The organism is Amniculibacterium aquaticum, from assembly GCF_003852705.1.
GTDB lineage: Bacteria > Bacteroidota > Bacteroidia > Flavobacteriales > Weeksellaceae > Amniculibacterium > Amniculibacterium aquaticum.
The window spans coordinates 57,672-113,281 of sequence record NZ_REFA01000006.1; the positions used below are offsets into that span (position 1 = coordinate 57,672).

The following is a 55,610-nucleotide window of genomic DNA, read 5'->3' on the forward strand; positions in this document are numbered from 1 at the left end:
TGGAGGCCGGGATGTGGTATTTTTCCATTTCTTCTACCGCATAGGTAGCAAATTTTTGTATGTATTGTTCTTCAGTTTTCCAAGTCTGTGCTTGGTTTTTAGAAAGTATAAAAAAGCTTGTTATTGCTAAAAGTTTTTTCATATTTTACAATTTATGGTTAATCTATTTTGTTTAATAAGCATTTCATTAGCTCCAGAAATTCCTTGGAGACCTCCGGTATGAAAGGCCAATATTTTTGAATCTTTCGGGAAATAGTTCTGATCGATCAGTTCAAAAATTTTTTTCATCATTTTTCCAGTATAGACAGGATCCAACGGGATGTTGTATTTTTCTTGAAAATCATTGATAAAACGGATTAATTCATCATTTATTATTCCGTATCGTCCGTCGTGTGCATCCATCAGTACGAAATTTTCTTTTCCTGAAAGTTGGATAATTCTGTCGCATAAAGTAGGATCGTCTACCGCTTTGAAGCCAATGCTTTTCTGGTGTTCTTCACTGTATTTTACAATGCCAGAAAGCGTTCCGCCGGTTCCAACTGCGGTGCAAAGGTAATCAAAATATTTTGTTTCGTTATTTAGCATGTGTTGTATCCCGTTTACAGCCAATGAGTTGGTGCCGCCTTCAGGGACAATGAGAGCTTCGGGATATTCATTAGAAATGTCTTTTGAGAGAATTTCTTTATCTCGGTATTGGGTTCTGGTCACAAATCGAAAGTCCATTCCTTTTGTGTGAGCCAAACTCAATGTGGGGTTTTCTTGCCATTTGTCCACCAATTCTTCTCCACGAATAATTCCTAAAGAAGGAATATTGAGGTCGTTTGCAAGGGCTGCTGTAGCCGCAATATGATTGGAGAATGCACCACCAAAAGTAATAAGTTGTGGTTTTTTAGGATTTTGACTAAGATAGTTTTTGATGTTATAGAAAAGCTTCCAATATTTATTACCGGAAATCTCGGGGTGTATAAGATCTTCCCTTTTTATGAAGAGTTGTATGTTTTTGTTTACAAGAATTTCTGTAATAGGGATTATGGTACTTGGAATTTCCATGTAAACAAAGTTAATGATTTTTTATTTTGAACCTCAAGGTTTTTAACTTTTTTTAGAGTGTTTAACACAGAAGTTAATTAAAATATCGTAAAAAACTCCAAAATTTTCTTTTTTTTAGATAATCCAAATCGTCTTCGTTGTCATAAGCTTCCCTTTCAAACGAAATTTTTTTATAGGCTCCGTAACGGGACTTTAGTTTGTATAACCAATAATAATATTCGATGATGTACCACAAATAAAAGAAAACAATCAGCAATTCTAATTGTTGTTTTAGATGTATTTTTTCGTGATTGACCAAAGTTTTATCCTCTTGAAATTCTGGATTTTTCAAAATAATAAAAGGGAAGAGAGCAATACCATTAATTTTTGTATTTTTGAGAAGCTTTTGGCACACAATTATCATAAAACAAAAGTAAGAAAGTATTTGATTAGTATTTAACTCATGGCAAAAATTGATATCAAAGAAGGTGAGGACTTTTATTATAACGAACAAGGATATAAGGTCTTTACAGAGAAATACCACCTAAAAAGAGGATATTGTTGCAAAAATGGATGCAAACATTGTCCTTATGGATACGATAAAAAAACAGATTCCTTTAAAAAAGATTTAAAAAAATAGAATTATGAAAAAATATGCAATTGCAATCTTGGCTTCATTAACATTGGGACTGACCTCGTGTACGCCTTTTAATGTGAAAACCGATTATGCAGAAACCGTAAATTTTGTTCAGTACAAATCCTATAAATTAAGAATCAACGATTTGCAACTGAATGACATCGACAAAGATAGAGTGTTGAACGAAGTTTCCAAACAACTGCAAGCCAAAGGTTTGGTAGTAGCGGATCACCCGGATTTGATAGTTAATGTCAAAGCCAACCACAAAAAAGTTAAAGATATTAATGTGGATAGACCGTATGGCATGTACGGTTGGGGCGGACCTTTTGGTTGGGGCATTGGCATGAGCCGTACTTGGACAAGCAATTACAACGAAGGTGCTTTAATCATCGATTTGATCGATGCACAGTCTCAGAAACTGGTTTGGCAAGGTGTAGGAAGCGGTATTTCGGTAGATTCACCAAAATCGAAACAACGACAGATTCCGGAAATAGTTTCAGAAATCATGAAAAATTATCCTCCACAAAAATCGAAATAAATCGTATAAATCTCAAAAAGCCGTTTGAAACTCCACTTTCAAACGGCTTTTTTTATGATTTTTTGATTTATCACTGGCTCTTAGATGTTAACACAACCTTTAATGCTTTCGGCTCCGTAATAAAAGATGACCAACCAAACCAAACCTTTAATGGTGAAGAAAGCCAATCCTGCCCATCCCACTCTTTTAAACCATTTTTTCAACTTCGAATGGTCTTCTTGATTATGATTCATGAATGTAAACTTTTTTTGAAAATTCAAATTTAATGATTTTCTTTTGAAATAGGGGTATCGTTAAAACTTTCTTAAATCATCAAATGGTTTTTTGCTATTTTCCGAATAATACATATCTTTAACGACCTTATGAATTAACAGCATTATGACAAATACAACTCAAGATTTCGGAATAGAAATCGCCTTGAAAAATTTAGGAATTGGTAAAGAAAACCTCGGAGTTTCTTCCGGCAAAGGATATTTCGCAAATGGCGAATGGATAGAATCCTATTCTCCTACGGACGGAAGCCTCATTGCAACCATTAAGTCCGGCTCGGTAGAAGATTATAGACAAGTTATAGAAAAAGCAAAAGCCGCTTTCAAGGAATTTAGAACCATACCTGCTCCCAAAAGAGGAGAATTGCTAAGACAATTTGGACAAAAACTTAGAGCATACAAAGACGATTTGGGGAAATTGGTTTCCTACGAAATGGGCAAATCCCTACAAGAAGGTTATGGCGAGGTACAAGAAATGATAGACATTTGTGATTTTGCCGTTGGACTTTCCAGACAATTGCACGGATATACCATGCATTCCGAAAGACCGGGACACAGAATGTACGAGCAATATCATCCCTTAGGAATTGTAGGAGTGATCTCAGCCTTTAATTTCCCTGTTGCCGTTTGGTCTTGGAATACCGCTTTGGCTTGGATCTGTGGAAATGTTACCGTTTGGAAACCATCCGAAAAAGTGGGACTTTGCGCCATCGCTTGTCAAAATATCATCAACGAAGTTCTTGCGGAAAACAACATGCCCGAAGGAATTTCGTCCATGATTGTTGGCGATCATCAAATCGGTGAAGTTTTGGTCGAAGACAAAAACATCCCTTTGGTTTCTTTTACCGGATCGACCAAAGTAGGTCGAATGGTCTCTTCGAAAGTGGCAGAAAGATTCGGGAAATCCATTTTGGAATTGGGAGGTAACAATGCCATCATCATCACCGAAAATGCAGATTTGGACATGTCCATCATAGGTGCCGTTTTTGGTGCTGTAGGTACTGCAGGCCAACGATGCACCACCACCAGAAGACTTATCATTCACGAATCGGTGTACGATGAGGTGAAAAACCGTTTGGTTAAAGCCTATTCTCAAATTAAAATTGGCAATCCACTGGATCAAAACAATCATGTTGGCCCTCTGATTGATCAATTGGCGGTGAATCAATATTTAGAATCCATTGAGAATTGCAAAGTCGAAGGTGGAGAATTTGTGGTCGAAGGCGGTGTTCTTACCGGTGACCAGTATCAATCCGGTTGCTATGTAAAACCGTGTATTGCCGAGGTTGAAAACCATTATAAAGTTGTTCAACACGAAACTTTTGCTCCTATTTTGTATTTAATCAAATATAAAACTTTGGATGAAGCCATTGAACTTCAAAATGCAGTACCTCAAGGATTGAGCTCAGCAATTATGACCAATAATCTTCGCGAAGCCGAAATGTTCCTTTCCCATTCCGGATCCGACTGTGGTATAGCTAATGTAAACATCGGAACTTCTGGTGCCGAAATCGGAGGTGCTTTTGGCGGCGAAAAAGAAACCGGCGGTGGTCGAGAGTCCGGATCTGATGTTTGGAAATATTACATGAGAAGACAGACCAATACCATAAATTATACAACGCAACTTCCTTTGGCACAAGGGATCAAGTTTGACTTGTAAAACCATTAACCACCAAATAATTTCAAAATAACTAACATCAACAAAAAATAATAATATGAATAACGCAATAGCTGAACAACCCTTAGCAACCAATAAAGTCAAACAGATACTTTCCAAACACATCCTGGCCGACGGCTTTGATTTTGTAATGGATTTTGAAAAATCTCACGGATCATGGATTTACGATAAAATAAGCAATACCGAATATTTGGATATGTTTTCCATGTTTGCATCGGCATCCATAGGCTACAACCATCCGTATTTGCTGACAAAAACGGAATGGTTGGGCAAAATGGCGATCAACAAACCGACTTTGGCCGATGTCTATTCCGATGAGTATGCCCAATTTATGGAGGTTTTCGAGAGGGTAGCCATCCCAAAAGAATTGCAGTACGCATTCTTTATTTCCGGAGGAACTTTGGCGGTAGAAAATGCGATGAAGGCCTGTTTCGATTGGAAAACCAGAAAGAATTTTGAAAAAGGACTGAAACAAGAAGGCGAAATTTGCATCCATTTCAAACAAGCTTTCCACGGGAGAAGCGGTTATACTTTGAGTTTGACCAATACTTCAGATCCTAGAAAGTACCAGTATTTTCCAAAGTTTGACTGGCCAAGAATCATAAATCCGAAACTGCATTTTCCAATTACCGAAGAAAATTTGGAAGAAACCATGAAGCAAGAACGATTGGCATTATTGCACATCGAAGAAGCCATAGTTACCCATCCGGACAAGGTGGCGTGCATCATTATTGAGCCGATACAAGCCGAAGGTGGGGACAACCATTTCCGTGATGAGTTTTTTGTTGAACTCAGAAAAATCTGTGACGATAACGAAGTGCTTCTTATTTTTGATGAAGTGCAAACCGGTATCGGTATGACCGGTAAAATGTGGGGTTTCCAACATTTTTCAGTAGTTCCGGATGTTATTTCTTTTGGTAAGAAAACACAAGTTTGTGGTATTTTGGCCAATAAAGAAAAATTTGATGAAGTCGAGCACCATGTTTTTGTTGAAAGTTCCAGAATCAATTCTACATTTGGAGGAGATTTTATCGATTTTTGTAGATTTCAGTTGATATTGGAAGTGATTGAAAAAGAAAATTTGGTTGAAAATTCTAAAGTTTTGGGCGATTATCTTTTAGAGAAATTAAAAGGACTTTGTGCCAAATATCCAAGTGTACTTTCTGCTGCAAGAGGCCGAGGATTGATGTGTGCTGTGGATTTGCCGGACGGCGATTTAAGGGATAAACTAAGAGATTTATTGTACCAAGATCATTTGATTATACTCAGTTGTGGTGACCAATCCATCCGTTTCCGTCCGCATCTGAATGTGACAAAAGAAGAGTTGGATCTGGCTTTAGAAAAGATGGATGCCGCTATTAAAAAGTTGTAAGAAGAATTATTATCTAATTTAAAACGCGAAGGATTTTTTCCCTCGCGTTTATTTTTTCCCGATTTCTAAAATTTATGAAGATGGAAACTAAAGTTTTTATTGATATCTTTGCGCTTATTTAAAATTAATCTAAATAAAAATAGTGTTTTTTTAAATAAAGAATAACATTAAAAAGCAGTGCATAAATTGGAAATCATCACTCAGAAAATAACCTATCACTTTGAAGTTTTATATTCTGAAAAGTCAAAATGTACGGTATCCGTTGTAGATGGCATGGTAAGTTTGTGTTACCATTTGTCTTCTGATGATTGTTTTTACAAATTGGACGACAGAGGATATTTGTTTCATTTTTTAATTCATAAATCGTATTTTGAAAAGTACGATGACTTTGTATTGAATGAAGTTTCTTTATCCAGCATTTGCATTCTTACCCAGACCCGACTTTATGAGCTGACCCAATGCAATTTAGAGGGCTCCGAAAGAAAAGTGTATATAGAAAGTTTAATTTTATTTCTTATCGTTCAACTCAATAAAAAACAATCGGACAATTGTAATACTTGCAATGTACTAAGAAAAAGGCTGAAAGAAGATCGTATAGAAACGGCAAAAAACTATATTTTAAAAAACATTTCGGATTCTTTAACCATTTCCACAATAGCTTCTGCAGTGGGTACCAACGATTGCTATCTGAAAGAAGGTTTCAAAGCCTATACCGGAAAAACCATTTTTGAATTCATCCAAGAACATCGAATGCTTTTGGCTCAATGTCTGTTGCAAAATTCTCAGAAAAGCATTCAAGAAATTGCCATAGAGGTAGGATATTCGTCCATCAGCAGTTTTAGTCAGTCCTTTAAAAAGTATTTTGGGATGAGTCCTAAGGTCTATTCTCAGAAAAATTTTTCGAATTTCTAAAGTCTTTTTTTCCGATAACTAATTTTATTTCTCCATTAAGGGAATACTTTTGTCGCGTTAAAGTTATTTATAATTAATCTAAATAAAAATTATTAAAATGAAGAAAGTCACATTGATGTTGGCATTAGGAGTAGCCGTATCGGTAGGAGCGCAAAAATTGGAAGACCAAAAAGCCATCAAATCCATGTGTGGATGCTATGAAGTGAAATTTAATTTTGCTGAAACTTTTAAGTATTCCAAAGATTTGGAAAATTATGTCCCTTCCATGGACAAACACGAAACCGCTTTGGAATGGGTACAAGCAATTGAAGATCAACCTCAGAAAATTTCATTACAGCATCTTTTGCTGGTCGGAAACAACACGGTAATCAAACATTGGAGACAGGATTGGTTGTTTCAAAACACCAAATTGTACGATTATAATGGATTTAACGATTGGAAGGTGGTTAACCTAAAACCCAGTGATGTAAAAGGACAATGGACTCAAAAGGTATATGAAGTCAGTGACGAACCTCGTTACGAAGCCAGTGCCAGTTGGGCCAATGTAGATGGAAGAACCTTCTGGAACAGTACTGCCAACGCTCCATTGCCAAGAAGAGAGTACACCAAAAGAGACGATTATAATATTACCCTAAGAAACAATACCCAAGAAATAACCAAAAACGGCTGGATCCACGACCAAGACAATAAAAAAATCATCAGAAGTGCCGAGGGTAAAGATGTCGTTTTGGCCGAAGAAAAAGGCTACAACACCTACACAAAAGTGGCTGACGAAAAATGTAAAGTAGCCCAAGAATGGTGGGCTAAAAACCAAGATTTTTGGAAAAAAGTCCGTGCAAAATGGCAGGTGGAATTTGACAAAAATCAAAACATTAAATTAAAAAATATGGTGAATGACCAACCCTTGTTTGTTCATCTTTCAAAGTTAAAAACAAACGCATCGCAGGAAGAAATCAACACGATAATTGACCTTTTCATTATTAGATAATTTTTTCAATTTATTTACTTTCTATTTAACAAATAAATGATGAAATCTCAATTTCCAAGCTTGATATTTGGGTTTTTGGTTGTATTTTCTACAGCCAAAGCCCAAATGAAAAGCGATAGTTTGAACGCTCAATCCATAGACGAAATCATCATTACCGGGACCAAAACCAAAAGAGCCATGACCTCTTTGCCAATGCCTGTACAACTTATTACCAGAGATCAAATTTTACAATCAGGTTCGAGTCGGTTGAATGAAATTTTACAAGAACAAACAGGATTGATCACCGTGCCGGATTTTGGTGGTGGCGAAGGCCTACAAATGCAAGGTTTGGATGCCGCTTACACCATGATTTTGATTGATGGGCAACCTCTTTTTGGAAGGTCCGCCGGGACTTTGGATCTCAGTCGGATTACGGTGAACAACATCGAGAGGATAGAAATTATCAAAGGAGCATCGTCTTGTCTTTATGGTTCTGAAGCTTTAGCGGGGGTTATCAACATCATTACCCAAGATCCCAAATTAACGAATAAGGTACAAGGAAACCTTAATTACAAATTGGCTTCTTTCTATACCCACGATCTGTCCACGGTTTTAGAGTATGGAAAAGAAAATTTTAAAATTGAACTTTTTGGGAATTATTTTGCTACAAAAGGCTATAATTTATCAGATAATTCATATTTGCAAACGGTTGAGCCGTATCAGAATTTCACCATTCAACCCAAATTAAAACTAAAACTTTCAGAAAATTGGAAACTTTCGACAAGCACTCGAATTTTTGGTCAAAATCAGGATTACAAATCTGAGGTTGATGGCGAAAAACTTTTAGGAAAATCTAAAATTAATGAGTGGAACCAGTCCTTCATCATCAACCAAAAATGGGGTGAACATGTAAAGTTGGACTATGATTTTTATATAACTCGTTACCAATCGCATGAGTTTTTGAATCATTCGGACGGTCGTTTGTTCGAGGAAAATAATTTTAATCAATTGTTTTTTAGGCCGGAAATTCGGTCTGCAATATCGTTTAACAAAAATTTGTTGAGCTTGGGTCTCGGGATGAATCTAGAATCGCTCGATAGAACTTATTTTGATGATAAAATTAATCTGAATACCAAATATTTATACGGTCAGTTCGAGTGGTTCTTGAGCAAAAAATGGAATTTTTTGGGTGGTTTTCGTTTGGATCATTTTCAGAATCAAACGCAGTTTAGTCCAAAAGTTGGGTTTAATTATCAATGGAATGAAAATTTTTCTCTGAAAGCAACAGTTGGCGCGGGATACAAAGTTCCGGATCTTCGACAGTTGTATTTTGACTTCACCAATTCGGCCATCGGATACACCATTTTGGGATACAATGTTGCCGAAGAAAAACTGAAAATATTGGAAAATCAAGGTCAATTGTTATCCCTAGTTCCCATTGATTTTTCGAGCCCACTAAAGCCAGAACAATCGATGAATTATAATTTTGGAATGTTATACAAGAAAAACAGGTGGACTTTAGACGCTAATTTTTTCTACAATGACATTAAGAATTTAATTGATACCAAAGTCGTTGCACAAAGAACCAACGGTCAGAATGTGTTTTCCTATTTCAATATCAATAAAATTATCACCTACGGAACAGAGCTGAATCTGGGTTATAAATTCAGTTCAAATCTTAAATTATCTTTAGGCTATCAATATCTGATAGCAAAAGACAAGTCGGTGATGGATGCTTTGGAACAAGGAGAGATATACACCAGAGATCCGGAAACCTTAGAGTCATTCAAATTGAAAAAGAAAGAATATTTCGGACTTTATAACCGATCCAAACATACCGCAAATGTTAAGGTTGAATACAGGATACCAGCACTAAAAACGACCATCAATGCAAGGGTGTTTTATAGATCCAAGTACGGATTGTTGGATACCAATGGCAACGATATTTTGGATCGTTACGATGATTTTGTAAAAGCGTATACGACAACCAATATTTCCGTGTCTAAAGATTTTATTCATGGATTTCAGTTACAAGCCGGAGTGGTTAATCTTTTTGATTATACCGACAAAAATAACATTTCCAATTTGCCAGGAAGGCAACTTTTTGGAAGGATCAATTTTCAATTTTAAAAAAATTAAAACAATATTATGAGTACACAAACTATTAAAAATTTATCATTGAGCCTTATGGCCATGCTATTAACCTTTTCTTGCTCTAGATCTTCTGATAATGAAGATGTTAAATCGGAATCGACGGTGCTGACAACGGTGACCCACAAAAATATCCATGCTCCACAATCCGGTGGACAGGGGCAACCTGTAAGTGGAGAATTTACAAAATTTAGTTTTTCAGCCAATGCCGTGGTTACCAATGACCAATGGGATGTAGCATTCAGAGGGACTTCCATAGTCATAAATGGGGGCACTGCAATCGGACTTGCCAACGAACCTACGAGAACAGGAAATGCTTCAGTAAGCATGGTGAGCAGTACTTTGGATGCACTAAAAGCCATTCCTGCTGCTTCTACCTTTAAGCAAGATGCTGCCAATACCTATGCCATCCCGACAGGAAGCGGAAACGGGTGGTACAACTACAATCCTACCAATCACATGATTTCTCCTGTCCCGGGGAAAATATTCGTTGTGAAAACACACGACGGTAAGTATGTGAAATTCGAAATAATTAGTTTTTATAAAGACGCTCCGGCAAGTCCAGATCCTTTGACAACGCCATCTAACTACTATTCTTTACGGTTTGTGATGACCTCACAAAGTAGTGGATTTTAAGTGTATCATTAATTTACTTTTTTCAAATGCATCCGAGTTGTTTACAATTCGGATGTTTTTTTTTGAATTTTATTGTACTTTTAGTATAAAATTTTCAGCATGGATTTCCAACTTACAATCACTCAAAATATTGTTTTGTTTCTTTTTTCGGCAGTACTCATTTGGTTTTTTTGCAATAAACTGTCCACAATTGTCGATTTTATTGATGACGAATTTCATCTAGGAGCCGCATTTGGTGGTACCATCATGCTGGCAATAGTAACCAACCTTCCCGAAATAGCCATTGCAATAAACGGTGCTGTTAAAGGTACAATCGATGTGGCGGTAGGTAATGTTTTGGGCGGCATTGCCATTCAGTCGGCCCTATTGATTTTGTTTGATTTTGCATCCAGAAAACACGATAAAAAACCTCTCTCCACACTTACCAGCTCAGAAACAGGACTGTTGCAAGGTCTTTTTTTGGTAGGCATTTTGTGTATGGTCATGGTGGGGAAACAATTTCCTGAAAATTTTATTTTTTCCAGAACCACACCTCCCGAATTGTTGATTGTTGCCTTGTGGATTACCAGTATTTTGGCCATGAAAAAATTTCAAAAATTCAATCCCAAAACTCCGATTGTGGAAGTTAAAAAAACGACGAAACTCAATAAGAAATCTGCCGTGATAGGACTGTTATTCATCTCAATGATTGTTTTGATTTTTGGGGTGGTTTTAGAAAATACCAGTTCGGCAATAGCTTCGTATTATAAAATAGACGGGGTGATATTTGGGGCAACCGTACTGGCTTTGGTGACTTCATTACCGGAGATTTCTGGTGGTTTGGCTTTTGTGAAAAACAAATCGTACACGCCCATTATCGATGATATTTTTGGTGGAAATGCCTTTTTGCCCACTTTGTTTTTGCCCATGATTTGGATCACCAATTCGGCCATTTTACCCAAAACCCAATCGGTCAATCTTTATTTAACTGCAGTAGCAATGCTTATTACACTCATTTACATTATAGGGATGGTCATCAAATCCAGGAAACGATATTTCGGAATGGGAGTCGATTCTTGGGTGGCTTTGCTCATCTATTCGCTTTCCGTTATTGGATTGTTTTTTATAGCATAGCAACAGTAGTTTAAAATTTTTTACCACAATTTTTACAAAAATTTGCATCTTCTTCATTGTCAGCATCGCATTGTGAACAGTGTCTTTTGTTCATGCTGTGTCTAAATTCTGAAGTCATAATCCCCGTAGGAACTGCAATGATGCTGTAACCCGCCAGCATGATGATGATGGACAAAAACTTGCCCAATGGTGTAGACGGTGAGACATCTCCATAACCTACCGTAGTAATGGTTACCGTTGCCCAATAGATGCTTTGTGGTATGCTTTCGAAACCGTTTTTTCCTTCTTCAACCACATACATAATCGATCCCATTAAAATTATGAAAACCGCGATGAACAAAAGGAAAATATAAATTTTTCTGGATGAATTTTTCAGTGCCGAAACAATGTATCGTCCATCGTGCATGTAATCGGCAAGGTTGAAAATTCTGAAAATCCTGAGCATTCTGAGCATCCTGATGATCACGAAATAATGCAAAACAGGGAAAAATAAACTCAAATAAAAAGGTATGATGGAAAGGAAATCGATAATCCCAAAAGGCGAAAGGATATACTCTCGTTTGTCTTTTATGGAAAAAATTCTTAAAAAATATTCTATGGTGAAGAGTATCGTAATTAGAAATTCGATGATGAAAAAAGCTTTGTGATACTTGATGTCCAAAGAAGGTACAGTCTCCAACATGACCAATCCGGTACTGATGATGATAAGCACCAACAAGGTGATGTCAAAGATTTTTCCGGCTTTGGTGTTGGCAAAATAAATCGTTCTGTAGATTTTCTTTAAAGTTGGATTTTTTACCGGTCGCAAATCGTATTCGGGCTTTATCATCAATACAAAATTTGGGGCTAAGATACTGAATAATATACGATTTTAAGGCTTTTTGATGTGAAGCAAAATTTGGTTCAGATGCATCATTTCTTCACGGTTCAGTTTCTTCCAAACAAAGCCACTTTTTAATCCGTTTCCGTTCAATTGTGGAAAAATTCCTGCATCATAATATTCCTGAATGTATGCTGTAGAAATAGACGGTACGGGGGTGTCGAAATTGTAAGGGTAGTCTTTAGAAACATGAAAAGTTAAATTTCCGAGGCTAAAAGTTTGGTAATTTTTCAGTTCAAAATAAACCGGATGCAAGAGTTGATCTTTTTCGAATCCTGTTAAAAAATAGCCCAATTTGAACGATGGAATCTGGGTTTGTATGATCTTTGGAAAAGATAAAATCAGAAAAATAAATACAGAGCACAGTCCCATTATTACGGTGGATGTTTTTTTGCTAATGGTATTTTGAAATAATAGATAGAATATCACAAAATACAGTTCTAAAAAGAAACGGTACTGTGCAGAAAATGCCAATACAAAAATGGTTTTTATCAGAATGCAGATGTACAAAATCCAGATGATTTTCTTTTTTTGTTTAATTGTAAATAAGGTAAATAGAACCAAACTCAGCATAAACAATAGATGAATTTTGGATTTTATACCTTCCAAGAACAACCAGTTTTTTACCTTTTCTGTAAAAGTGAATTTTTGTATTTCCTGAAAACTGAATTGCATGTCAAAAGTTTTTTCTACAGCCACTTTAGCCGATGTTTTCATGATTTCGCTATTGGGTTTCCAACTGAAGTTTAAATCTAAAAAATCGATTGGAAAAATGGGATAACCGAAACAATATACATTTTTCACGAGAAATAAAACCAAAACAAATACTCCGGGAAGGATGAATTTGAAATGAGATTTTAGAATGAAAAATCCATAAAAAAATGCAAACAGTGGCAACCAAATTACCGTTGGTTTTATGCTGAAAACCCAAATGGATAGGGCGAAAATTAGGGTTGCATTTTTGTTTTTGTCTAGAAATTCATTTAACAATAGCAAAGAAAATGCAAGTACTGGAAGATCTGGACTTGGCGATTGTATAAAGAGAAATAAAAACGGTAAGAAAACCATGTGTGTCCATGATTTTTTCTCGAAAATATAGAAAATATAGACCAATAAAACCAAACCGTTGATGCGCAAATAGAGATCCGAAATATGGCTGAAGCCGGCTTGAAAAATGTGCCAAATGGACATTTGACCCAAGATCAAATCCAAATTGCCGATTCCTTTGACCAAGCCAAATTTTGAAATCCAATTTATGGTGGGAACATAATATCCAAAATGATCCAGAATAAAAGGGTAGAAGCTGGAGAACAAACAGACTAAAAATAGGGTGAAATAAAATAAAATATTTTGGTTTTTAAGGAAATTCCACCCTTCTTTCCACATTTTGTTTAGATATAAAGAAGCATATCCCAACAGCAAAGTGCTTATTTCTACATAAATATTTAGCGGAATGAAAAATGAAAGCACCGTCCAGACCAGCGATGTCGCAACAATACCCAACACGATTTTTGAGCTGATTCCGGGATATAAAGTTCCGAATTTTAGGCTCACAACATGACCAATCCCCAGAAGGCAAGGGATCAATAGGATAAAGGAAAAGAGTTGATAGGCCATAAAAAAAAGAATGTTTAAAAATAAACATTCTTTTTTAGGATTAAAAATTTTTAATCTTTTATCTTAATTTGTTCAATGCTCTTTGCGCATCGTCAACTTCATTTTGAAGTTTTTTGATGGTTATTTTTTGCTTAGAGATTTTACTTTTTGCTTTGTTGATATCATTAGGACTTAATTTTCCTTTGGAGATGTCCTTTTCAAGTTTAACCTCCATATCGGTAAGCCTTTCGGTTTCTTTACTTAGTTTTTTGGTGTATTTATCGAAGTTGCTCTTTGCCTTTTCCGTTTTTTTAATGGCTTTTTCGCTCTCTCGTTTTGCTTTTTCAAGTTTCTTTTCAGCTTTTCGCCTTTCTTTTTCAGCTTTTTCTAATTTTCTTTGTGCTTCTTTTTTTTCTTTTTCAATCTTTTTTTCAGCTTCTAATCTTTTTTTAGCCAATTCTTCTTCAGAAATACTATTTAATTTGTTTTGAGTGCTGTCAATAACCGTTTGTGTAGTTGTTATTTGAGCATTGAAATTTGAAAATGCTAAAGTGCACAGTCCGATAAAAAATAATTTTCTCATTTGTCCGTGTTTTAAAATGATGATAAATAGAATAAAAAAAGCATCCATATTCTGAATGCTTTTTGAGGTGCCTAGCGGATTCGAACCGCTGTAGATGGTGTTGCAGACCACTGCCTAGCCGCTCGGCCAAAGCACCGTTTTTCTTTATGGGTGCAAATATAATAAGTTTTTGCACATTAAAAAAATATTTTTCAAGATTTAATTTTTATTTTTTTTCTGATTTTATTAGGGTTTGTCCTAATCTTTTGTGTTGTTGAGGGTTAGCTTAAGCTCGGCTTCTGTTTTTACCAAAACCATGATGTTGCTTTCTGTTAAATCGATCTCATTGGGTTGAATGGAATACACCGTTCCCGACATCAAAAGTCCGTTCGGATAGCTTTTGTTGAAGCTTTCTTCAATGGATTTTTTAGCATTGTTCTCCATTTCATCCGTAGGGATGCCGTACTCTTGCTCGATGGTATTGATGATTTTACTTTTGAATAACAGGGATGCTGTTTTGTGTAAAATATTGTGGGTTTTCAACTTGAATTTTGTATCCGTCAGTACAATTTTTCTTTTTTCAGCATCGTATTTTGGGAGTCCACTGATCAGGATTTTACCGTTTATTGCCCCTTCGGTATCGGCATCAATCGTGATTTTATCGTTTTCATTTTTTACAGAAATAGCAGTGATTTTTATTTTGTCGTTTCTAAAGTCAAATTCTTTGTTCAGGAATTGCTTTTCGGCGATGGCATTGGCTTCTGTAATTGGGATTTGTGCCGTGGTCATCAATTGGAATTTTTTGTTCGGAATGTCGGCCAATTCCAGAGGCGAAAGTGTTTTGATTGCAGGGTTTTCACTCGGTTTTTCACCTACGAAAGTTTCAGAAATTAGGTTGATTCCGATGGTGGTTTGTATCTCGTCTTTGTAAAATTTTAACGGCGAAAGATTAATTTTTTGTGGGCTAACTTTCAGCCAAGTGTTGTATTCTTTATTGATCAGCATGGGTTGTTGAAAAGAATTCCAAGCCTCCAAAATATTTTTTTGAAAGTTCAGTTCTTTGCCCATTTGCATATCGATGGTAGAGCAGATTTTTTCTTGTTCTTTTTTCAAACTTTTTTCAACCAATGGTGTAATGGGAATTTTTACTGAACCAAAATCCAAGACGGGTTTTTGCACCCATTTGTATCCATTGGCCTTGGTTTTTGTAGCAATACCCCAGTTTTTTGTTAGGATAATGTCGGTGTTGAAGTACATCACAGTTTCAAACGAGGTGGATTGATAATGATAGACTCCTAAAGTTCCGATACCTTTTTCGGCCCATATTTTAAGAGGAACTTCCACCAGAAAATTTTGCGCAGTTCCCGCAACCAGACGGATGTTTCGGGTTTTCCAAACTTTTATTTTGAATTGGTCGTTGTCGTTGTCCAAAAAAGAATTGTCTTCGTACAAAAGATCTTTAGTACTGTTATTTACAATTTTATTGAGCTCCACCAATGGAATTCGCATCGGGATGTTCAGGCTGGAAGCTACTTTTGGAAAGGTCTTGTTGGTCCATTGCCCAAAGGCAAAAGAATAACTTAACAAAAACGAAACGACTAATTTTTTAAGCATGAAATAATTGTTGTTGATGTTGGACAAGCAAAAATACTACCACGATTGTTCCAACTCTACAGAAACACCTTTCATTTCGCCTTTCATCGGCGGGTTGGTCTTTGTGATTTTTATCTTGATGAAGGTGATGTTTCCGAATTTTTCATGAATTTTTCTCAAAATTCTTCCGGCGACATGCTCCAACAATTGCGAGTTGATTTCCATTTCTTGATGAAGGATTTCATTGACCTCGGCATAATTAATGGTGTCATTCAGATCATCGCTTTCACTGGCTTTCCAAAGATCGGCATGCAATTCTAAATTGATCAGATAATAAGTGCCAATTTTATTTTCCTCTTCCAAAACTCCATGGTAGGCGTATATTTTTTTGTCTTCGATGATGATTTTTGAAGTCATAATTTTTCTGGGTATAAGTTTGAATTTTTGTTTAAAAAAGCCTTTCAGAAGATTTCCAAAAGGCTTTCAATTTTATTCTAAAGAAGGATTATTTTATATTTTTACTAAGATCCATCATGTATTCGATAGGTTTCAGAGCTTTCAGTCTTAGGTCTTCATCCATCGTGATTTCAGGAAGTTCGTATTTTAGACAAAGATAGAGTTTCTCCATTGTATTTCTCTTCATGAAGAAACATTCGGAACAGTTGCAACTTTCGTCAAAAACCAATGCTGGGATCAGGGTTTTCTGTGGTGCTCTCTTTTGCATTTCGTGTAGAATACCTTCTTCTGTAGCCACAATAAATTTTTGACACTCGTCTTTTTCTACATAATTCAACAATGCAGAGGTCGATCCTACAAAATGAGCCAAGTCCAATACTGGAGTTTCACTCTCCGGGTGGGCAATTAATTTTGCATCCGGATTATCGGCCAATTGTTGAGCTATTCTTTCCATAGAAAAAGCTTCATGAACGATACAGCTACCGTCCCAAAGTATCATGTCTCTTCCGGTTTTTTTCATAAGATAGCGGCCTAAATTTTTATCGGGTGCAAAAATAATAGGTCGGTCTGTTGGCAATGCATTGATGATCACTTCTGCATTGGAGCTGGTCACAATCACATCGCTTTCGGCTTTGGTTTCGGCGTTGCAGTTGATGTAGGTTGCTACCAAAGCTCCAGGGTGTTGCTCGCGCATTTTTCTAAGTCCTTCGCCGCTGCAATTATCCGCCAAGCTACATCCTGCTAGAGTGTCCGGAAGTACGACTTTTTTGCTCGGGTTTAGGATTTTTGCAGCTTCTGCCATGAAATGTACACCACAAAATGCAATCATATCGGCCTCGGTTTCTTTGGCTTGCCTTGCCAGTTGCAAAGAATCGCCTAAGAAATCGGCAATGTCTTGAATTTCTGCCGGTTGATAAAAATGCGCCAAAATAACTGCATTTTTTTCTTTTTTTAGATCCAATATGGCTTGTTTTAGCTCTTCTCCTTGAGGGATGATCAGGTCTTTGATGTCCAAGAAACCCTTTACTGGTAGGTTGGATTTTGCTGTATTTATAGTTTCGTTCATGATTTTTATAAATTAATGACGGGTAAATATAAAGTTTTTTATAATCGCTTCCACTTCTTTTTTAGCATCGTCTAAGATGGTGTTGGTAACGATCGTGTCAAATTGATCTTGGTGCGAAATTTCTTCAGATGCTTTTGCGACACGGGTTTTTATGGTTTCGGCATCGTCGGTTCCTCTGTGGATCAGTCTTCTTTCCAATTCTTCAATGGACGGTGGCATGATGAAAATGGAACAAGCTTTGTCTCCAAAATATTTTTTTAGAGCAATACCTCCTTTGACATCCACATCAAAAATTACCGTCTTGTTGTGGCTCCATATTCTTTCGACTTCGGATTTCAGGGTTCCATAATATTTGTCGGTATAGACTTCTTCAAATTCAACAAAGGCATCTTCGGTAATTTTTTTTCTGAACTCAGCTGGACTGATGAAATAATAGTCTTTTCCGTTGATTTCTTCGCCTCTTGGAGATCGTGTCGTGCAGGAAATGGAAAATTCCAATTCGGAAATGCAGTCCAAACTGTGTTTTACCAAAGTGGTTTTGCCGCTTCCCGAAGGTGCCGAAAATATGATGACTTTTCCCATTTTTACAAGATGTTTAGGGTTTGTTCTTTAATTTTTTCCAATTCGTCTTTCATCACAACGACCAATTTTTGGATGTCGGAATGGTTGGCTTTGGATCCCAAAGTGTTGATTTCTCTTCCGATTTCTTGGGCAATGAAACCTAATTTTTTTCCACAAAAATCTTCGTTTTTCATGACTTCGGAATAGTAATTTAGATGCTGTGTCAGGCGTACTTTTTCTTCAGAAATGTCCAATTTTTCGGTATAATAAGCCAATTCTTGATAGAAACGGGTTTCGTCTATGTTTTCAAATTCGCTCAGTGTTTTTTGGTAGCGTTCTTTTACATTGGCCAATCGTATTTCTTCAAAAGGAATCACTTGTTGCAAGGCTTGGCTGATGTTTTGGATGTTTTTAGACAATTCCAACTGCAAAGTTTTACCTTCAATTTGTCTAAATTCAATGAATTTTTCTACCGCTTCATCAATACTAGAAATTAAGAATGCCCATTCTGTCTCTTGCAATTCTTCCGGTCTTGTCGAGATGGCTTCAGGAAAACGGATGGCCATCTTTAGGTATTCAAAATCAGGTCCATCGTTGCTGATGCTCTTTAACTCGTTGATGTACGAATTTACCAAATCTTTATTGATCTTTACATCGTTGCTGTCTTCAATGGTTTCTACATTGATGTAGCAATCGACCTTGCCACGAAGGATTTTGTCGCTAAGACTTTTACGGATGTCAAATTCTTTTTCTTTGTATCTGACCGGAACGCGGAGGTTCAGATCCATGCTTTTGCTGTTCAAAGACTTTATTTCTACAACAATTTTTTTACCTTCAAAAGTATTTTCGCTTCTTCCGAAGCCGGTCATGGATAGGAGCATAGTATTTTGCTAAAAAATTGATGCAAAGATAAGGAATTGTAAGATATTTTTATCCTTTTTATTCTTTAAGACCGACTGAGGATTCAGATTTTTTTAACGAAATTTGCCCGCATGAAAACTCTAATCTCCATTGTCGGTACAACAGGAATTGGCAAAACCAAGCTGGCCATCGATTTGGCAAAACACTTTTCTACCGAAATTATCTCTTGCGATTCCAGACAGTTTTTTAGAAAAATGGAAATCGGTACAGCGGCTCCTACAGCTGAAGAGTTGGCTCAAGTTCCTCATCATTTTGTAGGAAATCTTGATGTGACCGATGACTATTCCATTGGGAGATTCGAAACGGATGCCCTTGCAAAATTGGACGAATTGTTTGTTAAATTTCCTGTTGTGGTAATGGTGGGCGGAAGCATGATGTACGAAAAAGCTCTGATTTCCGGACTGAACGATTTGCCAGAAGCCAATGAAGAAAATCAAGATAAGTTACAATCCATTTGGGACGAACAAGGTTTGGAAGGCTTGCAAACGATACTAAAGAATTTGGATGAAGCATATTACCAAAAAGTAGATCTGGAAAACCCCAGAAGATTGCTCCGTGCCATTGATGTATCGTGGCAAACCGGAAAAAAATACAGCGACTTGATAGAAGAGCCCAAAGCAAAACGAGATTTTTCTGTCATTCGAATTGGAATAGAAGCGCCTAGAGAAATTATTTATGAAAGAATCAACAAAAGGGTCGATATGATGTTGGAAAAAGGATTGTTGGATGAAGTGAAAGCCTTGGTAGATTTTCAAAAACTTGTAGCTTTAAATACCGTTGGATATTCGGAAATTTTTAAATTTTTGAACCACGAATGGTCATTAGAATTTGCTGTGCAAGAAGTGAAAAAGAACTCCAGACGCTTTGCCAAAAGGCAATTGACTTGGTACAGAAAAGAAACGGATATTAATTGGGTCAACTATCAAAATTCATTACAAGAATCCTTATCTTTGCTCAAGAAATTAAATTATTCATTATAAAATAAATTTTATGGCAAATACACCTTCCAATATGTTGGCATTGGGCACAAAAGCACCGTTTTTCGAACTTCCGAATCCTTCCAAAATGGGAGAATTGCAATCCTTGGAAGAATTGAAAGGAGAAAAAGCCACTTTGGTTGTCTTTATGTGCAACCATTGTCCTTTCGTACTGCACATCATTGATAAATTAAATGAATTGTATGAAGATTATAACGAAAGAGGAATAGAATTTATCGCAATCAACTCCAACGATGTCGAAAAATATCCGGCCGACGCCCCCGATAAAATGATTGAGTTTCAAATCGAAAAAAGATTTGATTTTCCGTACCTCTTTGATGAAAGCCAAGCCGTAGCCAAAGCATACGATGCAGCTTGTACTCCGGATTTTTATTTCTTTGATGAAAAGCTGGATCTAATCTATCGTGGTCAGATGGACGACTCAAGACCTGGAAACAATAAAGAAATTACGGGTGAAGATTTGATCATCGCTTTCGAAAATCTTTTGAGCGGAGAGGCTCAAGAAGAGTTTCAAAAACCTAGCATGGGTTGCAACATCAAGTGGAAATAATCCTCGTTCCAAATCATATAAACATATAAAAAGCCGGAAATTTCCGGCTTTTTTGCATTGGTTTTGCTTATTTTATTTGGCAGGGCAATTTTATTTTGATCGGAAAACGCTCATGTCCAATTTTAAAGAAAAGAAATTTGAAAAATAATTGGATGCTCCAATTCCGCTGTTGGATATGGCGTAATCCAACTCTAAACCTTTGTATTTTATACCGATACCACCGCTGGGTTGGAAAGATACTTTTCTGCTGAGATCCTCAATGTCTGTGATGGACTGAAAACGATTGACTCCCAAATGGACAAAAATCATTTTTTGATAGGCCAATTCGGCACCTGCATACGGTGTGATGCTCGCAAAGCTGGTAGAAATCACCGCTGCTGTTTTCGCAAAATCGACATTGATGCCGACCTCCGGTAAAAGTTCTAAATCTCTATTGATTTCAAAATTTTTACTCATACCGGCATTCAGTTTTGGCATGGTCAGTTCCATTTTATCTTTTGGAGCCGGGTTGAATTCTTCACCGTTTACAATGGTCGATAGTTCTTTTTGATTGACATTCCAAAAGTTGACCGTAGTCAGGACATCTTTTACCGTGATGCCATAATTCCATTCGTTATCCGATTGGTACAAAGCACCCACATCAAATCCGAAACCGAAACCGTTGGCAAATTTTCCTACATTTCTGTAAATTAATTTGGCATTAACCCCCACATTAAGGTTTTGGCTGCCGCCAGGACTAAAGGCGTAAGAGAAAATCCCGGCATAATCCGCTTGTGAAAATTTTGTAATTTTGTCGTAGTCTATATTTCCTTCTGGATCAATCATTTGAGTGGTGTTCAGGATGTTATCTACACCCAAACGGATAAGGGAAATCCCGATAACACCGTTTCCGTTGTCCAAAGGTTTGGCAAAAGAAAGATAATCGTATTTGGCAATGCTTTCAAAATATTCGGCATGCATGGCTGCACCTTGCCAATCTTTTTCAATAAAATTGAGACCTGCCGGATTCCACATGGGAGCATAGACATCGTTTTGGTTGGAGATTACGGCTCCACCCATGGCGATACCTCTAGCGCCAGCACCGATATTTAGAAATTCATTGGAATATTTTCTGATAATTTGTGCATTTGCAAAAATTTGTGAAAAAACAAAGATTCCCGCAATTATTTTTTTCATATTCATCTTAAAAATACAAATATAAGAGATTATGCATTTAATTGTTTTTGTTTTTTTGCTTTTATAACACCGTTTACCACAATCGCCAAGATCATCACGGCTGATGCGATGTAAAAAATGGGACTCATCTGTTCGGATTGTCCAAAGATAAAATATGCGAGTATGATGCCGTAGATGGGTTCTAAATTGACCGTCAGGATGAGTGTGAAAGGCGAAATGTACTTCATCAATTGTACGGACTCCAACATGGGGAAAGCTGTGAAAACGCCTGCCAGTAAGGTGATGAGACCTAGATCGGACCAAGAAATCTGATCGAAATGGAAAATCTGACCGGAGAATAAATAGAAGATGGAGAGCAATGCCCAACCGCTAAAAATTTCATAAAAAATAATATTTCCCGCACTGGTTTTACCAAATATTTTCCCGTTTAAGACGGAGAACACCGTTCCGAAAAAGGCACAAATAATTCCGTAAATAATTCCGGTTTTGTGTTGAAATTCGGTATTGAAAATCATGCCCATACAAATGACAATCACAATGCCCATGATGATTTCTGATAAATCTATTTTTCTTTTGAAAATTATGGGTTCTAAAATCGCAGCAAACAAGGTGGACAAAGAAAGACAACTCAGTGCAATGGATACATTGGATACTTTTATAGAGGTAAAAAAACAGTACCAATGCAACGCCATAAATCCGCCAATAATCGCCAAGTTGATGAAAAGATTTTTGGAAACTTTCAGACTGTCTTTTTTGAAGAATCGTATGTAAACAAACAAAAAACCTGCTGCCAACAGCATTCTGTAAAACACCAGAACATCGGCATTGGCATGGATGAGTTTTCCTAAAATGGCTGTGAAACCCCAAAGAAAAACAATAAAATGTAATCTAAAAAGTGCTGTTTTCAGCATGATGGAATTGAATTTTAATATTTTGCAAAGCTACAAATCCATTTTTCGTTTTACAAAAATCAAAGCTAAAGAACGGAAATGTTTATTTTCCCAAATAAAAACCCCGAAAGTTATTCACCTTCGGGATCTTCAAATAATAAACTATTAAAAATTAAACTAGGAAATCGAAAAAATAAGATTGTGTTATTATCCTAAATCCTCGATACAAAATTAGAGAAAGATTGTATTATAAAAATGTTAAGGAGCGTTAAAGTATTTATAAATAAAATATTGTTTTTCAGTAGGTTATTTTCATGTGAAGGATCGTTTTTGCTTCATTCAAAAAAATCGTACTTTTAATGCATAAAAAATAAAGCTAATTTATGGACTTAGAATTCAACAAAAGAGAAGATCAAAATAAACTGAAGTGGTCAGAAATCAATAGGATTTTTACAGAAATTAAAAAAGGTGGTGGAGAGAAAAGACTTCAAAAACTCCGCGATGAAGGGAAAATGACCGCAAGAGAAAGAATTGATTATCTTTTGGATAAAAATTCGGATTCAATAGAAATTGGTGGTTTTGCCGGTTACGAAATGTACAAAGAACACGGCGGTTGCCCAAGTGCGGGTGTAGTTGTTGTGATGGGCTATGTTTCTGGAAAACAATGTTTGGTCGTGGCCAACGATGCCTCTGTGAAAGCGGGAGCGTGGTTTCCGATTACCGGAAAGAAAAATCTTAGAGCTCAAGAAATCGCCATGGAAAATCGTTTACCCATAATTTATTTGGTAGATTCAGCCGGTGTTTATCTTCCGATGCAAGACGAGATTTTCCCGGACAAAGAACATTTCGGGCGTATTTTTAGAAACAATGCCAAAATGAGTTCCATGGGAATTGTTCAGATCTCTGCCGTGATGGGATCTTGCGTTGCCGGTGGTGCCTATTTGCCGATCATGAGCGACGAAGCTATGATTGTGGACAAGACCGGATCTATTTTCTTGGCAGGTAGTTATTTGGTGAAAGCAGCTATTGGAGAAAGTATCGATAACGAAACCTTGGGCGGTGCCACAACGCATTGTTCCGTGTCCGGAGTTACCGACTATAAAGCTAAAGATGATAAAGATGCTTTGGATAGGATAAAAAACATCATGAAGTCCATCGGATCTTATGATAAAGCAGGTTTTGACCGTGTTGAACCTGCAATGCCAAAAGCAAAATTGGAAGATATTTATGGGATAATGCCTGTGTCCAGAGCCGAGCAATACGACACCTACGAAATCATCAAATGCTTGGTGGATAACTCTGAGTTTGAAGAATACAAAGAAGATTACGGAAAATCCATTATCTGTTGTACTGCAAGAGTCGATGGCTGGAGCGTTGGTATCGTTGCCAACCAAAGAAAATTGGTGAAAAGTGGAAAAGGTGAAATGCAATTTGGTGGTGTGATTTATTCGGATTCTGCCGATAAAGCCACACGATTTATCGCCAATTGCAATCAAAGAAAAATTCCGTTAATTTTCCTACAAGATGTTACAGGATTTATGGTGGGTAGCAAGTCCGAACACGGCGGAATCATCAAAGACGGAGCGAAAATGGTAAATGCCGTTTCCAACTCTGTGGTTCCAAAATTCACCATCATCACCGGGAATTCTTACGGTGCCGGAAATTATGCCATGTGTGGTAAAGCCTACGATCCAAGATTAATCGTTGCTTGGCCTTGGGCAGATTTGGCCGTGATGGGTGGAGCTCAAGCAGCAAAAGTTCTGGCACAGATCCAAGAAGCAACTTTGAAAAAGCAAGGAAAAACTATTTCTGAAGAAGAGCACAATGCTATTTTGGACGAAATTTCAAAAAAATATCAAAAACAGACCGAAGCAACCTATGCTGCAGCGCGTCTTTGGACCGATGCCATCATCAATCCAGTGGATACCAGAAAATGGATTTCCATGGGGATAGAGGCTGCCGACCATGCTCCAATAACCGAAAAATTCAATTTGGGAGTTATTCAGGTTTGATAGCGTTGGATGTTGACTTTTGTTGATGAAACTTAAAGATAGAAAGTGAAAAAATGAAAACTTTTAAACACAAATATTATGAAAAAGCTGTTTGTATTATTTCTATTAAGTATGTTTCATTGGGTTGAAGCTCAGTGTTTTATCAACGGTAAATCTACAATTTATGTGTCTCAAGAAGAATCGTTTACGGTAGATCAGTTGGCGCAATGCAAAGAGTGTTATCAATGGTCGGTAAGCAGTACCAACGATGCGACAATCGTTTCTGATTACAAAACCAATGAGGTTAAAGTAAAAGGTTTGCGCGTAGGAAGGGTAACGCTTACCCTCTCTATGCTGACCAATAACGGCTTGGTACAATGCAACAAAAGTATTGATGTGATTGAAGGAAATTCAGTTACCGGAACTTCATCAACCACAAAAATTTTGAATTGCGATATCGATATCAACGATTTTAAAGAGTTGAGGTATGCCGACAACCAAATTATTTTTGTTCCCAATGACAGTTCCAAAAATCTGACTTATCAGTGGGTGGTACGCTATCAACAAGGTGACGAAAAAAGATTTGAAGGTCGTGTTCCGAATGTGGATTATTCCGTAGCCAACCCAATTAATGAGGTCCGATTGATCATCAATTCGACCGTTTGTACCCGAAAATTTTCCAAAACTTATCCTGAGAGTTTCTGGAAAGTTTTAAAGTAAATTTTATAATTGTTTATGATTTTAAAAGAAATAATTTCTAAAATAGAATCCATAATTCCTTTGCAACAAGCAGAAGATTTTGATAATGTCGGCTTGTTGTGTGGAAATCCGAATCGAGAAATCCAAGGAATTTTAATTTGCCACGATGCTTTGGAATCCGTTGTGGATGAAGCCATTGAAAGAAATGCCAATTTAGTGGTCTGTTTTCATCCCATTATTTTTTCGGGGTTAAAATCGTTGACCGGGAAAAATTATGTAGAAAGAGCCGTAATAAAAGCCATCGAAAATAAAATTGCAATTTATGCCATTCATACGGCATTCGATAACGATTTTTTCGGGGTCAATTATGGAATTTGTAAGGCTTTGGGTCTGGAAAATAGGCAGATTTTGGTGCCAAAAACTCAAGCATTGCAACAATTGGTTGTTCATGTTCCGCTTACGCATATCGAAGTGGTGAAAGAGGCTCTTTTTTCGGCTGGTGCCGGGCATATTGGATTTTACGATCAATGCAGTTTTTCGGTATCTGGACAAGGAACTTTCAGACCTTTGGATGGGAGCAACCCGTACAGTGGGAAAATAGGTCTCAGAGAGCAGACCGAAGAGGTTGCCCTTTCTGTAATTTTCGAATCGTACAAACAATTTTCTATTCTTCAAGCTGCAAAAACAGCACATCCTTATGAAGAAGTCGCGTATCAAATTTATGCTTTAGAAAATGAAAATCAGTACCAAGGATTGGGAATGTTTGGGGAATTGGAAGAAGCGATGGACGAGGTCGATTTTATGAATTTTTTGAAAGAAAAATTCGAATTGAAACTCATTCGTCATTCCAATTTAATAGGAAAAAAAGTAAGAACCATTGGTGTTTTGGGTGGTAGCGGAGCTAGTGGGATCAAGAAGGCATTGTCTCAAAAATGCGATGTGTACATCACTGGCGATGTCAAGTACCACGATTTCTTTTTGGCCGAAAATAAAATGCTCATTTGTGACATTGGCCATTTTGAGTCAGAACGATTTGTCTGTCAACAATTATTTGAAATTTTGTCAGAAAATTTTCCTAACTTTGCAATCTTGAAAACAAACGAGAATACCAATCCCGTAAATTATTTTTTATAAAATATGGCTAAAAAAACTTTAGAAATTTCTGTTGAAGAAAAATTAAGAGCATTATACGATCTTCAAATTATTGACTCTAGATTGGATGAAATCCGCAATACAAGAGGAGAATTGCCTATTGAAGTAGAGGATTTGGAAATCGAAATCGAAGGTCTTGAGAAAAGAACAGAGAAATTTCAAAACGAAATTAAGCAACAAGATGACGACATTAAGATGAAAAATGAAGTGATCAATCATGCTAAATCGTTAATCGAAAAATACAAATCGCAACAAGATAGCGTTAGAAATAACAAAGAATTTGAAGCCCTAGATAAAGAAATTGAATTCCAAGATCTGGAAATCCAATTGGCTGAAAAAAGAATCAAAGAAGCGGGTGCTAGAAAAGCACACAAGCTAGAATCTTTGGAAGAACTAAATACTAAAATTGAAGGACTAAGAACCCACTTAAACTTCAAGAAAACCGAATTGGACGGTTTGATTTCTGAAACTCAAAAAGAAGAAGAATTCTTGATCGAAAAGTCAAAAGAATTCAGCACACTAATTGATGAGAGATTGTTAAATTCATACAACAGAATTAGAACCAATTCTTCCAACGGTTTGGCAGTTGTAGGTCTAGAAAGAGGTGCACCTAAAGGTTCATTCTTTACTTTGCCTCCTCAAAAACAAATGGAAATTGCTCAAAGAAAGAAAATCATCATCGATGAGCACAGTGGGAAAATCCTTGTGGATGACGAATTGGTGATTGAAGAAGATCAAAAAATGATGGATATTATTAAATTCTAATTTCTATTATTTATAAATGAAAAAAAGTTCAAGTGAAAACTTGGACTTTTTTATTACTCAAAAAGGGTGGTTTTCCTGTTGTGTTTTTTGGAAATCAATCTACCTTTGTCATGAATTTTTTTCTAAAGAACATAAAAACACAAGATGAAAATGAGAAAGCCGACCCTAACAGTCGGCTTTCTTATCGTTTATGATGAATGATTTGGAATTAGTCCAACCATCCTTGTTCTTTCATCCATTCGTCGTTGTAAATTTTACCAACATAACGAGAGCCGTGATCGTGCAATAAGACAACAACAACATCGTCTTGGGTGAACTGATCTTTCATTTGTACCAATGCCGAAATGGCTGATCCTGCAGAGTATCCGCAGAAAATTCCTTCTTCTTTAGCCAGTTTTCTGGCGTAAACGGCACCGTCTTTATCGCTTACTTTCTCGAAATGATCGATGACAGACATGTCATAATTTTGCGGAATAATATCTTCACCAATACCTTCGGTAATGTAGGTGTAGGCATGATCCGGGTGGAACTCTCCCGTCTCGTGATATTCTTTCAAGATGGATCCATAAGTATCAACTCCTAAAACTTTTATATTTGGATTTTTCTCTTTAAAAAACTTACCACAACCGGTAACGGTCCCTCCTGTTCCGGCTCCGGCCAAAAAGTGAGTAAGTTTTCCTTCTGTTTGTTCCCAAATTTCTGGTGCGGTTTGCTCATAATGCGCCAATCGGTTCGAAAGATTGTCGTATTGGTTGACATACCATCCGTTTTCCGTTTCCTCGGCCAATCTTCTAGAGACAGAGTAATAAGATCTTGGGTCGTCTGGAGTAACATCGGTTGGACAAACGATAACCTCGGCACCCACTGCTCTTAGAATGTCGCATTTTTCTTTGGATTGCTTGGAGTTGGTCACAAAAATACATTTGTATCCTTTGATGATGGCGGCCAATGCCAATCCCATACCGGTATTACCACTGGTACCTTCTATGATGGTTCCGCCGGGCTTGAGGCTTCCATTTTTTTCGGCATCTTCAATCATTTTCAGAGCCATACGGTCTTTTACAGAATTTCCGGGGTTAAAGGTTTCTACCTTTGCCAATACCAAGGCTGGAAAGTCTTCGCCCAAAACTTTGTTCAGTTTAATTAATGGTGTATTTCCAATGGTTTCAAGTATGTTATTTGCGTATTTCATAATCAATAAAAATTAAAGTTTGCAAATATACTTCTTTTATCCATGATAATCGTTTTGAACGGTGTTGTAATCTGAGATATTGTGTATATTTTAGTATTTTTAGGACGCTAATTTTTTAGAAATATGAAAAAGTTGTCTCACTCGATTTTTGGACTTGCAATCGTTTGTAATTCTGTGTTTTATGCTCAAGGAAATAAAGTTGACCATTCGGATAAAATGGATTGGTTTGGAGATGCTAAATTGGGCATCTTCATCCATTGGGGGATTTATTCGGTAAACGGAATTGCCGAATCGTGGGCTTTTTTCAACAATTACATCAGTCATCCCAATTATATGAAACAATTGGGTGGTTTTACAGCAAGTAAGTATCAGCCTGAGCAATGGACGAAATTAATTAAAAATTCAGGTGCTAAATATGCTGTCATTACAACTCGACATCATGATGGAGTTTCGCTTTGGGACTCTAAAGCCGATAAAGCCATCACCACAACCCAAGATGCTGCAGCCAAAAAAGATGTTTTGAGTCCTTTTGTGAAATCCTTGAAAACAACCGGACTGAAAACCGGATTGTACTACTCGCTGCCCGATTGGAGCCATCCGAATTACGATGTAGAAACCCGATTAAGAAAACGATATGAACTCAAGGATCAGCCTGAAAAATGGAATAATTTTGTGAAATATTATCAAGATCAACTCCGTGAAATTTCGGTGCAATACCAACCGGATCTCCTTTGGTTTGATGGCGATTGGGAGCACAGTGCCGATGAATGGAAATCCAAAGAAACGGCAGATTTGTTGAAGAAATACAATCCCAACATCATCATCAACTCCAGACTTAACCATTACGGCGATTATGAAACTCCAGAGCAAGGAATCCCGGTTTTGGCGCCTCAATCCAAATATTGGGAGTTGTGCTATACCATGAACGATTCTTGGGGGTATCAACCGTATGATTTGCATTACAAAAGCCCGAACATGATCGTAAGAACCCTGGCCGATGTTGTCGCTATGGGTGGGAATTTATTAATCGATATAGGTCCAAAAGAAGACGGAACCCTACCGCAACAACAAGTGGATATTTTGAAAAACCTAGGAAGATGGACCAAGAAATACAGCCAGTCAATTTATGCAACTCAAAGAGGGATTGAACCTGAGTATTTTATAGGAAAATCGGCGTTGTCTAAAAATCGAGAAAAGTTGTTTTTGTATTTGGAAGAAAAGAAAAATAAAGTTCGATTGTACGGGATAGATTCTAAAATAATTTCCGTAACCACAGCCGATTCCGAAGAAATACCTGTACCGTTTCAGCAGGATTCTTTTGGTAATGCCGTTTTGGATGTTTCCAAAATTTCTTTTGATCAAGATGCTACCGTGTTGACGGTTAATTTTAATGAAAGCCTGAAACTAAAGCCAAATGTTGAACTGGAAAAATCAGATTTGCAAAGTGTTTTACAACAAAATAATTCTCAAGATGCGGTTTATTCTATTGCCTATAAATTAAATTCTGGTACGAATTTGTTTAAAAATTCAGGAATTTCAGTTGATGGTGATGTAAAGCATCTTTCAAAGTTTAAAAATACCAATCCTATTACTTTGGATTGGGTGTCAAAACATACAGAAGTTTTGTACGATACCGAAAAAGGAATGCCATCTGGACATTATTCTGGGTTGTCGGCGCTTTCTAAAGACAAACAAACACTGTATCTTTTTGTAGATGGCAAACCCAACGGACCCATCGCACTGAAAGGATTGAAAAACTCAATTTCCAGAATTCGTATTGTGGGAGAGGGGACCATGCTGTCGCACGATATTTACAACAAATTGTATTGGAGCCCAATTCCGGGAATTGTGTACATCGATGTTCCGGAAGACCGATTGGATAAGCAAATGACGGTTATTGCCATTTTGTTGGACAAACCTTTGGATCTGTATCGAGAAAGTCACGGCGCTTTGGAGTTCAATCTGTAATCTGAATGAAATTAAAAAACATTATTGTCCGATGAAAATATAAACAATTAATAGGTCGCTCCTATGGAGATTAACTATCTTAAATAAATATTAACTATTAACAGTTTTACTCCTATCGGAGCAGCTTTGGTCTCGGAGTGACCTACTGTTAATAGAAAAAATTAAGCAGTAAAAATAAAGCTCCAGAGGAGCGACCTGTCCTATTCTCCCATAGACATTCAGTTTTTCGAATCATTTGTATATTATTAAGATTGCAGGTTTTACTTTTTAATTGTATTTGATGGATTTCACGGGCGAAATTTTACTTATCAAATAACTCGGGATTACCAAGGCAAGTGCAGCAACCATTAATATTCCTAATGAAATAAAAATAATGTAAATGGGATTCAAATCAACAGGAACAGTACTCACATAATAGTTGTCAGGGTTCAGTCGAATCAAGCCAAAATATTTCTGACAAAGCAAGAGTCCCAAACCGATTAGATTTCCGTAGAGCAGTCCCGGAACCATGATCAATAAAGTATAATTGATGAAAATGGTACGGATCTGGCTGTTGTTGGCGCCTAAAGTTTTCAACACACCGATGGAGTTGGTTCTTTCGATAATCAAAATCAACAATACCATGATGATGTTAATGATGACCACCACCAACATCAAGGTGATGATGATGGCGATATAATTATCAAAAAGATTGATCCAGTCTTTGATCATCGGATATTTATCAGTCGCTTTTTCTGCATAATTTTTTATGCCAATTTCCTTTTCAATAACCGGGAAATCCTTGTCAATGGTGTTGATGTCTTTCACAAAAATATCCAAACCACCAATATCCTTTTTGTCCATATCCAAAATTTTACGGACATGGTTGATGTCGCCCAAGATGAATTGGTCGTCAATCATTTTTATATCGGTTTTGTAGATGCCTACAATTTCGAATTTTCTGTATATGGGCTTTTGATCGGCTTTAGAAAAGATTGCAACAATACTGTCTTTAACTTTCAGGTGCAGGTCGTTGGCAACTTTATTGGAAATGGTTATGCCGTTGTTGTACCCTTTGCCATCAATTTTTGGAGTTTCTCCCTTGAGTAAGAATTTTTTGAATCGCTGGTGGTCAAAATCCTCGGCAATGCCTTTGAAAATTATTCCTGAAAAATTATCTTTGGTTCTCAAAATACCGGTTACCGTCGCAAAAGATTGCGTGGCAGCAACATCAGGGTTGGATTTTATTTTTTGCAATTGCAAACCCTGTTGGTCCAAAACCGATGTGTTGAACGAAGCGTTGGATTGGGTAGATTTTACCGTAATGTGTCCGCTAAAATCGGCAACCCGCTCTTGGATGGCTTTTTTAGATCCCAAACCGGTAGCAATGGTGATTAGAGAAACGATGATGCCTAAAGCTACAGAAATTCGACCAATTAGGACAATCACTCTGGAGAGTGTATTTTTGTTATCTTTGGATCGTGCAATTTTTCTAGAAAAATATAATGGAAATTTCAATCGTATGAATTTAAACTTCAAAATTAAAAATTTACTTCTTATTTGCCTAATTTTTTTGAGTTTTGGCTCGGTTAAAGCTCAAATAAACAAAGACCATCCTTGTTATCTCGCCGGAGCAGATCGTCCAGAACTTTATTTGCCCATGCTTCAAAACAAGACCATTGCAGTAGTAACCAACCAAACCGGCAAGCTGAAAGACGGTACTTTTTTAGTGGATTTTTTGGTGAAAAATAACATTGATATTAAAACCATTTTTGCTCCCGAACACGGTTTTCGTGGAGATGCTGATGCTGGAGAACATGTGAAAAATGGGGTAGATGCCAAAACAGGAATCCAAATTGTTTCCTTGTACGGAAAAAATAAAAAACCAAATGCCGAGCAACTAAAAGGCTTGGATGTCATTTTATTCGATATTCAGGATGTTGGCGTTAGGTTTTATACCTACATTTCGACTTTGGCTTTGGTTATGGAAGCCGGTGCCGAGAACCGTGTAGAAGTGATGGTTTTGGACAGACCCAATCCACACGATGGATATGTTGATGGTCCCGTTCTGAAACAGAAATGGACTTCTTTTGTAGGGATGCATCCCGTTCCTGTAGTGTATGGATTGACCATTGGCGAGTACGGAAAAATGGTAAATGGCGAAAAATGGTTGAAGAATGGTGTTCAAGTGAATTATACTTTGATCCCAATGAAGGATTACCATAAAAAAATGCGTTATCCAATATCCGATAAGCCGTCTCCAAATTTACCCAACGACTTATCCATTAATTTGTATCCCAGCCTTTGTTTTTTCGAGGGTACTCAAGTTTCTGTTGGTCGTGGTACCCATTTCCCTTTTCAGGTGTATGGGTCACCGTGGACCAAGGATTTCCCTTTTCAGTTTACTCCCAAACCCAATGCCGGCGCAAAAGACCCTTTCTTGAATGGGAAACTTTGTTATGGCGAAGATCTTAGAGGTACTACAGAGCTTAGATCTTTGGATTTGCAATGGTTGATCAAAGCGTACAGGGATTATAAAAATCCGGCGCAAGATTTCTTTCTAAAGAATTTGTTTTTTGATACTTTGGCAGGAAGTGATGAGTTGAGGAAGCAAATTATATCGGGTAAATCGGCTCTTGAAATAAAAGAATCTTGGCAAAAAGACTTGAACGATTTTGAGAAAATAAGATCCAAATACATTATCTATCAAGACTAGACGATGAAAGATAGTAAAAAACCCAAGCCATAAGCTTGGGTTTCTTTATTGATAACAAATAGATTACGAATTATTTTACTTGATCTACAACAGCTTTGAAAGCTTCAGGGTGGTTCATTGCAAGGTCTGCAAGAACTTTTCTGTTCAATTCGATGTTGTTTTTCTTAAGAGCTCCCATGAACTGAGAGTAAGACATTCCGTGCTCTCTAGCACCAGCGTTGATACGCGTGATCCAAAGAGATCTGAAGTTTCTTTTCTTCTCTTTTCTTCCGCGGTAAGCATATTGCATAGCTTTTTCAACCGCGTTTTTAGCTACAGTCCAAACATTTTTTCTTCTACCGAAAAAACCTTTAGCCTGCTTCATTACTTTTTTTCTGCGTGCTCTAGAAGCAACGGCATTTACTGATCTTGGCATAATTTGTTGTTGTTTTTTGGAATTGAGCGGTAATTATTTTATCACTCTTTGGTGCTCTAATCCCGGGTTAAACTTTTTAATTGAATTGTTTGATGAATTCTTATAAACCGATATGGATTTATAAAAACTACTTAATCGCTAATTGACGCTTAACGCTTTTCTCGTCCACAGTAGCAACATAAGAAGTTTGCGTAAGATTTCTCTTTTGCTTAGTTTCTTTCTTTGTCAAGATGTGGCTTTTATAAGCATTTTTTCTTTTGATCTTTCCGGTTCCGGTAAGAGCAAAACGCTTCTTAGCTCCTGATTTAGTTTTTAATTTTGGCATTGTCTTGCTTTTTTTGTTTTTGTTATCAATGAGTTTGCAAAAGTACAATTTTTTATTGATTGTTAATAATTTGTGTTCAACAAAAATTTATTAAAATCGAATATGTTCACTTGTTAAACCAAACTTTCAGTTTTTATTCCATTTAAAACCATAAAAAAAGCCATACAAAAGTACGGCTCACGATATATTAATTTTAGTTCAAGTTATTCTTGGTCAGCAGGTCTTGCGCTACTTTTATAAACTTGAAAGTTGAAAACAAAAGAACGGTTTCTCCAGTTTACATTTTGATACGGGTAATGGTTGTCTCTGGCAAATGCAGACCTAGAAGGAACAATGATGACGCCTTGTAGGTTGTAGTTGTCACTATCCGGAATGTTGTACGCCAAAAATTTTCGTATCCCCTCTTGGAAACCTTCCATTTCGTAGTACGATCTGCTTTTACCGGAAGCGGTCATGGTTGCATTTTTCACATAATAATACATTGGGTCTATCTGTGGTACACCATTTCCTTGTATGGTATTTACAAATGCTGCTGGAGATGAATATTTAATAACTCCATCAACGCTCATGGCTACATATCCAAGTCCTTTGTTCATGATTCTGATAACATCGGTATTGCCAATGCTTGTACCGGGATTGGGTTGTGCATTGTTTCTCACGATGTAGATAACTCCAGAGCCGGGAAGGGTTTGTGGGTTCATGTTTGCCAAAGAAGTATTGCTGTCGTCAGAGGTGTCGTTGGCATCAAATGCTTTGATGTTGCCTTGTGCATCCAAGTAGTTTTCCGTCATGAATTTTTTAGCAGCCTCGTCATCGTAATAGTTTTGAGTAGCAATGTCTTCAGGCTCTTTGTAAGTTTCTACGGTTTCGTCTTTTCTGCAAGAACTAAGAGCAACCGAAAACATGATGCTATATAGAAATAATTTTTTCATTTTTGTTGAGTTGTAAATATTTGCTTTTAATTTTATAATTGGACAAAAGTATAAAAAAATATGAGAATTGATAAATTTTTGTGGAGCGTAAGGCTATATAAAACCCGAACGGTAGCTGCTGAAGAAATAAAAAAGAATAGAGTGTCTATTGGTGAGCATGTTGTAAAGGCATCAAGAGAGGTGAAGCCAGGGGAAATTATAAAAATTCGGAAAAATCAAATCGATTATACGATTAAAGTTTTGGATATTCCTAAAAGTAGAGTAGGAGCCAAATTGGTACCGGACTATATCGTTGATAAAACGGAGAAAGAACAATACGAGATGCTTCAGCTGAGAAGAATGGAGCAAAATTACTATCGTGCAAAAGGAGAAGGAAGGCCAACTAAAAAAGACAGAAGGGATATTGAAGAATATGTTTCTGCGGATCACTCAACAGATTCCGAAGAAGAGAAAGAGACCAATTGGGACAGTTTCTTCTCTTCCTTGGAAGATGATGTAGAGGATTAGTCCATTTTAGAAAGTATTTCATCTACGATAGCCGTAGCTTCTTTAGCATTGGTGTTTATGGTAAACTGTGCTTTGGTATAATACGGATTTCTCTCGAAGAGATGCTTTGCAACAAACTCGGGTAAATCAAGATCATTAATATTAGCAATTAATGGTCTTTTTTCTTTTTGTTTCAAAAGTCGTTCGACCAGTTGGCCTACGGAAGTTTGTAAAAAGAATGATGTAGAATTGTGATTGATGATCTCCATGTTGTTAAAATAAGCAGGAGTACCACCACCCAAACTCAAGACAAGATCTTTTCCACTGGCTAAGATCTCTTCCAATGCCTGTCTTTCCAGCTTTCTAAAGTACAATTCACCCTTGTTCTGAAAGATTTCAGCAATACTGCATTTGTTTTTTGTAGAAATGAATTTATCAAGGTCAATTAATTCAAAATTTTTCTTTTCGGATAAGAGTTTGGATATGTGTGTCTTACCGCTTCCCATGTAGCCTAGTAGAGAAATAATCATGATTTTTTTTTGACAAATTTCACAAAAAATTTTGAGATATAAAAAAAAGCTGTATCTTTGCACCACTTTAAAACAGGAACTAATCCTGATGACAAAGTGGCCGACCTGGTAGCTCAGCTGGTAGAGCAATACACTTTTAATGTATGGGTCCTGGGTTCGAATCCCAGCCAGGTCACTTACTATTTGCGAAAGCAAATGCCTGTGTGGTGAAATTGGTAGACACGCCATCTTGAGGGGGTGGTTTCCTAAGGATGTGCTGGTTCGAGTCCAGTCGCAGGCACACAGACAAAAATATTTTGAATTGCAAAATTCAAAGACCTGGTAGCTCAGCTGGTAGAGCAATACACTTTTAATGTATGGGTCCTGGGTTCGAATCCCAGCCAGGTCACTAATTTGCTGAAAAGTAAATTTTTTTCATATTAATATTTTGTGATTTGGTGTTGAAATCCCGCTCTTACGAGCGGGATTTCATTTTATATCCTAGCGAATCGTTATTCTAGTGTTTCCTTCTATGGAGTTTGTACTATACGATACAATCGTTTTTCCTTTACACAACAGTTTGTTCCAATAATGGCTGCCGGCAAATCGACTTTCTATCACCAAAGCGTCCAGCCCTTCTTCAGAAACCTGAATCTCTTCCGGAAAATAAAATTTCTTTTCAAGTCCAAACTCCACTCTCTCATCTTCGGTCCAAACATTTACTTCGCCCATCAATCGAGCTACATATTCACTTTTAGGGTTCTGGTACATGTTTTTTGGATTGTCATTTTGTATCAGTTTTCCATCTTTTATAACCGTAATCTGATCCAACCACGGCATGATTTCTTGGATTTCGTGTGTTGAAATTAGCAACGATATGTTCTCTTTTTTAACATAGTTAAAAAGTTTTTCCCTCAGAATAATTTTTCTAGAATAATCCAAGTTACTGAACGGCTCGTCCAAAAGCAATAGTTTGGGTTTTACAGAAAGCGCTCTGGCTATCGCAACCCTTTGTTGTTGTCCACCGCTCAGGTTTTTTGGAAATTCATCAGCATAATCCTCTAGACCTACTATGGTAAGCAATTCCAAGACTTTTTCTCGTTTTAGCGCAAGGTTGATGTTCGAAATAAATTTACCAACATTGTCGTAAACCGTGGAATAAGGCATCAAATCATAGTTCTGAGCTACAAATTTCATTTCTTTTTCACCGGGAACTAAGTTTTTCTTAGGTCCATATAACTTTTGATCTTCCAAGAAAATCTCACCGTTTTCCCAATCGTATAAGCCGTAAATTAGGCTCAATAAGGTCGATTTTCCACAGCCGCTTTCTCCAGCCAAGGCAATGATTTTTCCGGATTCTATTTCGTAATTAAAATTTTCGAACAAAGGTTTGTTCGGAGTATATGAAAAGTAAAGTTGATTGATTTTTAATAACATACCACAAAAATAAGATAAAATTTAGCAGAATTAAGGAAATATTGCTTAGTTTCGCTAAAATAATAAAATCAAAAAGATGAACAAAAAGTTAATGAACCCGGTTTTGGCAATTGTGCTGTGTGCAGCTGTTTTTACTTCATGTAAAAACGATAAGCCATTGACCAGCGAAACCCAAGAAGTAACCACAACCCAACACGGAGATACTTATCTTGTGGATGTGGTTGAAAGTAAAATTGAATGGAAAGGGTATAAGGTTTTTAAATCTGAAAATACCAGCCATTTCGGAACCATTAAATTCCAAAGTGGAGAGTTGACCGTAAAAGACAATAAGCTAGAAAGCGGAAAATTTGTTGCCGATGTTACCAGTCTAGAAAATGTGGATCTTAAAGATGATGCCGAGCAAAAAGCAAAACTAGAAGGACACCTGAAGAGCGGCGATTTTTTTGAAGTAGAAAAGTATCCAACAGCCACTTACGAAATTACAAAGGTTAGCGATGCAACAGGAAATGCAGATTACAACACGGTATTGGAAGGCAATCTGACCATGAAAGGCATAACCAAACCGATCAAATTTAATGCGAATGTATCCGTTGCAGACGGTGTGGTAACGGTAGCTACGGAGCCAACCGACATAAAAAGAGAAGATTTCGGGGTAAAATTCCAAATCCCAGTAGCCAACGGAATGATTAAAAACGATGTCAATGTACAAGTTTTAATCAAAGCCAAAACAAAATAAATTTTGGTACAATAAAATAAAATGATCTGTTTTGTCCACGGACAAAACAGATTTTTTTTTCAATACGACAATAGATTGTAAAATTCATGGAAAAGCGTCGTATTTTTTTGTAATTTTGCCATCCTATGAGTTTAGCTATGTTAGATAAGATTGATGCGCATTTGTTGGAGGTACACAACTTCAACAGTACCAACAAAGAAGAGATTGAACAATTCAGAATTCGTTTTTCTGGAAAAAAAGGAATATTAAATGATTTTTTTGATCATTTCAAATCCGTTCCTAACGAACAGAAAAAAGAATTCGGACAAAAAATCAATACCCTAAAGCAAGCTGTAGCAACCAAGTTGGACGAACTGAAAGAAGCCAGCCAATCCAACATCATCTTAGAAAAAGAAGACCTTACCAAGCCGGGATTTCCGTTGGAGTTGGGGTCTAGACATCCCATCAACTTGGTGAAAAACCGAATTATAGAGATTTTTAAATCCATAGGATTTTCCGTAGCCGATGGCCCGGAAATAGAAGACGATTGGCACAATTTCTCAGCACTCAACATGCCCGATTATCACCCTGCAAGAGACATGCAGGACACATTTTTCATCGAGCAAAATCCGGATATTTTACTTAGGACACACACCTCTTCGGTACAGATCCGTCACATGAAGGACAACCAACCGCCCATTCGTACACTTTCCCCAGGAAGGGTGTTTCGTAACGAAGCCGTTTCGTCCCGATCGCATTGTATATTCCACCAAATCGAAGGTTTGTACATCGACGAAAATGTAAGTTTTGCAGATCTCAAACAGACCATACAATTTTTCACCACCGAACTTTTTGGGAAATCCAAAATCCGTATGCGTCCCTCGTATTTCCCATTTACAGAACCCAGCGCCGAAGTCGATGTCTATTGGGGTCTGAACTCGGAAACCGATTATAGAATCACCAAAGGAACCGGTTGGTTAGAAATTATGGGTTGCGGAATGGTCGATCCTGCCGTATTGAAAAATGTGGATATCGATGCCGATAAATACTCAGGTTACGCCTTCGGAATGGGGATAGAAAGAATCGTGATGTTGCTGTACCAAATGAGCGACATCCGTATGTTCTTCGAAAACGATAAAAGGATGTTACAACAATTCGGTGCTTTATAATTTTTTAGGAGCATCACAATTTCGTTTTTTTAGAAATGCAGTACCGGCTGTCCGCTGTATCTTTTGTGCCTGGGCTTGTCCCATCGCTTACAAAAGGATGCCGCTCCCATCCGGGCTACAACAAAAGGAAAAGATTTTTCTCAAAAAAAAAAAGAAGCTGCTCAATTTGGGCAGCTTCATTTTTATTTTCTAAAATTTAACGGGTATTTTACATTTTCGTAACCGCTGATGTCGGCTTTCAGAGAACCAACAGCAAGTTCAGCTTTTATGGATACCGGGATGTGGTTGCCGTCGTTGGTTACCCAAAGGGTTACCCCTTCCTTAGCTTTAAAAACCCGTCCACTCATCACCGAGGGTATAATTTTTAGACAGTTAATCTTTCCAAATTTGGTTTTCACATCTTCAGTGCCTACCACTCTTAGTTGGAATGGGAAAAGTTCGTCATCAATCCAAACATTCAGGTTAAAGTGTTTTCCAACTTTTATCTCGCCGGCATCAAAACTTCTCAGGTAATAAAAAGCCGAAAGCATGTCTTGCACTCCTTTTACAGACTTCAATATTTTTGCCGGCGTGTTTGGTTTTTCTTTATCTTTTAAAGAAAGCAAAAGACTGTCGTGGTTGAAGCTGGTTTCCAAATGTTGGGTATAGTTGCCTTCTTTCACATTTCGGATGTAGTAACTTGGCAAACCGGTGTTGTAGTCCATAAAACTTTCGTAGATGTCGTTTACCGGGAAAAAAGTTTTTACCAAACCGGTACTAACTCCGACCCCTTTTACATGGAAATGGGGTGCGCCGCGAAAGGTGGTTTTTTGTGTCGTTAGAGTCGCAGTTCCCGCATTTAAGATGCCGTAATGGATGCGGTATTTCAGGACTTCACCGGATTGTATGTTGTCTAATTTTTGGGAGAATAATAGTCCAAAAATCATAAGAGTAATAATGCTAAAAATCTTTTTCATAAATGCAAAATTAACAAAAATGTTGCCAATGTATTTTTTTTATGGCGATGATGTTGATGCCGGAGTGGTCAGTACTTATTTTATAAATGTCTTTTAAGCTGATAAAACTACTATTTTGTCTTTTAAAATTCATAATTTTGCATGTCAAATTTTTTAGATAAAAAAGAAAAGAAATACTATGAAATATCAAAGAAGTTCGGCTTTGTTTGATGAAGCTCAAAACTATATTCCAGGTGGTGTCAACTCTCCGGTTCGTGCTTTCAAATCGGTTGGTGGTGTGCCGTTGTTTATGAAATCGGCAGAAGGTGCTTACCTTACCGATGAAGACGATAATACCTATGTCGATTACATCAATTCTTGGGGACCGGCAATTTTGGGACATACCCATCCAGAGGTTTTAGAAGCCATCAAAAAACAAGCTGAGAAAGGTTTTTCATACGGGACTCCAACAGAATTGGAAACGGAAATTGCCAAATTCATCATTGGAAATGTACCGAATATCGACCAAATCCGAATGGTGTCTTCAGGTACAGAAGCGTGTATGAGTGCCGTTCGTTTGGCTAGAGGTTTTACAGGACGAAATAAAATTATAAAATTCGAGGGTTGCTACCACGGACATTCGGATTCTTTCTTGATAAAGGCAGGTAGTGGAGCTGCAACTTTTGGCAATCCCAATTCGCCGGGCGTTACTCCAGGTACCGCTCAGGATACTTTATTAGCAAGATATAACGATTGGGAGCAGGTTCAGGATTTATTCATAAATAATTCCGGTGAGATAGCAGCCATCATCATAGAGCCCATCGCAGGAAATATGGGTTGTGTACTTCCGGAAAATAATTTCTTGCAAAACCTAAGAAAAATATGTGACGAGAACCAAAGCCTTCTGATTTTTGACGAAGTAATGACGGGCTTCCGTTTGGCTTTTGGTGGGGCACAAGAGGCCTTGGGTGTGAAAGCCGATATCGTAACCTACGGAAAAGTTATTGGAGGTGGACTTCCGGTGGGTGCATTTGCTGCTAGAAACGAAATTATGGATCACCTGGCTCCTAAAGGTGCCGTGTACCAAGCCGGAACACTGAGCGGTAATCCTTTGGCAATGAGAGCCGGACTGACCACGCTGCAGCTTATTAAAAATGATGAAAATTTTTATAATAAATTAGAGAAAACAACGGAAACTTTGGATTTTGAGATTGGAAAAATTTTGAATGAAAAAGGCATTGGACACCGCATCAACAGAAAAGGATCCATGATGTCGGTTTTCTTTCATACCAACAAAGTCTCTAATTTTGATGAAGCCATGCAAGCCAATCATCCGCTTTTTAATAATTTTTTCCACCAATTGCTTTCTCAGGGGATTTATCTACCACCAAGTGGCTACGAAACTTGGTTTATTTCGCATGCCATTAACGATGTCGAAATCGAAAAAACATTGGATGCCATCCGAAAATTCCAATATTCTTAATACAAATTTAACACAAGGCTTTCTTTTTAGGAAGCCTTCTTTAATTTTAAATGAACAAAAACCTTCCAATGTTAAAAATACATGAACAATAAAACAAAGCACAATACCGAAATATATTTTCATTATTTTTGAAAAGTCAATTGAGGGGTTCATTCATGTTTTTTCGGATAAAAGGAAATTAACATTGATGAAACTTTTGATTTTAATAAACTGTAAACTAAGACCGACTGTAGATGAACAGAAAAAAAATTCTTATGGTAGATGACGAACAAGATATCCTAGAAATACTTTCCTATAATCTAGAAAAAGAAGGATACGAAGTCCATACCGCACAAAACGGTATTGAAGGTATTGAAAAAGCTAAGGAAGTGTTGCCGGATTTGATCTTATTGGATGTCATGATGCCCGGAAAAGACGGAATAGAAACTTGTGAAGAACTCCGACAAATAAAAGAATTGCAAAAAACTTTAATTGTTTTTCTTTCTGCTCGATCAGAAGAGTTCTCTCAATTAGCAGGTTATAACGCCGGAGCCAATGATTATATCGTGAAAATCATTAAACCAAAAGTTTTGATTTCTAAGGTGAATGCCTTGTTAAAACTGACCTCTCAGGTTGCTGAAGCTACTAAAAATATAAAAATTGGCAAACTTTTAATCGATAAAGACAATTTCAAGGTAACCCAAGACGGACAAAATTTTGTACTGCCCAAAAAAGAATTTGATTTGCTGTATCTCTTGGCAAGCAATACAGAAAAAGTCTTTACACGAGACGAAATTTTGGATAAAGTTTGGGGAAACGAAGTGGTGGTTGGCGAAAGAACCATTGATGTACATGTAAGAAGATTGAGAGAAAAATTGGGTATGGAATCCATACAAACCCTGAAAGGTATTGGTTACAAATTGGTGTTGGTTCAAAACAAATAATCAATGAAATTCAAGTTTCACAGACTTACTTTTCTAGCCTCGGTCTTGCTCACCACCATCATGCTGTTGGTGGCTTTGGTTTTTGACCTTACCAAAGACCGGCTTCAAGAAACAGGAGTTGCGATGTACACTTCATTATTTCTAAGCTTTATGATGATGATGGCTGCCAACTATTTGGTCTTAGAACTCTTGTTTAATTTCTATGGAAAAAGACAGATAAAAAGAATTTCCACCATTCTGCCGGATGAAATAATCAATCAAGAAGAAGAGATGAATCTGAGAACGCTTGGTGAAAAAGTATCTGAATACAGCCAGAAAAATGCCGATGAAATCGATACCATGAAATCCATGGAGAATTATAGAAAAGAATACATGGGGAATATTTCTCACGAACTGAAAACCCCACTTTTCTCCATTCAAGGATATTTGGAAACCCTAATGGATGGAGGGGTCGAAAACATCAATATCCGGGACAAATACCTAGAACGAATCAATACCCTAACGGAACGATTATTGGCCATAGTAGTTGATTTGGACATGATCAATAAATTTGAAACCGGAGAAATAGAACTCAATATCTCTAGTTTTGATCTAATCTCCATGATTCAAGAAATTTTTGATCTTTTGGATTGGGAAGCATCAAAGACCCAAGCAAAGTTTAATCTAATTGCACCACAACAAGTTATGGTAAAAGCCGATAAACAGAAAATCTTTCAGGTACTGATCAACTTAATTTCCAATGCCGTATATTATTCTAACCGAGAAAATGCAACCATCACGGCAATCGTAGAACTTCAAGGTACTAAAGTGAATATTGGTATAGAAGATAACGGGATGGGAATAAAACCCGAATTGTTATCCAGGATTTTCGAACGATTCTATCGTGTGGAGAGCAGCAGGAGTAGGAGAGAAGGCGGTTCTGGATTGGGCCTGGCTATTGTGAAACATATTTTAGATGCACATCACGAGAATATTTCAGTAAAAAGCATCTATCTGGAAGGTACAGTTTTTACATTTTCATTACCACGGTCTTTAGACTCTAAAATTCCTAATTCTTATCCGTAATAATTCAAAATAAAAGATTGGTTTTTTGAAGAAATTATAACGATTTATAATTTTCTTTGGCTAAAGATAAATTTTTCGTACCAACCGTTAACAGAGTTTAAAATCCTTTGAAATAGAGCGAAATGTAAACATTTTTTTTTGAAAAAAACAGGGATAAATACTTTTTTGTCCACTCTCAATTGTTTTATATTTGTAGCCGAAAAACTAAAGTAAAACAAATTATATTACAAGAGAATGGTTTATAAAATAAGGGTAATTTTAGACGCCAAAGATGACATCTTCAGAGACATCGAAATTAAAGAAAAACAGACACTTTGGAACTTGCATTTGGGTATTAAATCTGCTTTTAGCCTGCAAGGAGAAGAGTTGTCAGCATTTAATTTAATCGAAAATGACGGTACCATAACCAAAACGGTTCCTTTGGAAGACATGAGCGATGAAGGTGATGCGGAAATTATGTCGGATGTATATCTGTCCGAAGCTTTTGAAAAAGTTGGTGATAAGGCTCAGTTTCAGTATGGATTTATCGACCTTTGGGAATTTTTCTGTGAGTTGATCGAGGTAATCGATGAAAAACCAGCAGTGAACTATCCCATTACGGTATTTAGATTCGGAAATGTACCGATGAAAGCTCCAGGGAAATCCGGTGCCACATCCAAATCAAAAAAATCAGCAATGCCATTGATGGACGATGATTTTGGATTTGATGATTTTGAAAATTCTAATTTTTCAGATGAAGATGACGACAGCTTTGATGATGATGAAGAAAACGATGGCTATGGCGATGATTTCTATGAAGATGATGATAACGATTAAGAAATCGAAATAACAATAATGAAATTAGGCTTTCTGGATAAACAGAAAGCCTAATTTATTTTTGCTTGGAAAATTAATTTTAGTTTTTAATCTTTTTCAGCTCTGCAACCACTTTTTCCGCGTTGATGCCGGCACCTTCTTCCTGACTCATCATTTCTCCTTTTTTATTGAAAATGGATATGATATTAGAGTGAGAAAACTCGATTGGAGAGATTTTTTTATACTTCATCGATAGGATGTTGGCAAATTCTTTGGTATCGTCCTCGTTGCTTCTTAAAAAGATCCAAGGTTCTCCGTACATTTTATTGGTTTTAGCAAAAGAATTCAATTTCTCAGGAGTGTCGGTTTCCGGATCTATGGATACCAAAACCAGATTGGTTTCTTTTAATAAATCCTCAGGGATTTGAGATTTCACCTTTTTCATGTCGGCAACCAAAAGTGGACAAGCCGTTTTGCAAGTGGTGTAGATCATTACCACAATCATGTTCTTTCCTATCATGTCACTAAAGTGCATGTTTTTGCCATCCTGATTGGTCCATTCTGAGGATAAATTGTAAATGGAATTGGAGGGTAGGTATTCTATTTTTTGTTTGTCCTGGCAAGAGATCAGTCCCAATCCCAGCATCAACATAAGAATTAACTTTTTCATACTATTAAATATTTTTTTTAAGAAAATTATTTTTGATTTGTATAATTTTCGGGGGCATCTTTAGCACATCTAAAACCGAGATTCGACACAGAATAGTTCGCTTGAACGCTGGTTCTGAAGGCGAATCTCATAAATGCAGCATAATTGTAGATGTCGTTTGCAGAGATGGCAGATCCGGCACAACTAAGCTGTTTGTCGTCGAACTGACTTTTTCTAGAATCTCCCGTTGTTAGGGTTGAATTGAAATCCTCTGACCATTCCCATATCAAATCGAACATGTTGTATATTCCGTATGCATTGGGTTTGGATAGGGCAATCTCGTTGTATTGCTTGTTTTTTACATTGTACAAGTCGATGATATCCGAAGAGTACGAAGGTTTTTTCGTGGCATTCTTTACCACATCATCGGCTTGGGCAACAAATTCCCATTCGTCTTGGGTTGGCAATCGTTTGCCCACACTTTCAGAATAGGCTTTGGCTGCAAACCAAGAAACATTGCAAACCGGACTGTTGGGTTTGTAATTTTTGGGCAATTCAAAATCGGATGGCCAATCTTTCAAATAAGTAGAGTCTGCATAGATGGCTTTTATCTTGCTTTTGCTCCATTGTGGATTTTTCTTTACAAATTCTAGAAACTCTGCATTGGTTATTGGCGTTTCATCCATCAAGAAAGGTTTTACGGTGACCAAGGTATCTTTTCTCCCGTAAAAAGGAGTGTATTGTCCACCTTCAATAAAAATCATTTTTTTGTTGGAAACGATTTTTTCATTCTTAACTTTTTCTTTATTGGCAACATATTTTTTCTCTTGACCGGATTGACAAGAGTGTAAAAATGCCAGACATAGGATGATCCAAAAATTCTTCATAGAAAAAAAATGGGGCTCTTTAGGAGCCCCTTCAATTATTTATTTAACTTTCTTAAAAACTTTTTCGTTTTCGGCTCCAGTAACTTTAAGTTGCGCTAAAGCTCCTTTGTTGAATACTCTAAAGATCGAGTGATCCACGATGTTGTACACACCCGGAACCTCTACTTTGAACTCTACAATTGCAGATCCACCAGCAGGGATTAGGGTTGTTTGTACATTTTTGTTGATCATGTCTCCACCTTCTACATATACTTTGTCAAAGATTTCTCCGATAACATGGAAAGAAGAAGTTAGGTTTGGTCCACCGTTACCAACGAATAGTCTTACGGTTTCTCCCACTTTTGCTTCCAATACTTTTGGACCTAACATGGAGCCTTTTCTACCGTTGAAAACTACATAATCAGGGTTTTCAGCGATACCTTTTTCTAGATCAAATTCGTGGAAACCTTTTTGCTCGTACTTCCCTTTGATGTAGTACTCACCTTGCATGATGTAGTATTCTCTATCTACTTTAGGCAAACCTCCTTCTGGTTCTACCAAGATCAGACCGTACATACCGTTAGCAATGTGCATTGGTACTGGTGGAGCAGCACAGTGGTAAACATACAATCCAGGGTTAAGAGCTTTGAAGTTGAAAGAAGCTTCTTTACCAGGAGCTACGAAAGTAGCTTCTGCACCACCTCCAGGTCCATTTACAGCATGTAAATCGATGTTGTGTGGCAATGTGCTGCTTGCTTCGTTTTTGATGTTCAATTGAACTTCATCACCAACTCTTACACGGATGAACGACCCAGGTACGGTGTGGTTGAAAGTCCAAACTTTATATTTTACACCTTCATCAATTTCAGCTTCTTCTTCAGTAGTTACTAGGTTTACGATTACTTTTTTAGCTGCTCTATCCAAAACAGGTTTTGGTACATTAGGAGCTGCTGTTAATTCTAATGTTTCAGGTGTACCTTCTGCAGCGATTTCAATTGCATTGGTTCCAGCACCTCCATCAGTAGATTTTGCTTCACCGGGATTTTGTTTACAAGCTGTTAATCCTCCCATTAAGATTACAGCGGTCATGATTTTCAAAATTGACTTATTCATACGACTAAATTTTTTTACAAATGTAGATCTTAATCAGATAAATCTATCCTAATTGAATATGATTTTTATTAGTTTTAAACTTAATAAATGATGATAAATATCATTACTTGATTTAAGATGCGCAAATATATCAATATTATTTACATTTTTTGATAAATTTAATAATTAGAGGTTAATTTAGGATGATTATAAATATTATTAAAGTTAGTTTTTTATGATCTTTCCTGTTTCACCAATCATAATGCATTTGTAGGATGGGAATTTTTTCATCAATCGCAGTCCTTTGTTGTTGCCCATCACCATGATGGATGTACTCAGTCCATTGGCAAGGGTGGCATTGGGACCCATGACGGTTACGGAAATTAGCCCGGTTGAGGGCATCCCGGTTTTTGGATTGATGATGTGTGAGTATCTTTTTCCATCGATTTCAGCGTACTTTTCATAACTTCCCGAAGTGACTACCGCATTGTTGTTCATTTCGATTACATCATCGACTTCGTCGGGTTGAAACGGATTCTGCACTCCAATGTACCACGGCTCTCCATCGGGTTGTTTTCCCCATGTCGTAACATCGCCGGCAGCGTTGATGATTCCTGCTTTTACTCCAATTTTCATCATCAATTCTTTGGCTTTGTCGGCAGCATAGGCTTTTCCTATAGATCCAAAACCGATTTTCATGCCTTTATTTTTTAAATATAAAGTTGAATTCTTTTCATTGATGATGATGTTTCTATAGCCCACATTACGAACCGAGTTTTTGATTGCTTCAGCCGATGGCATGATTTTCATAGAGCCGTCGAATTTCCAAATTTTGTCCATGGCAACAATGCTGATATCGAATGCCCCGTTGGTGATTTTTGAAAAATACAAAGCTGTTTTTGTCAAATTTATGATCTCTTTGGATACGACAACAGGCTGTATTCCAGCAAATTTATTGACTTGTGAGATGGGAGTTTCTGACCTCCACTCAGAGATTTGGTTTTCTATTCGGTCTATTTCGCTTACTGCAAGGTCTATATTTTTGTTGATGCTCACAGTATCTTTTCCTACCAGTGTGATGTCGAAACGACTGCCCATCAAAGTCACCGAACGGGTAATTTGTATTTGTGAAAAAACAAATACTGCTTGAAGTAAGCAGAAAAATGAAATGAATTTTGAAATTTTCATGATGATTAATAACAGTCGGTCAACAGATACCCTTGGTTTTTATATTCGTCGAAGCTCAAACCATTTTCCAGGCTCAGTTCCTTCAATAACTTTTCTATGTCCTGTTGCATTTTTAGAGCACCACAAATCATGATGTATTCTTTGTTTTTAATAAGATCGATGAAAGTTTCAGTATCCTTTCTCACCAAATCCATTACATAGTGTTGTTGCTCGCCTTTAGAAAAAGCCATTTGAAAAGAGGCCAGCTTTCCTTGTTCTATTTGTTTTTCCGAAAAGTTTTGATACGATTTTGTCAATTGATTGTCGTGCCTAAAGCCGCAGTACAGATGGCTTTCGATCTTGTCCATATTTTCTTCTATCATACCAAGGAAAGGTGCAATGCCGGTTCCGTTGGCGATCATGATGACTTTTTTTGCTTTTTTGGGGAAATGAAATTCTACATTTTCCATCAATCGTGCTTTTATTTCGTCGCCTTCTTTCAAGCGATGAAGAAAGCCCGATCCCAAACCGTTTTCGTGTAATTTTACCACCAATTGTACGGTTTCTTCCACTTTTCCTACGGAATAAAATCTTTCGGTATGATCATTTTTTGGGTAAATAGCCATCAAATCTCCGGATTGGAATTTTAATTTTGCCTTAGGTTTCAAATAGACTTTGAAAGTGGTTGCTTCATCTACAATCTCACTTCTGCCGGTAACAACAAATTCCTTTAGATGCTCGACTTTTTGTTGATACAAAGCCGGTGTTGTCGCTAATGGAATAAGAGTTTGGCTCGCCCAATTTTTCACCCATTCAGTAAATTCAACGGTCGATTTGTCGTTTACTTTATGCATAGAAGTGATGATCTCTGCCCAATCTTTTCCAGAAATTTTTTCCTGAATTTTTTCAGCATAAGCACAATAATCGTCATAGGATTTGGAACCAAAACCGACGATGCTCACCTGTATTTTTTTATTCTGATGGACTTTGTCCAATAGATTTAGAAAATGATCGGCATTGCTTGGGGCATCACCCAAACCGTAAGTTGAGGTCATAATGATCAGATGATCGGCTTTTGGAAACTCTTGATATTTGTTAAGTTCGGCTACAAATACTTTTTTGTTAATTGAAGTCAATTGCTTGCAGATGTGGTTGGCAAATCCCAGGGTAGAGCCGTTCTCGGACCCTATCAATAGGACGATTTCAGCATCATTTGCATTTCCGTTGTTCTTTATTTTATTGCGTGTTCTCTTGAAGGTAATTGCAAAACCGGTGTAGATGAATGCCAAAATGGAAAATGAAGTAATCCCCAATACCAAGGCCAAGGTAAAATTGCCTCTTCCGGTGTGCAATTTCAGATTCATATCTTCCCAAATCTCTGTTTTTGCAAGAGCTTGTTCTTCGATCACGGTACCGTTTATTTGATTCACCGTGATGTTTTTGTCTTTTAGTTTGATGATGAAGTTTTCTTCAGGATCGTCTTCGATAAAAGGGAATTCAATTTTTTTAACCTGAGACAATGCCGTGTTCTGAAAGATTGGGAATTCAGAAATTTTCAAGCTTTTGTACTTATTTACTTCATATTTTATTTTCTCAGTTTTTGGTTTTGGTAAATAATCAAAACGATATAAGAAAAGATAAGTTGCTGTAAGTGTGATGAATGCGATTGGAAGGAGCAGCAGTCGCCCGGATATCACATGTAGATATTGGGGAAGAGAATCTTTTTTTATTTTATCAAAAAAATGTTGTGCCCCTTGTTGCCTTTTCAAGATCAAAATTAAACCAGAAAAGCCCATCAGAAAAAGTAAAATAGAAACGATACCCACTAAATATCTGCCGGTTTCTTTTAAAAATAATGAACGGTGCAGTTGGATATTCCATTCGATAAATGAGCTTTTTACCAAAGGCTTTCCTAAAAATTTCCCGGTGTTGGGATCGATGTATCCTTTTACCGAATTGCCATCCGCATCCGATCCTTCTAAAAGCACAAAACCATTGTCATCAATATTAATCTCTGTGATTTCAGGATATATTTCTTTTATTTTTGGAATGGAAGTAGCAAGATTTAAGGATTTGAAATTTTCAACTTTGTAAGGTTGTAGATTTTCTTGTGCTGCATCATAAGCCAAGATAACACCTGTAGCCGAAGCCAAGATGAGAAACAAACTTGCGATAACAGCGATGGAAAGATGGGCAAATCTCCAGAGGGATACGGTCATTTTTTAGAAAAAATTATGGGTTAAAAACGACTTTTCCAAAGTCTCAAACTTTGGAAAAGTGTTTGTAGTATTGACAATTAAATTAAGATTTGATCAATTTTACATATCGGATGTAACCTTTACCTTCTGTTTTTTCGGAAACTCCAGCCTTTGTGAACGGAACTTCGGCATCAGAAACATGGTACTTGCCATCTTCAACTGCGGTTTCAAAACGGATTTTATACCCTTTGTCCAGGTATTTGTCATCCACGGAAATGTTGACAATACTTCTGTCGCCACCTGCAACCGATGCACCGGTTATTCCGTTAAGTTTTACTTTGTTTCCGCCCGATCTGTACCATTGTTTTAGCGTGTCGTGCCATTTTTTTTCTGGTCCCATCATGTAGAGTGTTTTCTCATATTTTCCTTGTGGGTTAACCAAAGAAACCACAATGTATGCACCTTCGCCACTATAATTGGTCATTTGTAACATGCATTTGTATTTGGAAGTTTGTGCGTTGGCAAATCCAAAAGATGCAAAAGTGAATAGGGTTACGAAACCGATTTTCAGAATATTTTTCATGTATGATTTTTATTTTTGATGAATAAATAGGAGTTGGGTTAAATGCTATTTTAAGAAATTGATGTCCACATTTGATTTTTTCAAGGCTTCATTTTCATTGGCCAAGTCAAAAGCAGTTTCGTCAAATTCAGTTTTCAAAGATTTATCTGCACCCAAAGATACTAAGTATTTCAAAACAACATCGTCTTTGGCAACCAAGGCAGCTTTGTGTAGAGCCGTCATCTTATCCTTATCCGTTGCATTAATGTTGATGTTGAAGTCGGCTAATTTTTTGAAAAGGTTAATGTCGTTTTTTGCTACCGCAAGGTGCAGTAGGGTAGAGCCGTCTTTTTGTGGATTTGCGAAATTAATCCCTGTTGTTTTTAGAATGTTTAACTTTTCAGAAAATTCATCTTTTTGTCCAGGTCTGCTTGGTCTATAGGATTGCACAAGATAATAGGCAAGATTGTTTCCTTTGCTGTCCAAAACTTTAGCATCTGCTTTTTTGTCCAATAAAAATGCAATGATTTCTGGAGCTCCATTTTTTACAGCGAAAGAAAGTGCAGATTCCCCATTTTTATTTACGGTATTGATGTTTTTTGTATGTGCTGCTAATAATTTGACATTGTCCAATTCATGACTTGCAGAAGCCATCATCAGAGGAGTGTTGCCTTCGGTGTCGGCTTTGTTGGCATCTGCACCTTTAGAAATTAGATAGGTAATAATTTCGGTTTGTTTAGGTTTTCTAGCAATAATTTGCAAAGCCGTTGTTCCATCCTCGGATGTTGCCATAGGATTTACTTTTACATCTTCAATCAGATATTTAAAGATTTCAATGCCATTAGAAGATCTTCTTGTTCCTTGTGCTGCATTGATGATGGCAGAACCGTGTGCTTTTATGCCTTGGGCTTGCAGTTTTTTTAGAAAATCTAAATTTCCAAAAGTTGCAGAATAGTCGAAAGCGGTATTTCCTTTGTCATCTGTATCGGTGATTTTCAATCCTTTGGATTCGAAAAGTTTTTGTAATTCACCATTTTTATCGTTTCCGATAGAAAGCAAAAGTACATTGGCACCGTTTTGATATTTTTGTTTGGGATTAACCCCTGCGTTGAAGAGCAATTCATAAATTTTAGGATTGTTTACTCCAAAAATTGCAGCGAAAGAAAGAGGTGTAAGACCTTTGTCATCCAAAAGATTGACATCCGATCCTTTTTTTATTAGGAAATCTACCGCTTCTACATTTCCAGACATGGCAGCCCAATGCAGGTACAAGCGACCATCGTGCGTCAGTTTGCTAGCAGAATTTCCGTTTTGCTCTACCAAAAATTTTATGGTTTCTATGGGGGCACCGTTGGTGATGGAAAGTGCTGCTGCATCAAAAGTATTTCCATTAAATTGGGATGGGCTGTTTCCTTTTTCAACTTCAGCTTTTACTACATCCACAGTGGGTTTGGATTTCCAAAATTCTGGACTTAGTAAAGAGTTTTTCTGTGCATTGAACATGAGTGAGCAAAGAAATAGGGCTGTATAAAGAATCTTTTTCATAACGATGCTTATTTTTATTTATTCTAATTAACGGCAAAAATAAAACATCGGAATGAAATAAAAAAACTTTTTTATCTTAATTTTAAACTACAAAACATGATTTTTATACATGTGTGTAAAATGCTGTTGCATTTAGAACCCGTTTAGAATTTTACCGAAATAATAATTCGGCTATTTCTAATCTTTCTTATCTGACTTTTTGTTTTCTATTTAGCGTATTTTGCATTTTAAATTTTTGTTTAAGCCCTCTAAAACTTCAATTTTAAAACTCAAAATCCACTAAATATCTATACAAAAAATCTAGATATAAAATTTATACAGGCTCTAAGAAGTTTTTTTTAAGGTATATTTCATTTTAAAAATAAAAAGCAAAGTGTAGAATACTCCCAATCCTACCAAATGAAATAAATTAGGAAGTTGGTCTATAATTGATCCACCACCTTGAACTACTAAAGTATAAATCCTTAAAAATGGAGTGGTTGGTAGTAAATTTGAAATCCATTGTATGGCTAATGGTAGATTTTCAAAAGGCATGGAATATCCGGTAATTAGAAAAATAGGGTAGGACGAAAAACCCATTAGTTGGATAATCAGCAAGGTGTTTTTGAAAAAACTTCCTATTAAAAACGCCATTGGAATCAGGCTAACAAAAAATACAGCGATCAAGAAATTAACCTCCCAAAAGCTCCCCCGAAAAGGCATATCGAAAACTGAAAATACTACGGTAACAAAAAATTGAGAAAAAATAAGATATACTAAAAAGTAAAATAAACCTTTACCTACCAATATGTTAGATGAAGAACCTGAAGCTAATTTGTTTAGTTCGCCTAATTTTTCATCTTTTCTTTCCAATGACATACTCACACAAAGTCCGATTAGTAAAGTTTGTTGAAGGATAACTGCCATTAATCCGGGTAAAAGAAAATTTCCATAACCTGTTTTTTCGTTAAATAAAGGTCTGTAATCTAATTTAATAGGATTGGTATTTGCCATTGCTTGGCTATCATTCATCCCTTGTTTGTTAAAATAAGTTTTCCGAACACCACCGCCAACGGTTAAGCAAATCGTAGTGAGATGTGCCGTAAGGTCGCTCGCTGGGAGAAATTTGGATGCGTTCACCGCCAAAGTTACATTGGATTGTTGGAGAGAAAGTATTCTTTTTTCAAAATCTTTATCGATAAAAAAATATCCGGCAGCTGTTCCTTTTCTCATCATTTCCTGAGCTTCGTCTAAACTAAAAGCTGGCAAAACTTTGACCATAGGATCTGAAGAAATTTCTTGGATTAAAGTCCTAGAAAGTGAGGATTGATCCGCATCCACTAATGCTAATGGGACTTGGGTTTCTACTTTGTTTATGTAGATACTTCCGTACATAAAAGCATAAAGCAAAGGAGCTCCTAACAAAGTAAGGAGTAAAGAATGTTCTTTAACAACCAATCGGATTTCCCGAAGAAAGAGTATTTTAATGGATTTGAACATTGGAAATTTTTCTATTTATTTTAAATTGATACGCCAAAATCGACAAACTGATGAATCCGAAACTCATCAATCCTAGAATCCATAATTCTTTTGAAAAATACCGTACTGGTAATTGCATAAAATAACCTTTCAAAAAACCATCTAGAAAATAAGTATAGGGCATAATGGCAGCATAATATTGGTCGTACCACGGCATGGCGGTTCTCGGAAAGGTAAAGCCACTAAAAACAAAAGCCGGTGAGGTGAAAAACAAAGCGACATCCGCACAAAGCATAACATCATCAAATATTGCAGAAACCAACATTCCAAAACCTATACAAGCGATGACCAAACCATTGTAGAGCAAGAAAAAATTAAAAGTTGTTCCTGTTTTTTCTAAATCAAATAAAGGAAAAACGATATACTGAATCATTAAAAAATGGATCCATGAAATACTCAATAATGCCAATAATTTACCTATGATAATATTGGAAGCCGAGTTTCCAGAGATTTGTAATAATTCTTGTAAGGAATTGGTTTTTAATTCCCAGTTGAGCAGTAAAACCGAAACAATGATAAACGCCATTTGGATGGCTACACTAATCAGTCCTGGAGTGAGATATTCCTGATAATTATAATCCGGATTGTATAAAGTATAAGTATTCAGTTTTATAGGTTGTATTAAAGCTGATGCTTGCTGTATCGGCATTCCTTGTTTGGTGAGTTTTTGTAAAACCACAGCCAAACCACCTTTTATCACAACGCCGGCAGCATCTTTATAAATCATCTTCGAGGCCACTAAAGAAGCAGCGTTGGTATAAACAACAATGGTTGCGGTTTTTGAATTTTTAACATCCTTTTCCAGATTTTTCGGAATATATACCGCACCTACTACTTTTCCGGAAAGGATAAGATTTTCGATATCTTTTTCACTTTTTGCTACTGTTGTAAAATTAATGGTTTTCGTAGCATTCATCATATCGGTAAGCTTTCTGGAAACTTCAGATTGATCTTCATCCCAAATAGCTACCGGAAGGTTTTCTGCAAATTTATTTTGATAAAGATATCCATAAAATAAAAATAATATCGGTGGCACGATAATTCCTACCACATAAAATACGGGCAAACTGAAAAGTCGTTTCCATTCTCGGAAGATGATTTTAAGAAGATTTTTCATTTTATTCTTCATTATGATTATCAAATCCATATTTCTTAAGAAAACCTTCATATTCATCAATAAAATTTTTATGTAAATGATGTTCTTTTTGATTTTTAATGTAGAAATAGATTTTTTCTAATTGTGATTCTGAAACCGAAAAAGCAGCATATCCAGTTTGCCATGCGAATTTTCCAGACATCAAATTGGATTGATTAATGATGTGCGAACTTACTCCTTTTACTGTTTTTATTACCTCGGCAATGGATTTTTGAGGATTTAATAAAAATAAACAATGTACATGATCTGGCATGCCATTAATAATCCTAACGGGACAGCCTAAATCTTTAAATTCATCATATAAAAATTGATGAATGGTTTTTTCGATTTCGGGATGAATAAGCGACTCTCTTAGTTTTGTTGCCCAAATTGCATGTATCCAAAGTTTGTTGAATGAATGTGACATGACATTGTTTTTTTATTTTTTTTCATTGCCCACGGTTTCAACAGTGGTGCTTTTGTAATGTTCCATCGTTGAAACGATGGGTTATGATCTCAAATATTTTTTAAAACCCAATCGCTTCATTATTTTTTTCATTGCCCACGGTTTCAACAGTGGTGCTTTTGTAATGTTCCATCGTTGAAACGATGGGTTATGATCTCAAATATTTTTTAAAACCCAATCGCTTCATTATTTTTTTCATTGCCCACGGTT

General features: G+C 36.8%; 56 protein-coding genes and 4 tRNA genes (1 of these 60 only partly in view). 27 read left to right on the forward strand and 33 right to left on the reverse strand.

Annotated elements, in window-relative coordinates; all coding sequences use genetic code 11:
- The 3 genes from EIY84_RS03985 to EIY84_RS03995 all read right to left on the reverse strand — a co-directional run.
- On the reverse strand, window positions 1–142 hold the start of the coding sequence (locus EIY84_RS03985) for a glucosaminidase domain-containing protein (protein ID WP_124640622.1). 896 nt of this gene lie to the left of the window's left edge; only the first 142 of its 1,038 coding nucleotides appear in the window; the start codon lies at window positions 140–142; the stop codon falls past the left edge of the window.
- The gene (locus tag EIY84_RS03990; protein WP_124640623.1) at window positions 139–1,050 is read right to left on the reverse strand and encodes a 1-aminocyclopropane-1-carboxylate deaminase/D-cysteine desulfhydrase; all 912 of its coding nucleotides are present in this window, start codon (window positions 1,048–1,050) and stop codon (window positions 139–141) included. Before EIY84_RS03990 ends, EIY84_RS03985 begins: the two co-directional genes overlap by 4 nt.
- A 73-nt stretch (window positions 1,051–1,123) precedes the next feature.
- The gene (locus EIY84_RS03995) at window positions 1,124–1,453 is read right to left on the reverse strand and encodes a hypothetical protein (protein ID WP_124640624.1); all 330 of its coding nucleotides are present in this window, start codon (window positions 1,451–1,453) and stop codon (window positions 1,124–1,126) included.
- A gap of 39 nt (window positions 1,454–1,492) precedes the next feature.
- On the opposite strand from EIY84_RS03995, the gene EIY84_RS11800 reads away from it, so the two are divergent.
- Both EIY84_RS11800 and EIY84_RS04000 read left to right on the forward strand, forming a co-directional pair.
- The gene (locus EIY84_RS11800) at window positions 1,493–1,669 is read left to right on the forward strand and encodes a DUF5522 domain-containing protein (RefSeq protein WP_164472010.1); all 177 of its coding nucleotides are present in this window, start codon (window positions 1,493–1,495) and stop codon (window positions 1,667–1,669) included.
- A gap of 4 nt (window positions 1,670–1,673) precedes the next feature.
- Window positions 1,674–2,204 carry a DUF4136 domain-containing protein gene (locus tag EIY84_RS04000; RefSeq protein ID WP_124640625.1) on the forward strand — a complete coding sequence of 177 codons (531 nt, stop codon included), beginning with the start codon at window positions 1,674–1,676 and terminating at the stop codon, window positions 2,202–2,204.
- Between the two features lie 80 nt (window positions 2,205–2,284).
- On the opposite strand, the gene EIY84_RS11805 is transcribed toward EIY84_RS04000, so the two are convergent.
- Window positions 2,285–2,437, reverse strand: a complete 153-nt coding sequence (locus EIY84_RS11805) for an FAM210 family protein (RefSeq protein ID WP_164472011.1) — start codon at window positions 2,435–2,437, stop codon at window positions 2,285–2,287.
- A 145-nt stretch (window positions 2,438–2,582) separates the two neighbouring features.
- On the opposite strand from EIY84_RS11805, the gene amaB reads away from it, so the two are divergent.
- The 7 genes from amaB (at window position 2,583) to EIY84_RS04035 (ending at window position 11,302) form a co-directional block, all read left to right on the forward strand.
- Entirely contained in the window at window positions 2,583–4,133 is a 1,551-nt protein-coding gene (gene amaB / locus EIY84_RS04005) for an L-piperidine-6-carboxylate dehydrogenase (protein ID WP_124640626.1), read from the forward strand.
- Window positions 4,134–4,188: 55 nt separating this feature from the next.
- A complete protein-coding gene (gene lat, locus EIY84_RS04010; protein ID WP_124640627.1) occupies window positions 4,189–5,523 on the forward strand; it encodes an L-lysine 6-transaminase in 1,335 nt (444 codons plus the stop codon).
- Window positions 5,524–5,700: 177 nt separating this feature from the next.
- Window positions 5,701–6,435 (forward strand): helix-turn-helix transcriptional regulator, encoded by a 735-nt coding sequence (locus tag EIY84_RS04015; RefSeq protein ID WP_124640628.1) that lies wholly within the window; start codon window positions 5,701–5,703, stop codon window positions 6,433–6,435.
- Between the two features lie 97 nt (window positions 6,436–6,532).
- Window positions 6,533–7,423 carry a DUF6607 family protein gene (locus EIY84_RS04020; RefSeq protein ID WP_124640629.1) on the forward strand — a complete coding sequence of 297 codons (891 nt, stop codon included), beginning with the start codon at window positions 6,533–6,535 and terminating at the stop codon, window positions 7,421–7,423.
- 36 nt (window positions 7,424–7,459) lie between these two features.
- The gene (locus EIY84_RS04025; protein ID WP_124640630.1) at window positions 7,460–9,532 is read left to right on the forward strand and encodes a TonB-dependent receptor plug domain-containing protein; all 2,073 of its coding nucleotides are present in this window, start codon (window positions 7,460–7,462) and stop codon (window positions 9,530–9,532) included.
- 18 nt (window positions 9,533–9,550) lie between these two features.
- Entirely contained in the window at window positions 9,551–10,189 is a 639-nt protein-coding gene (locus EIY84_RS04030; protein ID WP_124640631.1) for an HmuY family protein, read from the forward strand.
- A 99-nt stretch (window positions 10,190–10,288) separates the two neighbouring features.
- Window positions 10,289–11,302, forward strand: a complete 1,014-nt coding sequence (locus EIY84_RS04035) for a sodium:calcium antiporter (RefSeq protein WP_124640632.1) — start codon at window positions 10,289–10,291, stop codon at window positions 11,300–11,302.
- Between the two features lie 10 nt (window positions 11,303–11,312).
- On the opposite strand, the gene EIY84_RS04040 is transcribed toward EIY84_RS04035, so the two are convergent.
- The 9 genes from EIY84_RS04040 to EIY84_RS04080 all read right to left on the reverse strand — a co-directional run bounded on the left by EIY84_RS04040 (window position 11,313) and on the right by EIY84_RS04080 (window position 18,897).
- Window positions 11,313–12,131, reverse strand: a complete 819-nt coding sequence (locus tag EIY84_RS04040) for an ion transporter (protein WP_124640633.1) — start codon at window positions 12,129–12,131, stop codon at window positions 11,313–11,315.
- 42 nt (window positions 12,132–12,173) lie between these two features.
- A complete protein-coding gene (locus EIY84_RS04045; RefSeq protein ID WP_124640634.1) occupies window positions 12,174–13,799 on the reverse strand; it encodes an LIC_10190 family membrane protein in 1,626 nt (541 codons plus the stop codon).
- 58 nt (window positions 13,800–13,857) lie between these two features.
- A complete protein-coding gene (locus EIY84_RS04050) occupies window positions 13,858–14,361 on the reverse strand; it encodes a hypothetical protein (protein ID WP_124640635.1) in 504 nt (167 codons plus the stop codon).
- Between the two features lie 65 nt (window positions 14,362–14,426).
- Window positions 14,427–14,497, reverse strand: a tRNA-Cys gene (locus EIY84_RS04055).
- 101 nt (window positions 14,498–14,598) lie between these two features.
- Complete coding sequence (locus tag EIY84_RS04060) at window positions 14,599–15,954, reverse strand: DUF4403 family protein (RefSeq protein ID WP_124640636.1); 1,356 nt, start codon at window positions 15,952–15,954, stop codon at window positions 14,599–14,601.
- Window positions 15,955–15,990: 36 nt separating this feature from the next.
- On the reverse strand, window positions 15,991–16,350 hold the full coding sequence (gene folB, locus EIY84_RS04065; protein WP_124640637.1) for a dihydroneopterin aldolase: 360 nt from the start codon (window positions 16,348–16,350) through the stop codon (window positions 15,991–15,993).
- Window positions 16,351–16,438: 88 nt separating this feature from the next.
- A complete protein-coding gene (gene nadA / locus EIY84_RS04070) occupies window positions 16,439–17,455 on the reverse strand; it encodes a quinolinate synthase NadA (RefSeq protein ID WP_206428189.1) in 1,017 nt (338 codons plus the stop codon).
- Window positions 17,456–17,467: 12 nt separating this feature from the next.
- Entirely contained in the window at window positions 17,468–18,037 is a 570-nt protein-coding gene (gene gmk / locus EIY84_RS04075) for a guanylate kinase (RefSeq protein ID WP_124640639.1), read from the reverse strand.
- A gap of 2 nt (window positions 18,038–18,039) precedes the next feature.
- Window positions 18,040–18,897, reverse strand: coding sequence for a YicC/YloC family endoribonuclease (locus tag EIY84_RS04080; protein WP_124640640.1), 858 nt, complete (start codon window positions 18,895–18,897; stop codon window positions 18,040–18,042).
- Between the two features lie 111 nt (window positions 18,898–19,008).
- On the opposite strand from EIY84_RS04080, the gene miaA reads away from it, so the two are divergent.
- Window positions 19,009–19,917: a tRNA (adenosine(37)-N6)-dimethylallyltransferase MiaA gene (gene miaA / locus EIY84_RS04085; RefSeq protein WP_124640641.1), complete on the forward strand. Its 909-nt coding sequence runs from the start codon at window positions 19,009–19,011 to the stop codon at window positions 19,915–19,917.
- Between the two features lie 10 nt (window positions 19,918–19,927).
- Window positions 19,928–20,485, forward strand: coding sequence for a thioredoxin family protein (locus EIY84_RS04090; protein ID WP_124640642.1), 558 nt, complete (start codon window positions 19,928–19,930; stop codon window positions 20,483–20,485).
- Window positions 20,486–20,575: 90 nt separating this feature from the next.
- Here the strand turns inward: EIY84_RS04090 and EIY84_RS04095 are convergent, their stop codons facing one another.
- Together EIY84_RS04095 and EIY84_RS04100 are read right to left on the reverse strand one after the other, a co-directional pair.
- Window positions 20,576–21,661, reverse strand: a complete 1,086-nt coding sequence (locus EIY84_RS04095; RefSeq protein WP_124640643.1) for a putative type IX sorting system protein PorV2 — start codon at window positions 21,659–21,661, stop codon at window positions 20,576–20,578.
- A gap of 29 nt (window positions 21,662–21,690) precedes the next feature.
- Entirely contained in the window at window positions 21,691–22,572 is an 882-nt protein-coding gene (locus tag EIY84_RS04100; RefSeq protein ID WP_124640644.1) for a DMT family transporter, read from the reverse strand.
- Between the two features lie 362 nt (window positions 22,573–22,934).
- Between EIY84_RS04100 and EIY84_RS04105 the strand changes: the two genes are divergently transcribed.
- From EIY84_RS04105 to EIY84_RS04120, 4 genes are all read left to right on the forward strand, one after another.
- Window positions 22,935–24,563: an acyl-CoA carboxylase subunit beta gene (locus EIY84_RS04105; RefSeq protein ID WP_124640645.1), complete on the forward strand. Its 1,629-nt coding sequence runs from the start codon at window positions 22,935–22,937 to the stop codon at window positions 24,561–24,563.
- Between the two features lie 78 nt (window positions 24,564–24,641).
- Window positions 24,642–25,262 (forward strand): hypothetical protein, encoded by a 621-nt coding sequence (locus EIY84_RS04110; RefSeq protein WP_164472012.1) that lies wholly within the window; start codon window positions 24,642–24,644, stop codon window positions 25,260–25,262.
- 15 nt (window positions 25,263–25,277) lie between these two features.
- Window positions 25,278–26,375 (forward strand): Nif3-like dinuclear metal center hexameric protein, encoded by a 1,098-nt coding sequence (locus tag EIY84_RS04115; RefSeq protein ID WP_124640647.1) that lies wholly within the window; start codon window positions 25,278–25,280, stop codon window positions 26,373–26,375.
- Between the two features lie 3 nt (window positions 26,376–26,378).
- Complete coding sequence (locus EIY84_RS04120; protein WP_124640648.1) at window positions 26,379–27,158, forward strand: zinc ribbon domain-containing protein; 780 nt, start codon at window positions 26,379–26,381, stop codon at window positions 27,156–27,158.
- A gap of 208 nt (window positions 27,159–27,366) precedes the next feature.
- On the opposite strand, the gene EIY84_RS04125 is transcribed toward EIY84_RS04120, so the two are convergent.
- Complete coding sequence (locus EIY84_RS04125; protein WP_124640649.1) at window positions 27,367–28,350, reverse strand: PLP-dependent cysteine synthase family protein; 984 nt, start codon at window positions 28,348–28,350, stop codon at window positions 27,367–27,369.
- Between the two features lie 123 nt (window positions 28,351–28,473).
- Between EIY84_RS04125 and EIY84_RS04130 the strand changes: the two genes are divergently transcribed.
- Window positions 28,474–30,318 carry an alpha-L-fucosidase gene (locus tag EIY84_RS04130; RefSeq protein WP_124640650.1) on the forward strand — a complete coding sequence of 615 codons (1,845 nt, stop codon included), beginning with the start codon at window positions 28,474–28,476 and terminating at the stop codon, window positions 30,316–30,318.
- Window positions 30,319–30,585: 267 nt separating this feature from the next.
- Here the strand turns inward: EIY84_RS04130 and EIY84_RS04135 are convergent, their stop codons facing one another.
- Window positions 30,586–31,815: an ABC transporter permease gene (locus tag EIY84_RS04135; protein WP_124640651.1), complete on the reverse strand. Its 1,230-nt coding sequence runs from the start codon at window positions 31,813–31,815 to the stop codon at window positions 30,586–30,588.
- A 4-nt stretch (window positions 31,816–31,819) separates the two neighbouring features.
- On the opposite strand from EIY84_RS04135, the gene EIY84_RS04140 reads away from it, so the two are divergent.
- Window positions 31,820–33,013, forward strand: coding sequence for an exo-beta-N-acetylmuramidase NamZ family protein (locus EIY84_RS04140; RefSeq protein ID WP_124640652.1), 1,194 nt, complete (start codon window positions 31,820–31,822; stop codon window positions 33,011–33,013).
- 70 nt (window positions 33,014–33,083) lie between these two features.
- Here EIY84_RS04140 and rplT read toward each other — a convergent pair whose 3' ends face one another.
- The 3 genes from rplT to EIY84_RS04155 form a co-directional block, all read right to left on the reverse strand.
- Window positions 33,084–33,428 (reverse strand): 50S ribosomal protein L20, encoded by a 345-nt coding sequence (gene rplT, locus EIY84_RS04145; RefSeq protein ID WP_124640653.1) that lies wholly within the window; start codon window positions 33,426–33,428, stop codon window positions 33,084–33,086.
- 127 nt (window positions 33,429–33,555) lie between these two features.
- Window positions 33,556–33,753, reverse strand: a complete 198-nt coding sequence (gene rpmI, locus EIY84_RS04150; protein WP_114304469.1) for a 50S ribosomal protein L35 — start codon at window positions 33,751–33,753, stop codon at window positions 33,556–33,558.
- 203 nt (window positions 33,754–33,956) lie between these two features.
- Complete coding sequence (locus EIY84_RS04155) at window positions 33,957–34,685, reverse strand: hypothetical protein (RefSeq protein ID WP_124640654.1); 729 nt, start codon at window positions 34,683–34,685, stop codon at window positions 33,957–33,959.
- Between the two features lie 60 nt (window positions 34,686–34,745).
- Between EIY84_RS04155 and EIY84_RS04160 the strand changes: the two genes are divergently transcribed.
- Window positions 34,746–35,192, forward strand: coding sequence for an RNA-binding S4 domain-containing protein (locus EIY84_RS04160; RefSeq protein WP_124640655.1), 447 nt, complete (start codon window positions 34,746–34,748; stop codon window positions 35,190–35,192).
- On the opposite strand, the gene EIY84_RS04165 is transcribed toward EIY84_RS04160, so the two are convergent.
- A complete protein-coding gene (locus EIY84_RS04165; RefSeq protein ID WP_124640656.1) occupies window positions 35,189–35,701 on the reverse strand; it encodes a shikimate kinase in 513 nt (170 codons plus the stop codon). The genes EIY84_RS04160 and EIY84_RS04165 overlap by 4 nt on opposite strands.
- Window positions 35,702–35,803: 102 nt before the next feature.
- Between EIY84_RS04165 and EIY84_RS04170 the strand changes: the two genes are divergently transcribed.
- The 3 genes from EIY84_RS04170 to EIY84_RS04180 all read left to right on the forward strand — a co-directional run bounded on the left by EIY84_RS04170 (window position 35,804) and on the right by EIY84_RS04180 (window position 36,089).
- Window positions 35,804–35,876 (forward strand) — tRNA-Lys (locus tag EIY84_RS04170).
- A 22-nt stretch (window positions 35,877–35,898) separates the two neighbouring features.
- Window positions 35,899–35,981, forward strand: a tRNA-Leu gene (locus EIY84_RS04175).
- Between the two features lie 35 nt (window positions 35,982–36,016).
- Window positions 36,017–36,089 (forward strand) — tRNA-Lys (locus EIY84_RS04180).
- A gap of 92 nt (window positions 36,090–36,181) precedes the next feature.
- Here EIY84_RS04180 and EIY84_RS04185 read toward each other — a convergent pair.
- Complete coding sequence (locus EIY84_RS04185) at window positions 36,182–37,117, reverse strand: sulfate/molybdate ABC transporter ATP-binding protein (RefSeq protein WP_124640657.1); 936 nt, start codon at window positions 37,115–37,117, stop codon at window positions 36,182–36,184.
- 76 nt (window positions 37,118–37,193) lie between these two features.
- On the opposite strand from EIY84_RS04185, the gene EIY84_RS04190 reads away from it, so the two are divergent.
- Window positions 37,194–37,853, forward strand: a complete 660-nt coding sequence (locus EIY84_RS04190; RefSeq protein ID WP_124640658.1) for a YceI family protein — start codon at window positions 37,194–37,196, stop codon at window positions 37,851–37,853.
- Between the two features lie 137 nt (window positions 37,854–37,990).
- Window positions 37,991–39,001: a phenylalanine--tRNA ligase subunit alpha gene (pheS, locus tag EIY84_RS04195; protein ID WP_124640678.1), complete on the forward strand. Its 1,011-nt coding sequence runs from the start codon at window positions 37,991–37,993 to the stop codon at window positions 38,999–39,001.
- 182 nt (window positions 39,002–39,183) lie between these two features.
- Here the strand turns inward: pheS and EIY84_RS04200 are convergent, their stop codons facing one another.
- Window positions 39,184–39,957, reverse strand: coding sequence for a DUF3108 domain-containing protein (locus tag EIY84_RS04200; RefSeq protein WP_124640659.1), 774 nt, complete (start codon window positions 39,955–39,957; stop codon window positions 39,184–39,186).
- 178 nt (window positions 39,958–40,135) lie between these two features.
- Between EIY84_RS04200 and hemL the strand changes: the two genes are divergently transcribed.
- The 4 genes from hemL to EIY84_RS04220 all read left to right on the forward strand — a co-directional run bounded on the left by hemL (window position 40,136) and on the right by EIY84_RS04220 (window position 44,223).
- On the forward strand, window positions 40,136–41,419 hold the full coding sequence (gene hemL / locus EIY84_RS04205; RefSeq protein ID WP_124640660.1) for a glutamate-1-semialdehyde 2,1-aminomutase: 1,284 nt from the start codon (window positions 40,136–40,138) through the stop codon (window positions 41,417–41,419).
- A gap of 233 nt (window positions 41,420–41,652) precedes the next feature.
- A complete protein-coding gene (locus tag EIY84_RS04210) occupies window positions 41,653–42,342 on the forward strand; it encodes a response regulator transcription factor (RefSeq protein WP_124640661.1) in 690 nt (229 codons plus the stop codon).
- Between the two features lie 3 nt (window positions 42,343–42,345).
- Window positions 42,346–43,407 carry a sensor histidine kinase gene (locus EIY84_RS04215; protein WP_124640662.1) on the forward strand — a complete coding sequence of 354 codons (1,062 nt, stop codon included), beginning with the start codon at window positions 42,346–42,348 and terminating at the stop codon, window positions 43,405–43,407.
- 234 nt (window positions 43,408–43,641) lie between these two features.
- Window positions 43,642–44,223 (forward strand): IS1096 element passenger TnpR family protein, encoded by a 582-nt coding sequence (locus EIY84_RS04220; RefSeq protein WP_124640663.1) that lies wholly within the window; start codon window positions 43,642–43,644, stop codon window positions 44,221–44,223.
- Window positions 44,224–44,302: 79 nt separating this feature from the next.
- On the opposite strand, the gene EIY84_RS04225 is transcribed toward EIY84_RS04220, so the two are convergent.
- The 10 genes from EIY84_RS04225 to tnpA form a co-directional block, all read right to left on the reverse strand.
- Window positions 44,303–44,872: an SCO family protein gene (locus EIY84_RS04225; RefSeq protein ID WP_124640664.1), complete on the reverse strand. Its 570-nt coding sequence runs from the start codon at window positions 44,870–44,872 to the stop codon at window positions 44,303–44,305.
- A 26-nt stretch (window positions 44,873–44,898) separates the two neighbouring features.
- Window positions 44,899–45,738, reverse strand: a complete 840-nt coding sequence (locus EIY84_RS04230; RefSeq protein WP_124640665.1) for a formylglycine-generating enzyme family protein — start codon at window positions 45,736–45,738, stop codon at window positions 44,899–44,901.
- 39 nt (window positions 45,739–45,777) lie between these two features.
- The gene (nirK, locus tag EIY84_RS04235) at window positions 45,778–46,830 is read right to left on the reverse strand and encodes a copper-containing nitrite reductase (protein ID WP_124640666.1); all 1,053 of its coding nucleotides are present in this window, start codon (window positions 46,828–46,830) and stop codon (window positions 45,778–45,780) included.
- Window positions 46,831–47,034: 204 nt separating this feature from the next.
- A complete protein-coding gene (locus EIY84_RS04240; protein WP_124640667.1) occupies window positions 47,035–47,997 on the reverse strand; it encodes an FAD:protein FMN transferase in 963 nt (320 codons plus the stop codon).
- Window positions 47,998–48,002: 5 nt separating this feature from the next.
- Window positions 48,003–50,195, reverse strand: a complete 2,193-nt coding sequence (locus tag EIY84_RS04245) for a PepSY domain-containing protein (RefSeq protein ID WP_124640668.1) — start codon at window positions 50,193–50,195, stop codon at window positions 48,003–48,005.
- Between the two features lie 82 nt (window positions 50,196–50,277).
- On the reverse strand, window positions 50,278–50,757 hold the full coding sequence (locus EIY84_RS04250; RefSeq protein ID WP_124640669.1) for a DUF2271 domain-containing protein: 480 nt from the start codon (window positions 50,755–50,757) through the stop codon (window positions 50,278–50,280).
- A gap of 45 nt (window positions 50,758–50,802) precedes the next feature.
- Window positions 50,803–52,281, reverse strand: coding sequence for an ankyrin repeat domain-containing protein (locus tag EIY84_RS04255; protein WP_124640670.1), 1,479 nt, complete (start codon window positions 52,279–52,281; stop codon window positions 50,803–50,805).
- 324 nt (window positions 52,282–52,605) lie between these two features.
- Window positions 52,606–53,760 (reverse strand): ABC transporter permease, encoded by a 1,155-nt coding sequence (locus tag EIY84_RS04260; RefSeq protein WP_241154727.1) that lies wholly within the window; start codon window positions 53,758–53,760, stop codon window positions 52,606–52,608.
- On the reverse strand, window positions 53,744–54,916 hold the full coding sequence (locus tag EIY84_RS04265) for an ABC transporter permease (RefSeq protein ID WP_164472013.1): 1,173 nt from the start codon (window positions 54,914–54,916) through the stop codon (window positions 53,744–53,746). Before EIY84_RS04265 ends, EIY84_RS04260 begins: the two co-directional genes overlap by 17 nt.
- Window position 54,917: 1 nt before the next feature.
- Complete coding sequence (gene tnpA, locus EIY84_RS04270; protein WP_124640673.1) at window positions 54,918–55,361, reverse strand: IS200/IS605 family transposase; 444 nt, start codon at window positions 55,359–55,361, stop codon at window positions 54,918–54,920.
- Window positions 55,362–55,610 lie beyond the last annotated feature (249 nt).

What these genes read in the sequence shown, in the direction of transcription:
- EIY84_RS04045 (WP_124640634.1), bottom strand. Translation starts at nt 13,799, where the DNA reads ATGGCCTATCAACTCTTTTCCTTTATCCTATTGATCCCTTGCCTTCTG.
- tnpA (WP_124640673.1), bottom strand. Translation starts at nt 55,361, where the DNA reads ATGTCACATTCATTCAACAAACTTTGGATACATGCAATTTGGGCAACA.
- EIY84_RS04080 (WP_124640640.1), bottom strand. Translation starts at nt 18,897, where the DNA reads ATGCTCCTATCCATGACCGGCTTCGGAAGAAGCGAAAATACTTTTGAA.
- EIY84_RS11800 (WP_164472010.1), top strand. Translation starts at nt 1,493, where the DNA reads ATGGCAAAAATTGATATCAAAGAAGGTGAGGACTTTTATTATAACGAA.
- miaA (WP_124640641.1), top strand. Translation starts at nt 19,009, where the DNA reads ATGAAAACTCTAATCTCCATTGTCGGTACAACAGGAATTGGCAAAACC.
- EIY84_RS04165 (WP_124640656.1), bottom strand. Translation starts at nt 35,701, where the DNA reads ATGATTATTTCTCTACTAGGCTACATGGGAAGCGGTAAGACACACATA.
- EIY84_RS04185 (WP_124640657.1), bottom strand. Translation starts at nt 37,117, where the DNA reads ATGTTATTAAAAATCAATCAACTTTACTTTTCATATACTCCGAACAAA.
- EIY84_RS04120 (WP_124640648.1), top strand. Translation starts at nt 26,379, where the DNA reads ATGGCTAAAAAAACTTTAGAAATTTCTGTTGAAGAAAAATTAAGAGCA.
- gmk (WP_124640639.1), bottom strand. Translation starts at nt 18,037, where the DNA reads ATGGGAAAAGTCATCATATTTTCGGCACCTTCGGGAAGCGGCAAAACC.
- amaB (WP_124640626.1), top strand. Translation starts at nt 2,583, where the DNA reads ATGACAAATACAACTCAAGATTTCGGAATAGAAATCGCCTTGAAAAAT.
- EIY84_RS11805 (WP_164472011.1), bottom strand. Translation starts at nt 2,437, where the DNA reads ATGAATCATAATCAAGAAGACCATTCGAAGTTGAAAAAATGGTTTAAA.
- EIY84_RS04240 (WP_124640667.1), bottom strand. Translation starts at nt 47,997, where the DNA reads ATGAAAATTTCAAAATTCATTTCATTTTTCTGCTTACTTCAAGCAGTA.
- hemL (WP_124640660.1), top strand. Translation starts at nt 40,136, where the DNA reads ATGAAATATCAAAGAAGTTCGGCTTTGTTTGATGAAGCTCAAAACTAT.
- nirK (WP_124640666.1), bottom strand. Translation starts at nt 46,830, where the DNA reads ATGAATAAGTCAATTTTGAAAATCATGACCGCTGTAATCTTAATGGGA.
- EIY84_RS04130 (WP_124640650.1), top strand. Translation starts at nt 28,474, where the DNA reads ATGAAAAAGTTGTCTCACTCGATTTTTGGACTTGCAATCGTTTGTAAT.
- EIY84_RS04030 (WP_124640631.1), top strand. Translation starts at nt 9,551, where the DNA reads ATGAGTACACAAACTATTAAAAATTTATCATTGAGCCTTATGGCCATG.
- EIY84_RS04245 (WP_124640668.1), bottom strand. Translation starts at nt 50,195, where the DNA reads ATGACCGTATCCCTCTGGAGATTTGCCCATCTTTCCATCGCTGTTATC.
- EIY84_RS04050 (WP_124640635.1), bottom strand. Translation starts at nt 14,361, where the DNA reads ATGAGAAAATTATTTTTTATCGGACTGTGCACTTTAGCATTTTCAAAT.
- nadA (WP_206428189.1), bottom strand. Translation starts at nt 17,455, where the DNA reads ATGAACGAAACTATAAATACAGCAAAATCCAACCTACCAGTAAAGGGT.
- EIY84_RS04090 (WP_124640642.1), top strand. Translation starts at nt 19,928, where the DNA reads ATGGCAAATACACCTTCCAATATGTTGGCATTGGGCACAAAAGCACCG.
- EIY84_RS04025 (WP_124640630.1), top strand. Translation starts at nt 7,460, where the DNA reads ATGATGAAATCTCAATTTCCAAGCTTGATATTTGGGTTTTTGGTTGTA.
- EIY84_RS04250 (WP_124640669.1), bottom strand. Translation starts at nt 50,757, where the DNA reads ATGAAAAATATTCTGAAAATCGGTTTCGTAACCCTATTCACTTTTGCA.
- EIY84_RS04200 (WP_124640659.1), bottom strand. Translation starts at nt 39,957, where the DNA reads ATGAAAAAGATTTTTAGCATTATTACTCTTATGATTTTTGGACTATTA.
- EIY84_RS04105 (WP_124640645.1), top strand. Translation starts at nt 22,935, where the DNA reads ATGGACTTAGAATTCAACAAAAGAGAAGATCAAAATAAACTGAAGTGG.
- EIY84_RS04095 (WP_124640643.1), bottom strand. Translation starts at nt 21,661, where the DNA reads ATGAAAAAAATAATTGCGGGAATCTTTGTTTTTTCACAAATTTTTGCA.
- EIY84_RS04140 (WP_124640652.1), top strand. Translation starts at nt 31,820, where the DNA reads ATGAATTTAAACTTCAAAATTAAAAATTTACTTCTTATTTGCCTAATT.
- EIY84_RS04040 (WP_124640633.1), bottom strand. Translation starts at nt 12,131, where the DNA reads ATGATAAAGCCCGAATACGATTTGCGACCGGTAAAAAATCCAACTTTA.
- EIY84_RS04000 (WP_124640625.1), top strand. Translation starts at nt 1,674, where the DNA reads ATGAAAAAATATGCAATTGCAATCTTGGCTTCATTAACATTGGGACTG.
- EIY84_RS04160 (WP_124640655.1), top strand. Translation starts at nt 34,746, where the DNA reads ATGAGAATTGATAAATTTTTGTGGAGCGTAAGGCTATATAAAACCCGA.
- EIY84_RS04155 (WP_124640654.1), bottom strand. Translation starts at nt 34,685, where the DNA reads ATGAAAAAATTATTTCTATATAGCATCATGTTTTCGGTTGCTCTTAGT.
- EIY84_RS04190 (WP_124640658.1), top strand. Translation starts at nt 37,194, where the DNA reads ATGAACAAAAAGTTAATGAACCCGGTTTTGGCAATTGTGCTGTGTGCA.
- EIY84_RS04230 (WP_124640665.1), bottom strand. Translation starts at nt 45,738, where the DNA reads ATGAAGAATTTTTGGATCATCCTATGTCTGGCATTTTTACACTCTTGT.
- EIY84_RS04100 (WP_124640644.1), bottom strand. Translation starts at nt 22,572, where the DNA reads ATGCTGAAAACAGCACTTTTTAGATTACATTTTATTGTTTTTCTTTGG.
- EIY84_RS04020 (WP_124640629.1), top strand. Translation starts at nt 6,533, where the DNA reads ATGAAGAAAGTCACATTGATGTTGGCATTAGGAGTAGCCGTATCGGTA.
- lat (WP_124640627.1), top strand. Translation starts at nt 4,189, where the DNA reads ATGAATAACGCAATAGCTGAACAACCCTTAGCAACCAATAAAGTCAAA.
- EIY84_RS04115 (WP_124640647.1), top strand. Translation starts at nt 25,278, where the DNA reads ATGATTTTAAAAGAAATAATTTCTAAAATAGAATCCATAATTCCTTTG.
- EIY84_RS04220 (WP_124640663.1), top strand. Translation starts at nt 43,642, where the DNA reads ATGGTTTATAAAATAAGGGTAATTTTAGACGCCAAAGATGACATCTTC.
- rplT (WP_124640653.1), bottom strand. Translation starts at nt 33,428, where the DNA reads ATGCCAAGATCAGTAAATGCCGTTGCTTCTAGAGCACGCAGAAAAAAA.
- pheS (WP_124640678.1), top strand. Translation starts at nt 37,991, where the DNA reads ATGTTAGATAAGATTGATGCGCATTTGTTGGAGGTACACAACTTCAAC.
- EIY84_RS03990 (WP_124640623.1), bottom strand. Translation starts at nt 1,050, where the DNA reads ATGGAAATTCCAAGTACCATAATCCCTATTACAGAAATTCTTGTAAAC.
- EIY84_RS04210 (WP_124640661.1), top strand. Translation starts at nt 41,653, where the DNA reads ATGAACAGAAAAAAAATTCTTATGGTAGATGACGAACAAGATATCCTA.
- rpmI (WP_114304469.1), bottom strand. Translation starts at nt 33,753, where the DNA reads ATGCCAAAATTAAAAACTAAATCAGGAGCTAAGAAGCGTTTTGCTCTT.
- EIY84_RS04255 (WP_124640670.1), bottom strand. Translation starts at nt 52,281, where the DNA reads ATGAAAAAGATTCTTTATACAGCCCTATTTCTTTGCTCACTCATGTTC.
- EIY84_RS04060 (WP_124640636.1), bottom strand. Translation starts at nt 15,954, where the DNA reads ATGCTTAAAAAATTAGTCGTTTCGTTTTTGTTAAGTTATTCTTTTGCC.
- EIY84_RS04265 (WP_164472013.1), bottom strand. Translation starts at nt 54,916, where the DNA reads ATGAAAAATCTTCTTAAAATCATCTTCCGAGAATGGAAACGACTTTTC.
- EIY84_RS04110 (WP_164472012.1), top strand. Translation starts at nt 24,642, where the DNA reads ATGAAAAAGCTGTTTGTATTATTTCTATTAAGTATGTTTCATTGGGTT.
- EIY84_RS04035 (WP_124640632.1), top strand. Translation starts at nt 10,289, where the DNA reads ATGGATTTCCAACTTACAATCACTCAAAATATTGTTTTGTTTCTTTTT.
- EIY84_RS04215 (WP_124640662.1), top strand. Translation starts at nt 42,346, where the DNA reads ATGAAATTCAAGTTTCACAGACTTACTTTTCTAGCCTCGGTCTTGCTC.
- EIY84_RS04125 (WP_124640649.1), bottom strand. Translation starts at nt 28,350, where the DNA reads ATGAAATACGCAAATAACATACTTGAAACCATTGGAAATACACCATTA.
- EIY84_RS04225 (WP_124640664.1), bottom strand. Translation starts at nt 44,872, where the DNA reads ATGAAAAAGTTAATTCTTATGTTGATGCTGGGATTGGGACTGATCTCT.
- EIY84_RS04260 (WP_241154727.1), bottom strand. Translation starts at nt 53,760, where the DNA reads ATGTTCAAATCCATTAAAATACTCTTTCTTCGGGAAATCCGATTGGTT.
- EIY84_RS03995 (WP_124640624.1), bottom strand. Translation starts at nt 1,453, where the DNA reads ATGATAATTGTGTGCCAAAAGCTTCTCAAAAATACAAAAATTAATGGT.
- folB (WP_124640637.1), bottom strand. Translation starts at nt 16,350, where the DNA reads ATGACTTCAAAAATCATCATCGAAGACAAAAAAATATACGCCTACCAT.